Below are 56,094 nucleotides of genomic sequence, written 5' to 3'. Positions count from 1 at the left end.
GTCCAGCCAGTGGGCGAGTGTCATGCCATCGAACTCGGCGGCGCGGTGCCAGTGCCAATGCTTCCGTGCGGGCATATCGGCAGCCAGCGCTTCAATCGAGACGAGCAACGTGCTGTACTGCAGCTTGGCAGCGTCGGACCGGGCGCTGAAAAAATTCTCTCCCTCGGCACGGGTCACGCGTTGGCCAAGTTCCACGATGTTCTTGCCTGCGAGCGGCTGCGCAAAGCGTTCGACGCCGAACTCGTCCGCCAGCGCGATCAATGCCGTCTGTGTCGGGCCCGCCCACATGCCGCCCAGGTCTACCGTGAGCCCCGCAATAGTGCCTGGCATGGTACGGCCACCGACGCGGTCGCGCGCTTCCAGCACAAGCACGCGCATGCCCTGCTGGTGTAGGTTCCGCGCTGCCGTCAGGCCGGAAAATCCGGCGCCGACAACGATCACATCCGCTTCCTGTACGTTCACATCGCTGCCGGTTCCGAAGGGTTTCACGATGGCTCCATCTGAAGGTTTCTGTAAATGGTGAATCATCATTGTTATGATGCTGATAAGCGGCTCGGCACGAAATCCGGCGAGCCTCGTTCTCATTACGACGGAGCGGTCCGGCGCAAGCCAGGCTGCCGTACAAACAGGTTAAAGCCCATGGTCACGCCTCAAGCACCTCGTTCCCTCAAGCGCAAGGCTGTCGCAGCCGGGCCCGCCAAAACGGCGGCGCCCGCGAACACCAAGGAAGATGCATACGAACGCAAGCGTATCGACGTCCTCGAAGCCACCTGGCGGGCCATCCTGCGCGTCGGGCTCGAGAACGTAACGATCCGTGAGATCGCGGCTGAGATGGGGGCGACGACCGGCGCCGTGGTGCACTACTTCCGCACCAAGGATGAGGTGCTGATCTATGCGCTCGACTACCTGATCTCCGGTCTGGTCGCAGACGTCGAGCGCCGGCTGGAAGGCGTAACCGGGATCGCGCGCCTCGAAACCATCCTCCATGCCGCCCTGCCGCTGGACCTGGAGGGCGAGACCGGCTGGCGCATCTGGCTTGCCTTCCTGAAGGCATCGGTGGGCAGCGAGACGCTGTCCGCCGAGCACAAGCGCCGCTATGCGTTCATGCGGGGCGCGCTGGTCGGGGAACTGGCCGCACTGCAGAAGCAGAAGCTCATCCGCAGCGGGCTGGACCTGACCTTGGAGGCCGACGCGATGGTGGCACTGGCCGATGGTCTGGGCGTGGGGCGCATCATAGACCCAGAGCGCTTTGCGCCGGCTCAGCAGCGCATGCTGGTCAAGCGTCATATCCGGGCATTCCTCGTTCCCACGGCTTAGTGCACCGGCTCTCATTGATGCTCGCGCCATGCGCCGGACTCCCTCAGGGTCAGAAACAGGCGCATGTCGCGCCACCTGGCCCAGATGTAGAAGCGGCCTATCCCGGTGTCCAGGCGATCAATGGCGTAGCCCAGGGACTTCGGTGCGATCGCGAGCGAGCCGCCGATCTGGCCCTCCAGCCGATCGGGTCGGGAACTGAGGAGGCGCCGGTGCAGCACCAGCAGCCGACCCTCCTCGGTCTGGACCAGGATGCGATGGCCGTAGCCCGCCAAGGTCAGTACAAACTGGATCGCCGTGTCGACAAAGAACCACAATGTCAGTGGCGACACGATCTCGAAGACCGTGCGCGCTACGCTGCGTATGCCATAGGCCTCGAACAGCGCATAGACGATGAGTTCGTTGGCGATTTGGGAGATCGCGAAGCTCAGCGTGAGCAGCAACCCCGGATGAATCTTGCGAAAGGCCCACACGTATCCGGCAATCGGTCTGCCAAGCAGTTCTGCCAGCTCCGCAAACATCGCTTCGCGTTCGATATTCATGGGCAAGCCCTTGGCTGGGCCGTTCGCGGCGTCCCGGTGGGGCGTGAATGCGGCTGTGTCACGGGCAGGCTCCGGCGCAACGCCACTCGCCTGATGCGTGTCGTCGGCGTTCAGGGTAGCGTTGGGATACCTATCGTCGGGGGGCATGGCGATCCTGTTGTTTATTGCACGGAAGGCGAGACTCAGAATTTGCGGCTGACACCCAGCAGCAAGGTGAGCTTCCCGGGATCACGCGTCTTGCCGCCGCCGACATCCACCAGATATGCCTGCCGGTTGCGCGCGCGGGCGCCGACCGCGGCCGCGCTGAATTCGAAGCCCTTCCACGAATGCCGATACTCGATGCTGAAGCTATTCGTGTCGAAGTCGTGAAAATTCCGCACACGTTGATGGCCTATGCGGACTTCGATGGCGCTGACCTTGGACAAGCGATGCAGATAGCCCAGCTCGAAGTAGCCACTGCCACGGCTGTTCTTCAAGCCGCCCTCATAGCACTCGAGCGAGCTGACAAGATCATCCATGCCCGCGCACACCGTCTTGGAACCGATGCCGTAGAAGTTCTCGGAAACGGTATGGAAGTAGCGCAGCGAGAGACCTCGATAGCTGATGCGGCCAAACAGTTCGGCCGTGTCCGGGCTTACATCGCCAGGGATTGGCCTGACATCGACGACCTCTTCCAGTTCAGGGTCTATCGTCACGTTATAGCCCGAGGCGCCCGGCAACCGGCTGCCTGGGAAGCGGCTGTACAGCCCGCCTGCCTCATAGTGCCAGCCATCCGGGTCGCCCCCGCGGTAACCGGCCACGGCCTGCAGCCTGATGCCTTGCCCCCCAGGGTACTGGTGCTTGCTTACCCCTAGCACCTCGAGTTCCGCGAAAGCCCCCGACGAATGCAGCAACTCCGCCGCGGCACGGGCGGTCGGGCGATTGGCGCTGTTACTGAGGCCACGTTCGCGGCTGTCCGTGACAGCCGCGAACGTGAAGCTCAGGTTGAACGCGGGACTGTCCGGTGCGGCGGCGTCAATGCTGGACTGGGACCGGGCCGGGACCGCCGTTCCTGCGCCAGCGAGCGTGAGCAAGAGAATGGGGATGCGAGGGTTCAAGGCAACTCCTCAAGGTCTGCAGGTCTGTTCCGAGCCGGCCGCGGCGGTCCAGGTCTCGGTCTCGCCAAAGACTTCCGCGCCCACGAAGCCACGCAGGAAGAGCTTGCCGTCCCGCTTGCGGAGCGCGGCCTTGTAGGTTTTGCCCTCTTCGGGGTCGTAGACCCAGCCGTCCTTCCACATCGTTCCGTCGAACTGATGCAACTCGAGAATCAGCAGGCCACAGATGGAGCGATTCCGGAGTCCCGCATTGGGATTGGCCTGATCCGTGCCGCCCTCCCTGGACCACGCGATGTAGCCGCATAACTGGCCGGCCTTGGGGCAAGGCTTCAGTTCGATGACCGACTTGTCTTCGGTATGCCACAAGCCCTCGAATCCCGTCGCCGCCGACGCTGTCTGCGCCGCCGTCGCCTGAGCCCAAAGGCACGCCGCCAAGGCGAGGGCGGCAGGCCTGATACGAACCCCGCGGCAGGCAGGGCGGAGCACTGAATCTTGCGATTGAACCGGGTGCATATCTTCTCCAGAGCTTGCAATAGGGAGACTGCGGCGCCTTGGTCAGGACGGCTATTTCAACAACGCCTCCCGAAGGACCACGATGGGCTGGCTGGCGTCGCGTATCCGGACGAATGGCTGCAAAAGGGAAAAAAAAGCCTCGGCATGAATCACTGCCTCGGGGGCATAGACTCCCGTTTTCTCAATTCGCTGCTCGGCCAGCATGCGCAGCGCAATGGCTGTCGGGATGCAAGTGTTGGGGCCCATGCCGCCGGGGATTTCCCCGTTCAGCCAGGCACTGCATACATGGCGTTGGCCCTGGCGCTTCCCCTCGACAATCGCTGACATTTCCGCAGGGATATAGCGTCGGCCGAAGATCGATTCCTTGAGCGAGCTCTTAAGCAAGAGCATGGACTCTCCGAAAGACAGCCCGGATATGTCCTTCTTGAGCACGATGCCGCGCAGCACCTTGGCCGCCTGCTCAACGGTCTGCCCGTGCTTGTCGACGCGCGCCTGCACGATTTTCAGCACACCGACCAGCCCATGCGAGAGCACCATCGCGTTGACACCTTCGCGGATGGATGGGAACGTGCCCGGCAACGTGACAGGCTCAGGGTGGCCCACGGTATGGGCCTTGACTGCGCCCACGCCAGGCACGTGCAGCACGACCTCCGCCAGCGGCGTCCCGGTAGCGATACGCCCGGCCATGAACACCGGAATGCTCCCCGTGAGCTGTTCGATCCAATGTTCGAGCGCCGCGCCCAGATCGGTATCCGCGTTGGCCTCCTCCTGGGCGCGTGAGACGCTCCCCCAGGTGGTGACCACACGATGCGGTGCCTCCATGTTGCGGATCGCCGAGCTGGCCAGCAGGTTCGCCACCCCAGGGCTCGCGCCCATGCCGACGATAGCGGTGATGCCTGCGGCCCTTGCCTTGGGATGCAAGTCCAGCATGGCCAGGGTTGGCTCCGGATCGTCACAGATGTCTATGTAGTGGCAACCCGCATCGATTGCGCATTCCAAGACCATTGTGCCGAAGAGATAATACGGGCCTATGGTCGACACCACGACGTCGTAGCATCGAAGGATATCCGTCAAGGCCGCGCGGTCACGGGCATCCACGGCCAGGGCGTCGATGGCCGGATGCGCCAGCCCCGCCACGTACTGGTGCGCGGCAACGGCATTCCTGTCGGCCACGGTAAGCCGGGTGAAGGCATTGAGCAGGATCGCAGTCTCCACAAAATGCCGGCCCATGAGGCCGCAGCCTCCAAGTGCCAATACCTTCATGCTGGTTCTCCGATTGATGAGCGTAACGAGTCCCTGGTTGCTTGATGCACGCATCCGTATTGCGAGGCGAATGCACGCGATGCACTGTCGGCCTCAAGGAAATGCCTGACCATGCGCCTTGATATCCTTGGCATCAGCGCCTCGGGGAAGTCATGGCCCATGCCTTCGATGCATTCAAAGCTTGCCCCCCGTATGTGCCGGGCGGTGCTGTGTCCGGCCGCGACGGGCACGAGCGGGTCTTGCGCGCCGTGTACCACCAGCGTCGGCGTGTCGATCAGGCCCAGCAATGGAACCCGCGAGCCCGAGGCCAGGATGGCGGCGAACTGCCTTTCGGTCCCGTGCGCGGCAGGTGCGTTGCGCTCGAGGTCGTGCTTTGCGCGCTCGAGCCACACGCCGCGCGCGGTCGGATAGCCTGGACTGGCTATCCGTTCCCAGGTGCGGACGGTGTACGCGATCTCCTCCTCCAACGAGGGATCTCGCGGCGGATTGAGGATCAGCTTCCACACATCCTTCCTGGCCTTGGGCAGGCGAGGGTCTCCGGAGCTCGACATGATGGAGGTCAGCGAGCGAACCGCAGCCGGGAAGCGTGCCGCGACGATCTGGGCGATCATTCCGCCCATGGATGCGCCCACCAGATGCACTGGCCCAAGACCAAGCTGGTCGATCAGGCTCACCGTGTCGTGGGCCATGTCATCCAGCCTGTAAGGTGCGCGGCCTCCGAGGCCGAATTGGGCTCGCAGGTAGAGCCATGCCAGACGGGGCTTGCCGCTCAGCCGGCTTGACTGGCCTATGTCGCGATTGTCAAACCGGATCACCTGGTAGCCCGCATGCACCAAGGCGGCCACCAGGGTGTCGGGCCAGCCCGTCAGTTGCTGGCCGAGTCCGTGGATCAGCACTACGGGCGGTGCCGTGGAGGATCCCAGCGTTTCATAGGCGAGGCTGACATGGCCAACGCGGGCAAACCGTGGTGCTGGACTCAAGATGTCCTCCTGAGATGGTCGTGGATGGATCGGATTTCTTAAAAACATCATAATGGTTATTATGTTTTCGGGGGAGCTAGTGTTTACGCGAAGGCATCAGAAGCGCCTGGCCTCCGGCCCCGCCACGATGCCGAAGTACGAATTACCCCAACTCAGGGACCAAGAGAACGGTAGGAACGTATCCCTCGCGCCGTCGTCCGATCCGGCAGGGACGCGCTCATACCCTTAGTGACAAGGGCGGCTGATGCTTGATGAAGACCGCAGGCACATTGCGTCAACGCCATGCGACAAAGCAATTCCCTTTTGCCGGAGGCGATCCAGGATGAAGTCATTGACGTCCGAGATGACGTTGAGCTTGCCATTGTCTGGATCTCCGATCCAGAAGTGGGCCTCCAGACGTATGCCGCCGCGCTCGATGGCCGCGACATAGACACAGGGGGCCGGCTCGGGCAGTATCCTCTGCTGGGCTACGAGCGCGTCGTAAATGCAGGCTTTTGCACTTGCCACATCACCATCCGGCTGGATGAGAACGGATGCTTCGAGTCTCACCTGGCTATCCGACCAGGTTTCGTTGACGATTGAGGTGGAGGTCAGGACATCGTTCGGTATGACCGCTTCAGCGCCGTCGCTGGAGCGGATCATGGTGTACCGTGCGTTCAGTCGGGTGACCCGCCCTTTGATGGCGCCGGTGGATATCGTGTCTCCTATGCGAATGGACTGCTCGAACAGGATGATAAGGCCGCTGACGTAGCTCGAGGCGAGCCTCTTCAGTCCCAAGCCGAGGCCGATACCGAGGGCGCCCCCGAAGGCTGCCATCGTCGTTACGTCGATGCCGATGGCAATCAGCGTCAGTCCGATCGCCACGCACCAGATGACAGTTCGGCTGATGTTGGCCAGCGCTAGCAGAAGATTGTGGGGAAGCGATTGGCTCCGGAGCAGGCTCTTCTCTGCAGCCTTGGAGATGGACAGCGCGACAATGAATACGATGACCCCAAAGGTAGCACCGTTAAGAAGGCCTTCGGCGCTGATCTTCGAGGCGCCAATGTTCAACTCGAGGGCCGATATCGGCTGCATCAACTCCCGTGGAGGCTGCAGTGACTGTATGGCTACGACAACTCCAGTCACCAGTGAAACGAATCGGAGGGCATGATCCAGCAAGACTGCCGGCTTGAATAGCAAGGCAATGCCGCATGCCAACACACGGGTCAGCAACACGACCACGGCTACTTCGACGTAGATCGGCAGCAGAAGCGCGCTTGCCCAGGGCGTTGTCGCCGCAAGCGCCAGGCCGACCGTGGCGAGAAGGGGCGCCGCAGCGTAGGCGGCGGTTGTCCGCCACAGGCGCGTCGCTGGCACGCGGGCTTTCAGGACGCCGGCGAGATAGAGCGCGGCAAGGGCAATCAACACGGTGCAGAATGCGCCGAGGAAGACTTCGACAGCGTGGGCGTGCAACCACGAGAGTGTCATCCTGGTGGCGGTGATCTCCCCGTTCGGACCGTTGAAGGATTCGCCGTTTACAGTGATTTTCGACGGCAAGGTGCACCCTCATGGTTGAATGATCGCTTTGTCATGCAGGACACCGGCATGGACAGTGCCCCTGGCTTGTTGTCTTGGTCAGCTTTCTCGCCGAGAGAAGAACGGTAGTCCTCGCCTTCACTCGCTCAGCGAGGATGCCGACGACAAGTCCGCCTTCCGAGCACCCAAAGAGAACCAGGTTGCCGTTCCACCATGGCGCGGCGCGCAAGGTGGAGATGATCTGCTGATAGTCGGCTACGCGTTGCGCGACAGTGTGATGCTCGCGGAATTCGCGGGAACAGTCACCATGTTCGTTGCGCGGTCGGTCGCCAGGTGTGACGCCATACTTTTCGACTGTGATCGCTGTAACGCCAGCGAAGGCCGATCTCGTTGCCGAGAGGTTGGCGTTGTGTGCCACGGATAGACATCCCGATCCTTGTGCCAGCACAATCAACCCGGTCTTTGTCGCTCCCGGCGGCCTGTCGAGGTACCAGTGAATCGTGCTGCCATCAGACCTGCTTGTCCGATGGAGTTCCGGGGCTGCCAGTGCCAGGAGCGGGAAGGCCATAAGGCAACCCGCGATCAGCAGGATTCTTCGGCAAACGGAATTCATGGTGTGTGTCGGTGGGCGGCAGACTGGGGCTGCAAGAAGGGGGGATAGAACACCCAAGTAGCTGCCTGCATGTAGCGGAGGCCGGCATGCGGAGCAGGCGGGTGAGCCAGAACGCTGCCTGGCTAGGCCTGGACTGGAACCGGTCCGCTCGCCATTGCGCTCAGGGACACAGCCAGCCGCGCACCACAGCCTCGATGGCGTCGATGTGCTGCAGCTTGCGCCGGTAGGCGGCGCGCTTCTTCGACGGCAGCGACATCAAGTCCCGCCGCGGCTGCGCCACGGGCACCTCCACGTTGCCGCAGGGTAACCCCTCCCCGCCGGCCTCTGCCCAGAAGCTCTCGTAGTCGGCGAGGATGGTGCGCGGTGTGCGGCGCTGGCGGCCGACATGATTCATGCGCGAGACAGCGACGACGCGCGTCACGCCCAGCGCGACACCCAGCGCCAGCAGCGCGTTCTTCACCGCATCCTTCGGCCGCAGTCCGTCGCAGGCGCGCGTGGCCTCGCGGATCCAGGCGCGGCTGGCCTCGGCCGCCGGCCCCTGCAGGCCGCCGACGAACAGTTCGATGCCCTCCTCGCCCTGCGCCAGGTAGAAGCTCAGTTGCGCCAGGCAGGCGCCGCGCGCTTGATCCAGCCAGTAGAAGGCCAGCTCGCCCTCCTTGGGGTTGGGACCGGAGTCGGCCAGTCGCAGGACGTACGGCGTACCGGGCAATTGCCAGCCGAACCCGCCCGACAGGCAGATTCGCTCGCTGACGGAGACCGGCAGCCTGGCATGCATGATGCGGTAGTGCTCCAGCACGATGCGCATGCGCTCATCGAACCCCAGCCCGAGCCGGGCCAGCGGCCGGAAGGGGCGCTCCAGCATCACCGGCCGCGCCGCCGCGACACGTCGCAGCAGGCCGCACGATGCCACCGAGCGCAGCCACGACCGCACCGCCATTCGGCGGAACATGGACCTGCCGACCAGCTTGATGCGCTTGAGCCACCAGCGCCGTGCGCCGACCGGATGGCAAAACGCCGCAACGGCTTGCAGCAACAATAGATACCGAAAATCGGACAGTGGGCCGGCCGAGGACGACAATCCCCGCGCACCCGGCCCGGCGAGCCAAGGCGGGCTCGACAGTGGTGGCAATGGTCCCTGCATGATGAAACGCTCCCAGTGCTGCAACGAGCAAGCAATATAATTTCCAAATCATAACTGTTATTATGTTTATCGTGTTGCGACTCACCAGCGCTTCGGTGGCGCAAGTGTTGTCGGCGTCTGGCAACGCCCCGCCCTTTGTCCTGGTGCCTTGAACCCTGGTGCCTTGAACCCTGGTGCCTTGAACCCTGGTGCCTTGAACCCTGGTGACTTGAACCCTGGTACCGTCGCATCGCCGGTTCACGGCAACTGCCGGCCTGGCCCGGCCAGGGCGCCTCCGCTATGATGCGCTATCGACGTGAGTCCCCATATGACCATTCCTACCAATCGGGAACAACTGCTGACCGCGATCCAGCACAACTACGCCAGGCTCACGGCGGAGCTCGACACCGTGCCGGCCGCGCTGGCATCGGAGCGGACCCTGGAAGGCCATGCCAAGGGAACGCACATGAGCGTGTGCGAGCTGGTTTCCTACCTGATCGGCTGGAACGCCCTGGTATTGCGCTGGACTTCCCGGCACGCGCAAGGACTGGAAGTCGACTTCCCGGAAACCGGATTCAAATGGAATGAACTGGGCAAGCTGGCGCAGAAGTTCTATGCGGACTACGCCGGCCTGCCCTACCCGGAACTGCTGGCCAGGCTGGCCGGCGCCAATGCCAGGATCGTGGCTCTCGTGAAAGCGCACGACGACGCATCGCTTTACGGCCAGCCGTGGTACGGCAAGTACACGCTGGGCCGGATGATCCAGTTCAATACCTCTTCGCCCTACGAGAACGCGCGCGCCAGGCTGCGCAAGTGGCGTGCGGCCCAGCCGCGCTGAGCATCGGTCGCGCGCTGGCGATGGGCGGCTGCGACCGTTGCGCCGCCAGCAAGGACATGTCGCGCGGCATTCGCGCTGTCATGCCCTGCGCGCCGGATAGCGGCTGTTTGCGTTGCGATGTTTTCCCGTCTCGCCGCCGAATGGATCGATTTACACAGAGCAAAACCACCATTCCGTCTTATGGAATGCAGATCCCGCCTGTCCGTGCAAAAATCCGGCCGACGCGTTAAGCTTGCCGTTTCACCAGCATCGCTCACGCGGGCGGAACGCCTTTTGGCCAAGTCCATTCGCGCCGGGCCAGCATTTCCTCGGCGGCGCAGCCTGCACGGCATGCCGCAGGCTACACTCACCAGGAGAAAGGCATGTACCAGGATCTCGCCCTCTACATCGACGGGGAATTCGTCAAGGGAGGGGACCGGCGCGAGCAGGACGTCATCAACCCTTCTACCCAGGAACTGCTGGGCAAGTTGCCGCACGCCAGCCGCGCCGACCTCGACCGTGCCCTGGCCGCGGCGCAGCGCGCCTTTGAAAGCTGGAAGAAGACCTCGCCGCTGGAGCGCTCCAGGATCCTGCGCCGCGTGGCGGAACTGACCCGCGAGCGCGCCAAGGACATCGGCCGCAATATCACGCTGGACCAGGGCAAGCCGCTGGCCGAAGCCATCGGCGAAGTCATGATCTGCGCCGAACACGCCGAGTGGCACGCCGAGGAATGCCGCCGCATCTACGGCCGCGTCATCCCGCCGCGCCAGCCCAATGTGCGCCAGATCGTGGTGCGCGAGCCGATCGGCGTGTGCGCCGCCTTCACGCCGTGGAACTTCCCCTTCAACCAGGCCATCCGCAAGATCGTGTCGGCGGTCGGCGCCGGCTGCACGCTGATCCTGAAGGGTCCCGAAGACTCGCCCAGCGCGGTGGTGGCGCTGGCCCAGCTGTTCCACGATGCGGGCCTGCCTCCGGGCGTGCTGAACATCGTGTGGGGCGTGCCGGGAGAAATCTCCACCTACCTGATCGAATCGCCGATCGTGCGCAAGATTTCGTTCACCGGTTCGGTGCCGGTGGGCAAGCAGCTGGCGGCGCTGGCCGGCGCGCACATGAAGCGCGTGACCATGGAGCTGGGCGGCCACTCGCCGGTGCTGGTGTTCGACGACGCCGACATCGAGCCGGCGGCCGAAATGCTGGCGCGCTTCAAGCTGCGCAACGCCGGCCAGGTATGCGTGTCGCCCACGCGCTTCTACGTGCAGGAAAAAGCCTACGACAAATTCCTGGCGCGCTTTACCGAAGTGATCGGCTCCATCAAGGTCGGCGACGGCCTGGAAGACGGCACCCAGATGGGTCCGCTCGCCCATGAGCGCCGTATCGCCTCGATGGAGCAGTTCCTGGACGACGCCAGCCATCGCGGCGGCAAGGTGGTGGCAGGTGGATCGCGCATCGGCGACAAGGGCTTCTTCTTCGCGCCCACCGTGGTCACCGACCTGCCCGACGACGCCAAGCTGATGGTCGACGAACCCTTCGGTCCGGTGGCGCCGGTGACGCGCTTCAAGGATGCCGAGGAAGTGCTGCGCCGCGCCAACAGCCTGCCCTTCGGCCTGGCCTCCTACGTGTTCACCAACTCGCTGAAGACCGCGACGCTGGTGTCCAACGGCCTGGAAGCCGGCATGGTCAATATCAACCATTTCGGCATGGCGCTGGCCGAGACGCCGTTCGGCGGCATCAAGGATTCCGGCATCGGCAGCGAAGGCGGCCAGGAGACCTTCGATGGCTACCTGGTGACCAAGTTCATCACGCAGGTCTGAACGCCGGACCGGCCTGACGCGGCGCGGGCACTGACCCGCGCCGCGTCAGGCGTGCGGGCGGGGTCGGAGATCCGGCCCGCCACGAATGCCGGCCGTGATGAAGGCCACCAGATAGCGCGTCTTGCGCACGACATCCCCCGGCCTGCAGGTGCCGTCCGAGATCCGCGCGATGCGGCTGTCGAATACGCTCATGACCAGCGCGCCCACCGCAAACGTATAGGCCCAGTACGCGTACTCCGGTTCCTTGCCGGGCGCCGCCAGCCGGATCGCTTCGATGAACTCCCTGGCGAAGGGATCGAAGTAATCGCGCACGATGCCGCGCTCCGCTTCCTTCGGATCGGACGCTTCCCGGGCAATCAGCTTGGCGTAGGCCACGCCGTCCTCGTCGCTCTGCACGCGCACCATCGGTTCGACAAAGGCCTGGACGATATGCTCCAGCACATCGACACCGGCGACAGCGGGCCGCCGCAGCGCTTCCAGCCGGGCATCCAGGACGTCCTTGCGACGCTCGAACACAGCGCGATAGAGGTTCCGCTTGGTCTCGAAGTGGTAGACGATCAGGGGCAGTCCCACGCTGGCCGCCGCTGCAATATCGCGCATCGACACGCCGTCGAATCCCCCTTCCGCGAACAGCCGCTCCGCGGCCTGGAGCACGCGCTCGCGCTTGGATGCCTCGGGCGCGGCGCCAGCCGGTTCACGCGCCGTTTCCGTCCCTGCTTTTTGCACCGCTTTCCCCGCTGTGCGCGGGGGATCGATCACGCCCATCCCGTCTCCCATCTGATGGCCTCGATTGTAACCAAGGCGGATTGCGCGCCCCGGCAGTAACACTTCTGGCAGCCGATTTCGGTGTAAACCCTAGTTCTCGTCAAAACTGAACGAACGTACAGTCAGCCAAAACAAGAGCCATCGACGCGCTTCCCGGCCCCGTCGGAAACAGGAGACACCATGAACCCCTACCCCATGAAGTGGCGCGTGCTAGCCGGCGGCTTCCTCAGCTATATGTTCGATGCCGTGGACATCATCATCCTGGCCATCGCCATGCCGGCCATCATGGTGTCGCTCGAGATCTCGCAAGCGCAGGCCGGCCTGCTGGTCACGGCCACGCTGCTCGGCATCGGCCTGAGCAGCGTGGCCGTGGGCCGCTACGCCGACAGCCACGGCCGCCGCAAGGCGCTGCTGCTCTCGCTTGCCGGCTTCGGCGGGCTGACGGTGGCGGTGGCGTTCGCCAGCGACTGGCGCGAGATACTGGTGCTGCGGTTCCTGGCCGGACTCGGGCTCGGCGGCGTGTGGGGCATTGCCGCGGCCTATGTCAACGAGACCTGGCCGCCGGCCCAACGCGGCCGGGCCACCGCCTTCGTGCTGAGTTCCTTTTCCGTCGGCGCCAGCGTGGCGGCGGTGGTGGCCGCTTACCTGCTGCCCGGCCATGGCTGGCGCATGCTGTTCTTTGTCTGCGGCTCGGCGGTGTCCGTCGCCTGGCTCTATGTGTTTTTCCGCGTGCCAGAGTCCGAGGCGTGGCTGCGCCAGCAGCGGCTCGCCGGCAATGCGGGCCAGCCCGCGCCATCGGTGCGGATCGCCGAGCTGTTCGCGCCCGGCCTGGCCCGCAATACCTTGCTGGGAACGGCGGCCTCGGCCTGCGCGCTGACCGCCTACTGGGGCGCCACCACTTGGCTGCCCACCTTCCTGGTGCGCGAGCGGGGCCTGAGCGTGGGCTCGATGGCGGCCTTCGTGGCCGTGCTCAACGCGGGCATGTTCGTTGGCTACAACGTCTTCGGCTATCTCTCCGACCGCATCGGCAAGAAGCGCGCGATCATCCTGTCGCTGGTCGGCACCGGCGTGACCCTGCCCGTCTACGTGCTCGCCAGCGACCGCACCACGCTGCTGCTGCTGGGCCCGGTCTTCGCGTTCTTCATGGCCTTCGCGGGCCTGATCGGCGCCTACTTCGCCGAACTCTTTCCCACCCGGATCCGGGCCACCGGCGCGGGCTTCTGCTTCAACGTCGGCCGCGGCATCTCGGCCTTTTCCCCGCTCGCGCTCGGCTGGATCGCCACCATGGTGGGATTTGCCACCGGCATCGCGCTGTGCGGGCTGTTCTTCCTGCTTGCCGCGCTGGCCGTCGCCTTCCTGCCTGCCACGGGTCCGCATGCGGAATCCGGGCCGCTGCCCGATAGCGACCCCGACCCGCGCGGGCAAGCGGCCAGCGCCAGTTGATGACAGGACCATTCGATAACCCCTGAGCTACGGAGCCTACCCACATGCCTCGCCAACTGATCGACCTGTCGATTTTCCTGGAGAACGATGTCATCTCCGATCCACCCGGCTACGGCCCGGTGATCGAGTACCACGCGCACAAGGCCACCGCGAGCCAGGTCACGCCCTTCTTTCCCGGCCTGGCCGAGGCGGACCTCCCCGACAGCGAAGGCTGGGCGATCGAGCAGGTCCGGCTGAATACCCACAACGGCACGCACCTGGACGCGCCCTACCATTTCCACAGCACCATGAACGAGGCGCTGGGCGAGCGCGAACGCGCCATCACCATCGACGAGGTGCCGCTGGACTGGTGCTTCCAGCCCGGCGTCAAGCTGGATTTCCGTCGCTTCGACGACGGCTACGTGGTGACGGCCGCCGATGTGCAAGCCGAACTCGCGCGCATCGGCCACCAGCTCTCGCCGCTGGAGATCGTGGTGGTGAACACGCGCGCGGGCGAGCGCTACGGCCACGCGGACTATGTTTCGTCCGGCTGCGGCATGGGCTATGAGGCGACCATGTACCTGCTGGAGCGTGGCGTGCGCCTGACGGGCACCGACGCCTGGAGCTGGGATGCGCCCTTCGTGCATACCGCGCGCAAGTACCAGGAAACCGGCGATGCCTCGCTGATCTGGGAAGGGCACAAGGCCGGCCGCCATATCGGCTATTGCCACCTCGAGAAGCTGCACAACCTGGAGGCCCTGCCGCCGCATGGATTCTATGTATCCTGCTTCCCGCACAAGATCCGCGGCGCCTCGGCGGGCTGGACCCGCGCGGTGGCCATCATCGATACGGCCCTGAACGCATCGCGATAGAAGGAGCACCGATCATGGAAGCGGAACTGAACCACACCCACGACGCCGCGCGCCAGAGCTGGCTGCCCGCGGCCAGCGCCGCCGGCACGGCATTCCCGCTGCAGAACCTGCCCTATGCCGTGTTCAGGCGCAAGGACAGCACCGAACCCTTTCGCGGCGGCGTGGCCATCGGCGACCAGATCGTCGACCTCGCGGCCTTGCGCGAGGCCGGCTGCCTGCATGGACTGGCAGCGGACGCCGCCACGGCAGCCGCCGGCCAGACCCTGAACGCGTTCTTCGAGATGGGGCCACCGGCCTGGCGCGCGCTGCGGCATGCCCTGTTCGGCCTGCTGGAACGCGGTAGCCCGCATGAGGCCATGGTGCGGCCATGCCTGCTGCCGCAGGCCCTGGTGGAGTACGCCGTGCCCACGCGCATCGGCGACTACACCGACTTCTACACCTCGCTCGATCATGCGGTGAACTGCAGCAAGCCGCTCGGCCTTGCCGTCACGCCCAACTTCGACTGGCTGCCGATCGCTTACCACGGGCGCGCATCGTCGATCGGAGTCAGCGGCCAGGCGGTGCGGCGCCCGGTGGGCCAGTATCGGGTCGAAGGCGTTGCGCATCCGGTAGTCGGCCCTTGCCAGCGGCTGGACTACGAACTGGAACTCGGCATCTTCATCGGCACCGGCAATGCGCAAGGCACGCCCATCGACATCGCGCAGGCACAGCACCATGTGTTCGGCATCTGCCTGCTCAACGACTGGTCGGCGCGCGACATACAGGGTTGGGAGATGCAGCCGCTGGGCCCGTTCCAGTCCAAGAACTTCGCCACCACGATCTCGCCGTGGATCGTCACGCTGGAGGCCCTGCTGCCCTACCGCCAGCCGTGGCGGCGCGCAGCCGGCAGGCCGCTGCCCCTGCCCTACCTGGATGCGCCCGGGAACGATGCCGCGGGCGCCTTCGACATCCGGCTGGAAGTCGCGGTACAAAGCGCGAGCCGCGCGGCACGGGGATTGCCCGCCGCCACGCTGACCCGTACCAGCTTCCGGCACCAGTACTGGAGCATCGCGCAGATGATCGCCCATCACACCGTGGGCGGCTGCAATCTCCAGGCGGGCGATTTACTGGGCAGTGGCACGATCTCGGGGCCGACCCCGGGCGAAGCCGGCGCCCTGATCGAGCTGACCGTCGCCGGCACGCAGCCGGTCGATATCGGCGCGGGGGAAATGCGTGGTTTCCTGGAAGACGGCGACAGCGTGATCTTCAGCGGCTGGTGCGAACGGGCGGGATATGCGCGCATTGGCTTTGGCACCAATCACGGCAAGATACTGCCCGCCCGGCACGTCGGCGCTTAGGCCTTCTGCCTGCGGGCTTTGCGGTAGTCCTGCGCGAAGTCCTTCCACTGCGCCTGCGCCACCTCGCAGCCATGGTGGGCCAGCCGCAGCACCGGTGCGCGCCAGCGGCTGCCCGCGGCAAAGTCCTGCAGCTGCTCGATGCGGTCGGCGGCTTGGTGCCCGCAGCCGCGCAGATGCGCCCAGGCGGCGGCGCGAGCCATGGTAAGCAGCACCTCGCGCAGGTCGTCGCGGTCCGTGTGCGGGCCGATGTCGACCCGGTCGGCCGTGGGCTGCAGGCTCTTGACCAGGTAGGAGGCGTCCTCCATCGTCACTGCCGTCAGCAGCGCCGGCGAAGCTGCCTGCATGGCATGCTGGATATGCACCACGCGAGCCGCCTCGGTACCCCAGCGCGGCTGCGTGCGCTGCGGCAGCACATCCCACGCGCTGGGCGCGGCGCGCTTGATATCGACCAGCCGCTGGGCCGCGGGATCGCTGTCCGCATGGGCAAGCACCACATAGCGCTCCAGCCCCAGGCTGCCCATGCCGGCCACCCGGCGAGCCACGTCGTCCAGCACCAGTTTGCCGTGCTGCGACTGCCGCGAGAATTCGCGCAGGACGGCCGTGGCGCGCTTGCGCTGGCCGGCTTCGCGCGCCAGGGCGTGGCGGCCATCGACCAGCAGGCGGCGCTCCCCGCCACGCCGCACGGTACGCTCGGCCAGCAACTGCCCGCGGCGGCGGCGCCGGACGCGGCGCAGCAAGGTGGCAACCATGCCGCGCGCGGTGGCGCGCTCCACCCAGCGCGGCTTGCCGCCTGCCAGCACCGCCGCATAGGTATCGAGCATAAGGTGGCAGGCATCGTGCGCGTCGGCATCCGACAGGCCTAGCTGCGGCGCCGCGATCAGCAGGCTGGACAGCAGGCGCACCAGGTCCACCGTGAGCGGTGCGACCAGCGCGTCGTCGAAATCGTTGAGATCGAAATAGACCAGGCCGTTGTCGCCCTTGAAGCTGCCCAGGTTCTCCAGGTGCAGGTCGCCGCAGACATAGGTGGTCGGCGCTTCGAGCAAGGCCGCTTCCCCGCGCATGGAGGCCGCATAGAGGTGGTTGGTGCCGCGCAGGAAGGCAAAGGGATCGGCGGCGATTGCCGCCAGCTTGCGCGTGAGCCGCTCGGGATCGCGGCCTTGGTTGTAGATCAGGATGGCTTCCGTGGCGGGATGCATGGTTTCCTCGGTTGGACCGGCAATCCGCTGAGTGTACCCGGCCAGCCGGCACATGCAAACCGCAGCCGCCACCAGGCCGCAGCTTCAGCGCGCGAAAGGCCTGCTCAACGGAAGAAGATGCCGCGCAGGAGGAAGGTGTAGTCCGCCTCGGTTGCCATCAGGCCCACCAGCACCAGCAGGCATAGCGGCGGCAGCAGGATGGCACAGATCAGGGCCATCCGTTCCCACGCCATATGCATGAAGACGCCCACGATCAGGCCCGCCTTCATCACCATGAAAAGCAGGATCAGGGTCCAGCGCAGATAGCCCTGGAAATGGAAATAGTCCACCAGGTAGGACAGCGTGGACAGCACGAACAACAGCCCCCAGATCTTCAGGTAGAGGCCGATCGGGTGCTGTTGCCCGTGCTGCTCCCCGTGCGCCGCGGGAGCCGGGGGAGCAGCGGGAGCCGCCGGCGCAAGGCCCGGCACATCTGGAGATGGTGTCGACGAAGCCATGGCGTGCCTCACCAGAGATAGAACAGTGCAAAGATGAAAACCCAGACCAGGTCCACGAAGTGCCAGTACAGGCCGGCGATCTCCACGATCTGGTAGTTGCCCGTGCGATCGTAGCGGCCGCGCAGCACCTTGGTGGCCACCACCAGCAGGTAGATCACGCCGCAGCTCACATGCAGGCCGTGGAAGCCGGTAATCATGAAGAAGCTGGAGCCGAACTGCGCCGCCCCCATGGGGTTGCCCCAGGGGCGCACGCCCTCGGTGACGATCAGTTTGGTCCACTCGAAAGCCTGCATGCTGACAAAGGAGACGCCGAACAGGGCGGTGGCGAACATCAGGCTGGCGCATTTCACGCGGTCCCGCCGATAGGCGAAATTCACCGCCATGGCCATCGTGCCGCTACTGCTAATCAGCACGAAGGTCATGATGGCGATCAGCAGCAATGGCACGTCGGTGCTACCGATCCGCAGCCCGAACACTTCGCTCGGATTCGGCCACGGCGCCGTGTTCGCGATCCTGACCGACATGTAGCCGGTCAGGAAGCAACTGAAGATGAAGGTGTCGGACACCAGGAAGATCCACATCATGGCCTTGCCCCACGACACCTTGAAGGCCTGCTGGTCGGACGACCAGTCGGCCACCAGGCCGCGCCAGCCGGAGACCGCCGGGGTCGCGCCGCCTGCCGCCGCGGCGCCGGCCAGCGCGGCGCTGCCGGTCTCCGCCGGGGTCGATGGAGTGGATTGCGATGACATCGGCGCCCTCCTTCGAGGATGAGCCTGGCCGCGTTAGCCGCGGCCGCAGATAAAGCGGACGAACTCCGGCGTGAGCCAGCCCAGCGCAGCCAGCAGTGCCACCCACACGGCCAGCAGGAAGTGCCAGTAGCGGGCGCACAGCGTGATGCGCAGCGTGCTGCCCACGCTACCGGGCGCGGCGCGCATGGCCACCGCCCAGCCAATCAGCCCGCCCAGCACGTGCAGGCCATGCATCGCGGTCAACAGGTAGAAGAAACTGCCGGCCGGATTGTTGGCCGGCACCACATGGATGGCGAGCAATGCCTGCCACGCCCACAGTTGCGAGGAGACGAAGGCCGCTGCGGCCAGTCCGCCCAGGCGCAGGGCGCGATGCGCCCGCTGGAAGCGCCCCGCGCGGGAGGCCCGCGCCGCCGCCAGCATCACCCCGCTGCCCGCCGCAAGCAGCGCGGTGGACAGCCATACCTGCCAAGGCAGCGCGACGGCATGCCAGTCCGGCGAGTCCATGCGCATGGCGTAGGCCGTGAGAAACAGCGCGAACAGCGAGCTCACCACGCCCATGAACGCCCACAGGCCGATGCTGGCCGGCGCCGGGCCCGCCTTCTGGCGGCCCGCATCGCCAGGGCCGGGGCCACCGCGGCGTTCGTCGCCGCCGCTGACGCGATAGACCAGGTTCGGGTTCATGCCACGGCTCCACGACGCTCATGCGGCTCGGGCTCGGCGCCGCCAGCCTCGGGCGGCGCGTTCTGCGCGATGAAATCCTCGCTCGCGCCCGGCACGCTGTAGGCGTAGGCCCAGCGATGCACCACCGGCTGCTCCGGGCCCCAGTTGCCGTGCACGGGCGGCGTCTGTGGCGTCTGCCACTCCAGCGACGCCGCGCGCCACGGGTTGGCGCCCGCTGCCTTGCCACGCCACAGGCTCCACACCAGGTTGAAGACAAAGATCAGTTGCGCCGCCGCTACGACAAAGGCCGCCACGGAGATATAGGCATTCAGCGTATGCGCCGACTCCGGTATGAAGGCATAGTTGTCGTAGGCGTAATAGCGCCGCGGCATGCCGAGGATGCCGAGATAGTGCATGGGAAAGAAGATGGCATAGGTACCGACGAAGGTCACCCAGAAATGCACCCTGCCAAGCGCGTCGTTGAGCATGCGGCCAGTGACCTTGGGGTACCAGTGATAGATGCCGCCGAACACCACCAGGATCGGCGACACGCCCATCACCATATGAAAATGCGCAACCACGAAGTACGTGTTGGAAAGCGGGATATCCACGCTCACATTACCCAGGAACAGCCCGGTCAGCCCGCCGATCACGAAGGTGCTGATAAAGGCGATGGCGAACAGCATCGGCACCGAGAGATGGATGTCGCCGCGCCACAGCGTGATGACCCAGTTATAGACCTTGATGGCGGTGGGAATCGCGATGATCAGCGTGGTGGTGGCGAAGAAGAAGCCGAAGTAGGGGTTCATCCCGCTCACGAACATATGGTGTGCCCACACCACGACCGACAGCACGCCGATGGCGAGGATGGCCCACACCATGGTGCGGTAGCCGAAAATGCTCTTGCGCGAATGCACGCTGACCAGGTCGGAGACGATGCCGAAGGCCGGCAAGGCGACGATATACACCTCGGGATGGCCGAAGAACCAGAACAGGTGCTGGAACAGCAGCGGGCTACCGCCCTTGTAGTTGAGCTGCTGGCCCAGCGACACGATGGCCGGCATGAAAAAGCTGGTGCCCAGCGTACGGTCGAGCAGCATCATCACGCCGGACACGAACAGCGCGGGAAACGCCAGCAGCGCCAGGATGGTGGCCATGAAGATGCCCCACACGGACAGCGGCATGCGCATCAGGGTCATGCCTTCGGTGCGGGCCTGCAGAACCGTGGTGACATAGTTGAGCCCCCCCATGGTGGCCGCCACGATAAAGATCAGCAGCGACACCAGCATCAGGATGATGCCCCACTCGTAGCCTGGCGTCCCCCTCAGGATGGCTTGCGGCGGATAGAGCGTCCAGCCGGCGCCGGTGGGTCCTCCCGGCACGAAGAAGCTCGACAGCAGCACGATCACCGACAACAGGTAGACCCAGAAGCTCAGCATATTGAGGAACGGGAACACCATGTCGCGCGCGCCCACCATCAGCGGGATCAGGTAGTTGCCGAAGCCGCCGAGGAAAAGCGCAGTGAGCAGGTAGATCACCATGATCATGCCGTGCATGGTGACAAACTGGTAATAGCGGTTGGCGTCGATGAAATCGAACTTCCCAGGGAATCCCAGCTGCAGGCGCATCAGGTTGGAGAGCGCAACGCCCACCAACCCCACCACGATGGCGACAATGGTGTATTGCACCGCGATGACCTTGTGGTCCTGGCTCCAGATATAGCGGGTCCAGAAGCTGGCCGGGCCATGATGGGCAGCGTCGTCGGCGTATGCCATTGCAATCCCTCCTGATGCCTGATGCCTGATGCCTGATACTTATTTCGCGGCCGAGCCCGCCTGCGTTGCCGCGGCGTCCGCCCCGTTGGCGCGGATGTAGGCGATGAGGGCGCCGACCTCCGCCTCGCTCAACGGGATTCTCGGCATGAGCGGGCCGAACCCCTTGACCAACCGCACGTGCGGTTCGGTCATTTCGGCCTTGAGGTAGGCATCGTCGACTTTCGCGGTGCTGCCGTCGGCGAACGTTTCGGTGCGGCCATACAGGCCCTTCCAGCTCGGCCCCACGCCGGCGGTGCCGTCGATGCTGTGGCAGCCCACGCAGCCCTTGCTCTGGGCCAGGGCGCGGCCTTGCGTCGCCAGCGTGTCCGCGCCGGCGGGTGCGCCGGCCACCCCTGCGGCAGCCGCCGGCGCGGGCGTCTTCAGCATGGTCAGCGCAAAAGTGGGCTGGCGGGCCAGCCATGCCCGGAAGGCGGCCTCGTCCTCCACCACCACATGGCCCCGCATGTTGTAATGGCCCACCCCGCAGAGTTGCGCACACAGGATCTCGAAGGTACCCGCCTTGGTCGGCGTGAACCAGAACGAGGTCACCATGCCCGGCACCATGTTCATGCGGGCGCGGAACGGCGGCACGTAGAAGTCGTGCAGCACGTCCTTGGAGCGCAGCAGCACCTTGACCGGACGGTTCAGCGGCAGGTGCACCTCATTGCCGACAACGATGATGTCATCCTGCCCGCGTGGATCGTCCGGATTCACGCCAAGCGGGTTGGCCGGCGTGACGAAGCGTGCATCCGACGTGCCAAGCTGGCCACCCTGTCCGGGAAAGCGGAAGGCCCACTGCCACTGCTGGCCCACCACCTCCAACACCATGGCATTGGCAGGCGCGTGCACGTATTCGGCATAGACGAACAGCCCCGGCGCCAGCAGGGCAATCACGCCGAGCGTGGTCCCGCCGATCAGCCACAGCTCCAGCTTGCTGTTTTCCGGCTGGTAGCCCGCGCGCATGCCGTCGCGATGGCGGAAGCGCCAGACGATATAGCCGACGAACAGGTTGATGACGATGAAGAAGACACCGGTGATGACCAGGGTGATGGTCAGCGTGTCGTCCATCTGCTTCCAGTTGGAAGCAAGCGGCGTCGCCCACCACGGGCTCACGAAATGGAAGAGCACCGAGGCTACGACGATGATCACGAGTGCGATGGCTAGCGCCATACCCCCCTCCCCCTTGCGCTCCGGAAGGCAGCCAACTCCACGCAAGGCTGTGTTAAGACTAGTGCATGCGGTCCGCCCACTGCAAGGCGCCCCTGACAACGCTTTGCGTGCTGCGGCACACGAACGGGCGGCATGCCCGCCGGCATCCGTCAAAGAAAAAGCGGCGGCAAAAGCCCTGGCTTTCGTCCGCCGCTACCGGCCCGCGCGGCCCGTGTAATGGCAAGCGGGTCTAAACCAGCCCACCGCAGGCTATCGGAGATTGGATGCGCTGCGGTGCGTGATGACTGCCCTGAACATTGACGCGATGGTTGGCGTGCTCAGTGAGATACATCCTTGCTTTCCAGCTTCCAGTACGCAATGGCCGCGGTCATGCCGAAGATCAGGTGGCCGGCCATGGTGTGCCAGCCGCGCGCATCGGCAAACCAGGTGAAGAAGCGGGTCATGCCATAGAAATTCAGCAGGTACACCGCCAGGCCGAACACGGCGCCGGTCAGCAGCACCATGCCCACGCTGGAATCCAGATGGAACGGCGCGATGATGGCCCCCAATATCATGCCGAGCACCGCGCCCAGCACGAAGTGGATCACCAGCGCGGCAGCCACGGTTCCCACGCTGAACAACGAAGTCTGCAGTACGTCCTGCCCCATCAGGATTGCCGCGATCATCCGCGTCGTGCCCCATGGACTGACACCTGCCACCATCGTCGACCAGAACAGCTCGATCACCATCAATAGCGCGCCGGCTGCCAGCCCTGACACCGCTGCCGCGGTCCAGTCTGGCATGCGGCGCACATAGTGGTGCGATTGCATGTGAAGTTCCATAGCCACCTCCGGATATGCTGATTTTCTGCAGGTTCGCTGCAGCCTGGCTGCAAGGCGACGCCGTGACTTGAGCACGGATCGGGACCTGCGTATCTGCACAGCATAGGACACGCCGGCCTGGTCGTTGGACCGCACACGCGCAAAAAAGTGCGCATGGTGGACACGGCGCAACGTTGCCCAACGCACCAGGAAAGCGCGTGTGACAGGGTCGGTACTTCGCGCCGGATGCGCTCAGGCGCCGGCCGATTTCCCGCCCTCATGGCCATTGCCCGCTACCGCCTGGACCGTGTCCAGGACACCGCGCTCCCGAAACACGCGCGTGTGCGTTGCAAGGCCGTTGAGGGCGGCGTCGCCGATGCCGCTCAGGCCCTCATCGGTCTCGATCTTCAGCGTCACGAAGTTGCGCCCCGGGGAACACACGATGACGCGCGCGGCGATGATCCTCATGCTGCCCCCTCGGTTTATTGAATGATGCGTGCCTGCCTTACATGACCGCGCCGAGCGACCACGGCACGAACTCGCTCTGCCCGTAGCCGTGCCTCTCGCTTTTGGTCTTGCGCCCCGAGGCGGTCTCCAGCATCAGCCGGAATATATCCGCGCCCTTGCCGGCGATGCTGGCGCCGCCCTCGACGATGTCGCCGCAGTTGATATCGATATCCTCCGACTGCCGTTGCCACAGCGCATTGTTGGTGGCCAGCTTGAGCGAGGGCGACGGTGCGCAGCCATAGGCCGAGCCGCGGCCGGTGGTGAAGCAGATCAGGTTGGCGCCGCCCGCCACCTGGCCCGTGGCCGAAACCGGGTCGTAGCCCGGCGTATCCATGAAGACCAGGCCGCGCGCGCGCACCGGCTGCGCGAACTCGTAGACCTCCACCAGGTTGGTGGTGCCGCTCTTGGCCACCGCGCCGAGCGACTTCTCCAGGATGGTGGTGAGCCCGCCGGCCTTGTTGCCTGCCGAGGGATTGTTGTCCATGCTGCCGTGGTTGCGCGCGCAATAGTCCTCCCACCAACGAATGCGTGCCAGCAGGCGTTCAGCCACCGCTGGCGAGGCCGCGCGGCGGGTCAGCAGGTGCTCCGCGCCGTAGATCTCGGGCGTCTCCGACAGGATGGCCGCACCGCCGTGACGCACCAGCAGATCCACGGCGGCGCCCAGCGCGGGGTTGGCGGTGAGGCCGGAGTAGCCGTCCGAGCCACCGCATTGCAGGCCCACGGTCAGGTGGCTGGCCGGCACCGCCTGCCGTTGCACGCGGTTGGCATCGGCAAGCAAGGCCTGCACGATGGCAACGCCTCGGGCCACCGCGCTCGCGGTGCCGCCGGTATCCTGGATATTGAACGCGTGCAGGCGCGGGCCGGCGGCCATGCCGGTCAACTGTGCCTCCGCCAGCAGGCCGTCGATCTGGTTCGCCTCGCAGCCCAGGCCCACCACCAGTACGGCGGCAAAGTTCGGATGGCGCGCATAGCCCGCCAGCGTGCGCCGCAACACGCGCAGGTTCTCGCCTTCGCTATCGGTGGCGCAGCCCGCGCCGTGCGTAAGCGCCACCACGCCATCCACGTTCGGATAGGCGGCCAGCACCTCCGGGCGCAGTTCGCGGCGGAAGTGATCGGCGATGGCGCGCGCCACCGTGGCCGAGCAGTTCACCGAGGTCAGGATGCCGATGTAGTTGCGCGTGGCGACGCTGCCATCGGCACGCACGATGCCATCGAAGCTGGCGGGCATGTCGACGTATTCCGTGGCCTGCGCGTCGGCGCCGGTGGCATGCTCGCGCGCGAAATCGCCCATCGCCAGGTTGTGGGTATGCACGTGCTGGCCGGGCGCGATCGGCTGGCGCGCAAAGCCGATGACCTGGTTGTAGCGCCGCACCGGCTCGCCCGCGCCGATGGCGCGCACCGCGAGCTTGTGCCCGGGCGGCACCAGGCTGGCCACGGTGATGCCTTCGGCCGCAATGACGGTGCCCGGGACCAGTTGCCGGCAGGCAATCACGATATCGTCGGCGGGATGGATGCGGATGACGGCGGGGACATTGGCGGCAGGCATGCTGGCTCCTGAAAGGTGGCGGACGTCGCAAACGAGGGGTGGACCCGAGGGCCCGAGGGCTCGAGGGCTCGACAGCCCAATGACCCGATGGCCCGATAAGGCGCCGCCTCAGTTCGACCAGCCGCCGTCGATCACCTGCGCCGTGCCGGTGGTGAATGCCGATTCGTCCGAGCCGAGGTACACCGCCAGCGCGGCAATCTCCGCCGCGCTGCCGATCCTCCCCATCGGCTGGCGCGCCACAAAAGCGGCCTCGACCTCCGCCAGCGTCTTGCCGCCGGCGCGGGCCTGGTCAGCAATGCGCTGGCGCAGCGATGGCGACTCGACGGTGCCCGGACAGATCGCGTTGCAGCGGATGCCGTGGCCGATATAGTCCGCCGCCACCGACTTGGTCATGCCGATCACCGCCGCCTTGGTGGCGCCGTAGACGAAGCGGTTGGGCGCGCCCTTGATGCTGCCCGCCACCGAAGCCATATTGACGATCGAGCCGCGCCGCCGCTCGATCATGGCGGGCAGGAAGGCCCGCATCATGCCGTACATGGCGCGCACGTTCAGGTTGATCGAGAAATCGAAGGCGGTCTCGTCGCACTCGAGCAGGGTGCCGTGGTGCACGAAGCCCGCACCGTTGAAGAGAATGTCGAGCGCGCCGGCCTGCGATGCCGCCGCGCGCACCGCGGCGGCATCGGTCACATCCAGCCGCAGCGCAGTGCAGCCAGGCTGGCCCGCCAGCCCGGCCAGCGCGGCCTCGTCGATGTCGGCGGCGATCACGCGCGCGCCTTCGCGCAGATAGGCTTCGGCGGTGGCGCGGCCTATGCCCTGCCCGGCTGCGGTCACCAGGGCGAGCTTGCCGGCGAGTCGTTGCGTCATCTGTCGTTCTCCATGGAGGATTCCGGCTGGCAGCCGGGTTGATCGTCAGGAAACCAGCGCGCGCGCCACCGTACGGCGCCCGATCGCGGCCCAATCCCATTCGATACCAAGCCCGGGCACATCCGGGGCAATGGCATGGCCGGCCTCGATGCGCACGCGGCTGGCGGCGATATCGTCGAGCTGCGGGATGTACTCCACCCATCTCGCGTTCGGCACCGCAGCGCACAGCGAGACATGCAACTCCATCAGGAAGTGCGGGCAGATCGCCATATTGTGGGCTTCGGCCAGGTGCGCAACCTTGAGCCAGGGCGTGATGCCGCCAATGCGCGCCACGTCGGCCTGCACGATGCCGCAGGCGCCCTGGCGCACATACTCGGCGAACTGGCCGGGCGAGTACAGCGACTCTCCCACCGCGATGGGCACGGAGGTCGAGGCGGCCACCCGCACATGGCCGGCGATATCGTCGGCCGGCAGCGGTTCCTCGAGCCAGGCGATGCCCAGTTCCGCGTAGTGCGGCGCGCGCCGGATCGCATCGGAACGCGGCACCTGGGGCGGCAGGTCGACCTGGAGGAGTTCGACCTGGACCACCGTGGTGGCGGTGGCGGCGCTCATTTGCTGCCGACCAGGTTAGGCAGCCACAACGTGATCTGCGGCACGTAGGTAATGGCGATCAGCGTCAGGAACAGCGGCACCAGCCACGGCAGGATGGCCACCGTGGTGCGCTCCACCGACAGCTTGGCCACGCGCGCCAGCACGAACAGCACCATGCCCAGCGGCGGGTGCAGCAGGCCGATCATCAGGTTGAGCGTCATCACCAGCCCGAAGTGGATCGGGTCGATGCCAAGCTTGAGCACGATCGGCAGCAGGATGGGGACCAGGATGGTGATCGCCGCCGTCGTGTCGATAAAACAGCCCACGATCAGGATCAGCACGTTGGCCAGCAGCAGGAACACCCACTTGCTGTGGGTGAAACCGAGAATGGCATCGGTCAGCATCTGCGCCGCCTGGCTGGTGGTCAGCAGCCAGGCGAAGATCGATGCCGCGGTGACGATGAACAGTACGGACGCGGTGGTCTCGATGGTATCGAGCGTGGCCTTGGCGAGCGAGCGCAAGGTCATCGAGCGGTAGCGCACCAGCCCGAGGAACAGCGCCCAGATCACCGCCGCCACGGCGGCTTCCGTGGGCGTGAACCAGCCCAGTGTCATGCCGCCGATCAGGATCACCGGCGCCATCAGCGCCATCACCGCGGAGAAGTCGAAGTACCAGTCCAGCGCCAGCAGCACCGCCAGCGCGATCAGCGCGGCCATGTTGGTGGACATGCCAAAGCGCGTCATCAGCCAGATCGCCAGCGGAAACGCCAGCACCACCGCCACTTCGATGCTGGCCTGGCCGAGCCGTTTCCAGGAGAACGCCGTGTCGCTGCCCCAGCCGCGCCGGTGGGCAAACCACGCCACCGTGCCCATCATGAACAGGGTCAGCACCAGGCCCGGCACGATGCCCGCCAGGAACAGCGAGCCGATCGACACATTGGCCATCATGCCGTAGATCACGAACGGCAGCGACGGCGGGATGATGGGCCCCAGCGTGGCCGAGGCGGCGGTCACGCCGACCGCGAACTCGGTCTCGTAGCCGTGATCCTTCATGGCCTTGATCTCGATGGTGCCAAGACCCGCCGCGTCCGCGATCGCGGTGCCGGACATGCCCGAGAAGATCACCGAGCCGATGATGTTCACGTGGCCGAGGCCGCCGCGCATCCAGCCCACCAGCGCCACCGCGAAGTTATAGATGCGCCCGGTGATGCCGGCCACGTTCATCAGGTTGCCCGCCAGGATGAAGAAAGGCACCGCCAGCAACGGGAAGCTTTCCACGCCGGCGATCATGCGCTGCGCCAGGATCACGTCCGGCACGGTGCCGGAGGTCCAGATATACAGCAGCGAAGCCACCGCCATCGCAATGGCCACGGGCAAGCCCACCAGCATCAGCAGCAGGAAGGAAGCAATCAGGATCCACATAACGGTGCACTCCCGGTCAGTCGTCGCTGGCCTCGAACGCTTCGGGGCGCTCTAGGATGGAATAGCCTTGCCGCCAGTTCTGCCAGGCCACCTGGCAGGAACGCAGGCACATCAGGACAAAGCCCGCCAGCACCAGGTAATAGACCCAGTCCTTGTTCCACTCGATGGTGGTCATCGGCTCGTCGCCCACCACCAGGATGTAACGCCAGACCAGCCAGGCCGCGTAGCCCAGGAACGCTGTGCGCACGATATCCACGAATGCCGACAGCACGCGTGCGGGCGCGTGCGGCAGGTAGCGGTAGAGCAGGTCCACCTGGATATGCCGGCTCTTGCGCACGCACATGGCCGCGCCGATGAAGACCACGCCGATCAGGCAATACGTCGCCAGCTCTTCGGTCCAGGCGAGCGAGTCGTTCATCACGTAGCGGGTGAAGAACTGCAGGAAGACCAGCACCGTCATCAGCCAGAACAGGCCGAGCGTGATCCAGTCCTCCGCGGCGTAGCCCGTCAGGTCCGCCGGCCGGGTATCCGCTTCCTCGAAGCTGTGCACCAGTTCTTCGACGCAAGCCAGATGCGGCGGACTGTGTGGGGCCTCGCCGGGGGCGGCCTGCACAGGCAGGTCCTCGGAGAGCCGGGAACGCATTTCCATGGTGTTACTCCGCTAATTGACTGTTCTCGAACCAGCCAGCGTGCCAAACCCCGCAAGGGTGGTGCCCCTCCCGCTTGCGGGAGGGGCAGCGGCAACCGTCGGGCACTTCAATCGGTACAGGCGCGTCCTGCCAGCTTCGTCCGGCGCCTTGGGCAACACATCACGCCCTTCACTTCACCGCCTGGATCCTGTCCCAGTCCGCCTTGCGGTAACCCTGCGATTCGAAGCTCACGTTCTTCAGCACCGCCTCGCGGTACTCCGGCACGCTGATCTCCGTTACGGCCAGGCCCTTCTGCCTGAACACCGCCACCAGTTCCTTCTCGCGCGCCACCACGTCGGCGGTGGCGCGCACGGCGGCTTCCTGCGCGACTTCGGTGAACATCCTGCGGTCATCCTCGGATAGCTTCTTCCACAGGCCGCCCGAGATCACGGTGTTGAGGTGATCGACGATATGGCCCGTCAATACGATGTTCTTCTGCACCTCGTAGAATTTCTTGGCTTCGATGGTGGTCAGCGGATTCTCCTGCGCTTCCACGGTGCCGTTCTGCAATGCCAGGTACACCTCGGCGAAGGCAATCGGCGAGGTATTGACGCCGCAGGCGCGCGGCATGGCCAGGTAGGCTGGCACATCCGGCACGCGCATCTTCAACCCCTTCATCTCGCCGCAATGCGCGAAGGGCTTGTTGGAGGTGGACTGGCGCGTGCCGTAGTAGGTGGTGGCAACGATGTGGTTGCCCGATTTTTCCTCGTAGCCGCGCGTCAGTTCCTTGTAGATATCGCTCCTGGTGTAGGCCAGCAGGTGGTTCGCGTCGCGGAAGGTGTAGGGGTAGTAGGCCACGCCGATGCGCGGGAACGATTTGGCCGCGAAGCTCGACCCGGAGATGATGATATCGACCGAACCCAGCGCAAGGCCCTGGTTGATGTCGTTCTCCTTGCCCAGCTGCGAGGCGGGAAATACATCGATCTGGTACCTGCCGTTGCTGCGTTTGCGGATCTCCTCCGCGGCCCACACCGACCATTTGTGGAAAGGCTCCGAGGTCTCATATACGTGCGCCCACTTGAGCCTGGTCTGGGCCGGCGCGTTGCCGCAGGCCAGGCTGGCCATGCAGGCTGCCAGCACCATGGCCGCCGGCAGCAGCGATGACTGCAGTCGCGGGGAAAATGGCTTCATCCTTCGTCTCCTCTTGTTGTGGTGAGCCTGGCGCTCTCTCTCGGATGCGCTCCGGCGGCCGTGATGCCGGTCCATGCGTCTATGCTGCGGTGAGCTGCACCTTGGTGCTGCGGGTCTTGTCGGCGGCCAGCCTGAACGCTTCCGCTGCCTGCGCCAGCGGCAACTGCGCCGATAGCAGCGGGCGCACATCGAGCCGGCGTTGCGCGAGATAGCGCACAGCCCAGTCGAACTCGCCTGCGAAGCGGAAGGCGCCGACATACTCCAGTTCGCGCGCCATGATGCTGTTGGCGGGAAAATGCAGCCCCTGCGCCGGCAACGTGCCGATCTGCACGATGCGCCCGCCGCGCCGGGCCGCCTGCAGGCAGGTCTCCAGCGCGGCGGCGCTGCCGGCCGCTTCCAGACAGATGTCGGCGAGATCCGCCACGGCCTGCGGCGCCACCCGGTCGGTGCGGATGGCCTGGTGGGCCCCCGCCCGCAGCGCCACTTCGAGCGGGCGGTCCGCGATATCGCAGACGATGACATGCGCCGCGCCGGCCAGCCGTGCGGCCATCACCGCCAGGCTGCCGATGGTGCCGCCACCGGTGACCAGCACCGTCCTGCCCATCAGCTCGCCGGCGCGGCGCACGCCGTGCAGCGCTACCGAGAGCGGTTCGGCAAAGGCCAGCTCGCCCAGCGAGATATCCGTGTCCACCGGCGTGAGTTGCCGCTCGTGCATCAGGAAGTGCTCGCGGAACATGCCCTGCACATGTGGATAGACGCTGGCGCTGCCGAGAAAGCGCATGTTGCGGCAAAGGTTGTCGCGCCCGGCCCGGCAGTAGTCGCACGCGCCGCAGGCATGCGAGGGATTGATCGCCACCTTGTTGCCGGGAGCGACGCGCGTGACCGCGCTGCCCACGCGGGTTACGATGCCGGCGGCTTCATGGCCCGGTGTCAGCGGTTCACGGATCACGAAGGTGCCTACCTTGCCGTGGAAGTAATAGTGCAGGTCGGAGCCGCAGATGCCAGCCGCGCCGAGACGCACTTCGACTTCGTTCGGGCCGGGATCGGTTGGATCGACCTGCGAGAAGCGCAGGTCTTCGCCCGCATGGATATGGCACACAAGAGACATCAAGACTCCTCGGCGAGCTTGCGCGGCTTGCGGCGCGCGATGGCAGGCGCCGCCGGCGGCGCGGCGCCGGCGTCGGCTGTTCCGGGCATGGCCGCGCTGGCTGGCCACGCTGCGTAAAAACGTCCGTGCGATGCTTCCAGGTGCCGGCACATCGCCTCGCGCGCGGCCTCCGGCGAGCCCGAGGCAATGGCCGCCACCACCGCGCGGTGCTCGGCGATGGCGGCGTGCCAGCTGGTCTCGTTCTCGAAATGGCTGCCGAAACGGGCGAAGAGCGGGTTATGGCGTTCGTCGAACAGTTCGGCAACCAGGCGCTGCAGCACCGCATTGCCCGACACCTCGGTAATGCGCAGATGGAACAGGCGGTCGCCCCGGACCGGGCTCTGGCCGGCGCCGGCTTCCGCTTCCATCATGGCGATCGCCTCCGCCAGCGCAGCCAGCAAGGCCGGCGTGGCATGCCGCGCGGCATTGGCCGCCATCTCGCCCTCGATGGTCTGCCGGGCGCGGATGACATCCAGCGGCGGCGGCGCCATCACGCTGGCCGCGCGGGCCCGCTCCGGCGGACAGGCATAGATGCCCGACCCCATCCGCACCTCGACCAGCCCCTCCACCTCCAGCGCGATCAGCGCTTCGCGCACCGACGGGCGCGACACCCCGAGCTGCACCGCAAGGTCGCGCTCCGGCGGCAGGCGCGAGCCCACCGGGAACTCGCCGTTCTCGATCAGCCGGCGCAACTGGTCGGCAATCTGGCGGTACAGCCGGCGGGGTTCGATCTGCTGCAGGGGCATGTCGGTGCGCGGTCCCGGAGAGCGTTCAGGCATAGAGGTAAAGTGGCCTGACCAATTTCTAGGAAGTTTTTACGCCACCTACAAGGGAAATTTATGGAGCGGCGCAGCAAGCGAAGCTCGGGAAGTGCCCGGATCGCCCCTGCACGGGCGAGCATGCCGCCTTGGGGAGCGGCCGGAGCAGCCGCAGCAAAATCTTCCACGCAGGCAGCGTACGTCGTTTCGGCGCGGAAGGCGCGGAAGGCGCGGACGGTGCGGAAGGCGCAGGACTGGGAAAACGCTTACGGGACAACCCCGATGTCATTCATCCTTGGCCTCTCTGCGACACTTTCTATACTGAAAGCACAAGCTGAAAGACAGGAGACGGCAATGCTGCACTTCACGTCGCATGATCTTGTGTTCCTGATTCCGATGGCGCTGGTGGGCATGATTGCCTTCGGCGGGATCCCCTTCACCGCACGTGCCCTGCGCATCAGTTGCCGCGCGGCGGGTGCGATATTCGGGGCGCTGCTGGCGGTGGCCTTGCTGGAGGCGCTGCCCTTGCTGATCTGAACGCTTCGAGCGTTCCCGGCTTGCTTGTGGGAGAGGAGGCCGCTATGACACTGGGCATGTTGGCCGTCGTGATGGCGGCCCTGCTGCTGGTCACTATCGTGACAGCGATCTGGCGTTGTAGCCATCCCTACCGCATGCGTTATCGCCGCTGCGCCGAGCAGCGCAGGCGCGCGGGAATCTGCCGGCAGATGCAGCGCCACTGAGCGCGGCTGCCTGGCCGAGGGCGCCAGCGCGCGATCTCGTGCTTACCCTGCCAGGACGGGTACTGGCAGGCGGACATGCGCCGGAATCAGACTCTGAATCGAACTCAGATTTCGATCATCGCGAACTCACCCTTGCCCACGTCGCATTCGGGGCAACGCCAGTCTTCCGGGATGTCCTCCCAGCGCGTGCCGGGGGCGATGCCATCTTCCGGCCAGCCCTGTTCTTCGTCGTAGACCCATCCGCAAATCACGCAAACCCAGGTCTTGTAGGCAACGGCTTCCTGCTGCAAAACGCACTCCTGTATCGATTCCGGGCGAAATCATACAAGCTTTTTGACCGGCGCACCGGCATGGGCACTGGGGCATTGAAGCGGAAGCGGAAGCGGGAGCGGCACCGCAAACCGCGCCGCGCCCTCCCCCGTCAATCCCGCCGCGTGCTCACTGCCGGATCGTGAAGTCCACCCGGTTGGGCGCACCCTTGTCCTTGATGCCTTCGGCGCTGAGCTTCGGCGCGGTCAGGAACAGGCGGCTCTCCGGCACCTTGGCGTCGCGCTCCAGCGCCTGCTTCACGGCCAGCGCGCGCTGCTCGGCCAGTTGCCTGAGTTCCACATCGGTGACCGGCGCGTTCTCCAGCAGGAGCGTTTCCATTTCCTTGGTCGGCAGGGACTTGGACAGCCCGATCATATTGCGCGGTTTCTTGAACGATGCGCGCTTGTAGACCGTTTCCAGGTATTTCGGATACTCCTGCGGCGACACCGTCACCTTGGCGCCCTGTTCTCCCTCCTCGCTTTCCTCGGCCACGGCACCCTGGCGGGCGCTGGTGCGTAGTTCACGCGCCTTCTGCTCGGCCACGCGCGCGTCAAGCCAGGCCCGGCGCGCGCCGGCGTTGTCGGTGGCGGGATCGATGCGGCCGCTGATTTCCAGCCGCAGCGCCGGACGGTCGGCCAGCGCCTTGCCCAACGTGGCGATCTTCTGCGCAGCCGCCGGCGTGAGCGTGGCCGTGCCGGGCGCAAACTCCACATAGCCCAGTTCGTCGCCGCCGCCAAAGGCCGAGGCGATCAGCGAGAACGGCGAGGTGATGGCCTTGGTCAGCAGGTTGACGATCACCCGCACGATCACGCCACCGATGCTGAACTCCGGATCCGACAGCGAGCCCGCTACCGGCAGGTTGATGTCGATCACGCCGTTGCGATCCTTCAGCAGCGAGACCGCCAGCAGCACCGGCAGCTTGGTCGCGGTCGGGCTGTCGACCTTGTCGCCGAAAGTGAGCTGGTCCAGGTAGAGGTGGTTGCGCGCGTCCAGCTTGCCGTTTTCGATCTTGTACGCCACATCGACCGTGAGCTTGCCCTTGGTGATCGGGTAGCCGGCGTACTTGGCCGCGTAAGGCGTCAGCCGGGTCAGTTCCACGCCGGCGGCCTTGGCCGCGATATCGAGGTAAAGCTGGTCGGCCAGCGGGTTGAGCTTGCCGTCGATATTGACCGGTGCGTCGTCATCGATACGCCCCGCCAGGGTGAGGTCGGCCGGCGTCGGGTCCAACGACGAGACCTTGGAGACCGATCCCTTCATATCGGTCAGGTTGGCGGTGTAGTTCGGCTTGACGAAGAAATCCGAGAAATTGATGTTGCCCTTTTCCACCGTCACGCCACCGATGCGGATCTGCGGCTTCGCCGCGGCCGTGGCCACGGTTGCCGCAGGTGCCGCGGGTGCGGCGGGCGCTGCAGCAGGCGCGCTGGCGGCCGGCACCGGGTTGGCCTGGGTCAGGCTGGTGTTGGGCGCGGCTTCGCCTTTGGCGGCGCCGCCAGCCATCACATCCTGCAGGTTGAGGCGGCCGTTGGCATTCAGGATCACCCGTGCGTAGAAGTCCGACAGCGCGACGCTGCCCACGCCGACCTTCATCGGCCCCTTGGCCTCGTCCATGACGAAATCGATGCCGTTGACGGCCAGCGAGCGCCAGCGCAGGAAATCGTCGCCGGTCAGGCGGTCGACGCTGCGCACATTGCCGAACTGCGCGTTGCCGGCAAAGCGCGCGGCAATCGGCTTGCCGGACGGTGCATCGACGCCCAGGCGCCCCTTCACGGTGGCGGTGCCGCCACGCAGCGCGGCATTGAAACGGTCGGCCAGGTAAGGCTGCAGCGGCGCCAGGTCGAACTCGCGCAGATCCACTTGCAGCTGCGCCGCGGGCGCGGTGGGCAGCACCGTGCCGTCGATCGCCAGCGAGCCGCGCCGTCCCGACTCGGCCTTGAACTTGAGCGGAATGGCCCCTGCCGCCATCGGCCACTGGAGCGGGCCGGTGCCAAGGCCGACATTGCGGAATTGATGGATCACCGGCCGGTCGCGGTTGGCGTCCGAGGGCGCGTAGTCGGTCAGGCGCAGGCTACCGCCATCCAGCGAGAACTTGCCAAGCTGCGCCTTCCAGGGCACGGGCCTGGCCGCGGCGGCACTCTGCGGCTGCTTGGCCTTGGCCTGCATGGTGGAGGCGCGCTGGACTGCCTTCTGCCCGGACTGCTCGGCCCACAGTCGCGCGGCCTCCAGCACCTGGCCCTTGCGGTCGCGCGTGAGCGCGATCTGCGGCTTGGCTATCGCCAGCTGGCCGGCCTGGAATGTGTGCGCGCCAAGGTCGAAGGTGATGTCTTCGAGCGCCACCCGCTCGGCGCTTACCGCCGGCAGGTTGGCGTTATCGCTGTCGTCGCTGGCACGCCGTGCGCCGCGCCTGCGGGCGTTGTCAGTCGTGGCGGTGGCTTGCGGCACCGTCACCGGCTCGCGCGTGGCCACATAGAGCGGCGCCAGTTCCACGCGGGACTTGTCCAGCGAGAAAGCAAAATCCGGTCCGCCCCACGCCATCTTGTAATGCAGCTCGGCGTTGAGCGCGGTGTCGCCGAGCCGGGTGTGCAGTTCCGCCGGCCACCAGGCGGCGAAAGCCTGCGGCTTCACGCCGCTGGCCTGCAAGGTACCGTCCATGGTGCCGCGATGCAGCGTCAGTTCGCCTTCATGGCTGAGGGTCTGCCCTTCACCCAGCCCCAGCTTGGCCTGCACCTTGGCAGGCTTGTCGCTATCGCCGGACAGGCCAGTCACCTCGGCATCAAGGGGACCCAGCGCCAGCGTGCCGGGGCCCGACGTGGCGAGTTCGTCGCGCAGGCTCAGGCTGGCCTGCTTGACGGTAATCCGGTCCACCGCATAGCGCCAGGGCAACGCCGCCGGCGCGGCAACGCCGCCGGCGGCCGGCGCCGAGGCCGGAGCCGCCTTGGCCACGGCAGGCGACGACGCCGGTGCCACGGGTGCCGGCGCCACGGCCGGTTTCTCCGCCTTGGCTGGCTGCGGCAGGAAGGCCTGGGCCAGGTCCAGCGAGCCATCGGCGCGGCGCACGGCCTGGACTGCCAGGCCATCCACGGCGAAGCTGCGCAGATGGACCATGCGACCCAGCGGCTCGATGCGTGCGATGTCCACCGCCACCCGGCCCGCTTTCACCAGCGGCGAGCCATCATGCTTGCGGATATCGGCATCGCGCAGCGCCGCCGTGCCTGTCAGAAACACGTCCTGCTTGTCTTTCTGCTGGATGAATCCCAGCGTGAGCCGCGTATCGAGCAGGCCGCCCTTGATCTGCGCATCCTGGAGCGTCGGCGCGAACGGCATATAGCGCGCCAGTTCCAGCCCGTCGAGGTTGATATTGAGGTGCGTCTCGCGCGAAGCGGCGAACGGCAGCATCGTGCCGTCAAGAGCGACCGCGGAGCCGTTGACGTTCGCGCTCACCGTCGGCCGGGTCACGATCTCGACGTCGTGCGGCAGGTTGGACAGGAAGGGCAGCGTGATGGTCAGGTTGTCCACGCGCTGCGTCTGCTTGAGCAGCTTGTCGTCGAACACAACGGTGCCGCCGGTCAGCGCGATATTGTTGACCGAGAAGCGCGCGGGTTCGGATTTGGGCGCCGCGGGCTTTGCCGCAAAGCGCTCTTCGATGTCGGCGTAGTTCATGCGCCCGCTGGCGTCGCGCGCCAGGCGCAGCGAGGGCCGGTCGATATGCACGGCATCCACCACCGGCGCCATATGCCACAGCGAGGCGATGGCGCCGTCGATCTTGGCCTCGCCCAGCGTCAGCATGGGCGTGGTGCCGTCGGGCTCGTAGATCGTGACGTCGGTCACGTCGACCGCCAGCGAGAAAGGATGCACCTCGGCGCCGCCGAAGGTGACCTTCCGCCCCAGTGCCTCGCTGGCCTGCTTGGCCACGAAGGACTTGATCAGCGGAGGCCCGCCAAAATAGCCAGCCAGGCCGAACACCGCCAGCGCGGCCACGATGCCGCCGGCCACGCGCAGGCCTGCCCTACGGCGCGGTGTGGCGGTTGCCGCCTGCATGGAGAACTTGATTGCCATGTGATCCCAGAAAATTCAACCCCATTACCCGTGTCCGCATTGCATATCCGCCAGCAACGCGCATGCACGATGGCATTCCACGCTGCGTTGCCGGCGAATTGCCCACTTTGTGGCCCGGATTTCACTTTTTACACACATTATGGCAACGCTTCGTGGCAAAGCAAAGGTATTCAAATGAAACCAAAGGTGAATTCATCGCGGACTAAACATGGTTTGAAGCCGGATGACGACAGCCGCTTCGCCGCCGATCTGGTATCTTCTCGCCTTTGCGAAGCGTCTCGTCGCATGCCAGCGGCTTATCCGCCACTTAGTGCCTGCTTCTCCCGCGCTGTACCTTCCGGCCAGAACCCTCCACGTCAACCGTGTTGCGCGCTTCGCATGCGATTTTTTTCCATGCGAGTCTCCTCATGTCCACCATCAGCAGTACCGCCGGAGCAGATAGCGCGCTTACGCAAGCTCGCCCCCTGACCGGACAGGATTACAAAACGCTTGCCCTTGCCGCTCTCGGGGGCGCGCTCGAATTCTACGATTTCATTATTTTTGTCTTCTTCGCCACCGTCATCGGGCAATTGTTCTTCCCGCCGTCGGTGCCGGACTGGCTGCGCCAGCTGCAGACCTTCGGCATTTTTGCCGCCGGCTACCTGGCGCGCCCGCTGGGCGGCATCATCATGGCCCACTTCGGCGACCTGCTTGGCCGCAAGAAGATGTTCACGCTGTCGATCCTGCTGATGTCGGTGCCCACGCTGCTGATGGGCCTGCTGCCGACCTACCATGCGATCGGCCTGCTGGCGCCGGTGGCGCTGCTGCTGCTACGCGTGATGCAAGGCGCCGCCGTGGGCGGCGAAGTGCCCGGCGCCTGGGTGTTCGTGTCCGAGCACGTGCCGGCACGGCGCACCGGCTACGCCTGCGGCACGCTGACCGCGGGCCTGACCGCCGGCATCCTGCTGGGCTCGCTGGTGGCCACCGGCATCAATACCATCTTCACCCCGGCAGAGCTGGTGGACTGGGGATGGCGCGTACCCTTCCTGCTGGGCGGCGTGTTCGGCATCGGCTCGATGTACCTGCGCCGCTGGCTGCATGAAACCCCGGTGTTCGCCGAACTGCAGAAGCGCAAGGCGCTGGCCGCGGAGATGCCGCTCAAGGCTGTGGTGCGCGATCACCGCGGCGCGGTGGCGGTGTCGATGCTGCTGACCTGGATGCTGTCGGCCGGCATCGTGGTGGTGATCCTGATGACCCCTACCTTCCTGCAGAAGATCTACGGCTTCGATGCGCGTACCGCACTGGTGGCCAATAGCGTGGCCACGCTTTGCCTGACCATCGGCTGCGTGGTCGCCGGACTGATGGCCGACAAGGTCGGCCCGAGAGTCACCCTGTTCGGTGGCGGCCTGCTGCTGGCGATCAGCTCCTATATCTTCTACAGCACCATCCACACCCGCCCGGACCTGCTGATGCCGCTGTATGCGCTGGCCGGCTTTTTCGTGGGCACCATCGGCGCGGTGCCGTACGTGCTGGTGAAAGCGTTTCCGGCCCAGGTGCGCTTCTCGGGGCTGTCGTTCTCTTACAACCTGTCGTACGCGATTTTTGGCGGCCTGACCCCGATGATCGTCACGCTGATGCTCAAGAACGAGCCCCTCGCCCCCGCTTATTATGTAGTGGCACTGTGCCTGCTGGGCATGGTGACGGCGCTGTTCGTCAAGGACCGCTCGCTCGCCTGAGTCAGCGGCTTACGGCCCGCGCCTGCCAAGAACAGGATGCCGGTACGGAAAAAGGGAGGGCCGCAACTGCGGCCCTCCCTTTTTTGCGTCCGGCACTGGCCGGGCTGGCGTCTAGCGCCGATGTTGCCTGAAGAACTCCCACATCAGCGCACTGGCATCCGGGCCGATCGGCGCATGATAGGCGTAATCGCCATCGCCGCCGCTCCAGGCATGGTCCAGGCCGGCAACCTCGCACAATTCGACCAGTTCCCGGTTCCAGGTACCAAAGCTGGCTTCCAGGTAGTCGCCTGCAGGCAGGCTCGGGGTGGCCTCATGGCCATTGGCGGCTTCCGTCGCCTCCGCCCCCTGAACCTCTCCTTCATCCCCGGCTACGGCGCAAGCACCGGCGAGGTGCCGCGCCGCGCCGCTGCTCATCCGTTCGTCGAGCCGGTCCGTCATGCCGTTATACGCCAGGAACTGGCGTGCCAGCAGGCGCGCATTGACCGGATGCACAGCCTCGTCGGCCATGCCGTGGAGCACGATGGCCGGCATCTTCGGCCCGCCCGGCGAGACGCCCGCTGCATCCAGCAGCAAGGCGGGGGCGACCGTAGTGCCATGCTGCATGGCGCGCAAGGCATCGCTGGGGGTGCACGCCGCGCCAATCACGACGCCGGAATGCAGGCCGACCGCGGCAACCTTCTCCGGATAGCGCAAAGCCACCACCGCCGCCATGCTGGCGCCGGCGGACAATCCCGCCAGGTACACCTGGTCGGCCCGGACATCCCGCCGCGCTGCCAGCGCATCGATCAGCACGGCCAGCGCCTGCGCCTCGCGCCCGCCTTCCGCGGCGCCGAGGTCGAACCATTGCCAGCAGCGCTGCATCTGGCGCCGCAACGGTTGCTGCGGATAAGCCACCATGAAGCCCTCGCGCTCGGCGAGGGCGTTCATCCGGGTGCCCGCGGCCAGGTCCTCCGGCTTCTGCCGGCAGCCGTGCAGCATCACCACCAGCGGCATGGGCCTTTTGGGCGCGCGCGCCGGCACATACAGCCAGTAGGACAAGCGGGGGACCAGTTCGCCGGGCAGCGGTGCCAGGCGGTGATGGTGGGATGCCCATTCGCCCGGCAACGGCTGGCGCGATGGCAGCGGCGGCGACGCCGGTGAGCGGGCTCGCAGGCGGGGGACTGCGGGGTTGAGGGTAGCGATACGGTTAATCCACGTTTGAAGTTGGCGCGCGGTCTGGGGCTGCACCCGGCTGAGCTGCCGGAGTTGCGCATGCCAGTCCGCCGAAAGGCTTTTGGCCATGAAGACTCCTGCCGTCTACATTGTTGCGATGCAGCATAACACACCCTCCGACGGGGGGATGGTGTCGTTTTCCCGTCACACGCAGCGAAAACCAGGCAATAGTGAAGAGAGCGCCGCCTGACAGCATTCCCGCCGGAATCGCCGCTGGCGAAGAAATTCTTTAAGGCAGCTCATCAAAGAATGCAGATCACTAAAAGTTAGGTGCAGATAGGGGCCGGTTATACTGCCGTCGCGTGTATCGCAGGCAACTGGAGAATGTCATGACCACGCCCCAGGCAGATAAGCCAAGCTGCTCGCTGTGTCTCTTCCAGCGGATCTGCCGTAACGCCGGCGCCACACCGGCCCTGGATTCGCCTGAACGCAGCCTGAGTCCGGCCAGCATGCTGTGGCGCGCGGGCGAAACCGTGCACCGTCAGGGACGGCCCGTGCTGGCCGTATTTCCCGTGCATGACGGCAGCGCGAAATCCGTCTTCGAATCGCCGCTGGGATGGCGCCAGGTGACCGCCTTTGCGCACCCGGGCGACGTGCTGGGCCTGGAGGACCATGACAGCCAGGCCCACTGCACCAGCGCGGTGGCCATGCAGGACACACGCTGCTGCGTGGTGCCGATCGAGGCCGTGCGCGCGCACCTGCTGCGCGCCGAGTACAGGGAACCGATGCTACGCACGCTACGCCGCAATACCGAGCGCGAGCGCACCCTGCTGGTTGCGATCGGCTCGATGAAAGCAGCCCAGCGGCTTGCCATGCTGCTGCTCGACCTGGCCAGCGAGCAGCGTCGCCGCGGCAATTCAGGGGCGGCGCTGACGCTGGCGATGTCGCGCAACGATATCGCCAGCTACCTTGGCCTGACCCTGGAAACCGTGTCCCGGCTGCTTGCGCGCTTTGCATCGGTTGGGCTGATCACGATACGGCAGCGGCAATTGCACATCGTCGATCCGGCTGGACTGAGCGCGGTCTATGAAGATCCGGAGCGGGTGCCGATCCGCCCGCCCGCGGCCGAACCCGACAGCTCGCCGGCGATCGCGCCATCCAAGCCACTACCCTTGCGCCCCGGCACGGCAGGCCCCGCCCTGGCGTAGGACGGACACGGACAGCACCTCCCTGCAAACGCGGCTATGTTCGGGCTATGCCGCAACACGCGACGGGGAAAAGGAACACCTCGCCGGTCCGGGCTGGCAGCCGACATTGTTTCCGGTATCAAAATGCGGAACTCCCCTTTCGCGGCATGCGCCCGCCTGGCGCTTCTCGCCTGCCTGATGGCTGCCGGGCTAATACCGGCAGTCGCCGTGCAAACCAGTCCAGCCGTTTCGTTATCGACGCTGGCAAGACTGCTGCTTGGCACGGTGCAGGGGAAAAGCACGGGCATGAGCGGCGTCACGCGGCTGACCGGCGGGGGCAGTACCGCAGATGCCGAGCTCAAGGCGGCATGCCTGGAACTGACGAGGGCGGGACCGTTCGCGCTGGATGGCGCGACGCGCCTGGAGGGCTGCAGCGTGGCACCGGGCAAACGCGTGGTGTTTCGCCTTAGCCTGGCCGGCGTGGATGCCACGCGGGAGGGCACGGTCGCCTTCATGGCCAGCGCCCGCCCCATACTGGAGCGGGGCATCTGCCGCAACCCCGATGTACCGGTGCTGGGCCGGCTCGGCGTCACACTCAACTATCGCTACATGGGAATCGGCGAACTGCCGGTGGGCGAAGTCACAATTGCGCCGAACCGCTGCGAGGCGAAGTAAGACCTATCCGGAACCGGCGTCGCGGCCTGCCTTGCGGCGCCTCAGCGTTTTTGCTGGGCACACTCCTGGCGATACGCCTCATTGAGTTGCTTGCGATCCGCCTGCCGCTCCAGCATCGGGTGGGAACCGCCGTCGGGGGTTGTCACGCTGGATTTGCTGGCAGACCATTGCGGCCCGGACGGCAGCGCATTGATCTTGTCGAGCAATGCCTGGCAATGGGTGCGCTGCGCCGGGGTAAGGGTGCCGTCCGCCGCCGGGCCGGCATTGTCGGTGGCCGGGTCCAGCAGGATCCGGGGCGGCGGCGGGGCGACCATCGGCGCGGGGACTTCCAGTTCGGCGGCGCGGCCAGCCTGGCCCGCCAGCAAGCCAAAGCCCAGGACGACAGCCATGGCGATCGAAGCCCGTTTCATTTCAGTTCTCCAAAGCGGAGGGGCAAACGCCCCGGACAGTATTCCAGTGGTCGCCTTGCCGATAGATACCGAAAGACACGCGTGCCTCCGATGTTCCTCCCCGGAGGCCGGCAAAATCGGGACTGAACCCCGGACTTAGCTTCGTTCCTTGCCGTTGCCGGCACGACCATTGCCATTGCGCATCGACTCAAGCTTGAGCAGCGCATCCGCAAGCATACTCTTAAGTCGCGTGTTTTCCTCCTGCAGGTCGCGCAGCTTGCGGCCGTCGCGCCCCTCGCTCTCCGCGGCCTTGCCGTACTTGATGCGCCAGCCGTAGAAAGACGCATCGCTGAATCCATAGCGCGCGCATAGCTCGCGAACCGGCACGCCGGCAGCGCCCTCCGCCAGGTATGCGCGGATCTGTTCCTCCGAAAAACGTCTGTTCACCGCCAGCCTCCGCTCGCAAAAGCCACTCGCGCCGTTGCGCGTGCATGGCCCGTTCCCCCCTGCCGGCAAAGTTACCACCAGTACCGCAAAAGGCAATTCAGTGTGTTCAAGCCGAGAGTTAAGCAGTTTTTCGTGGCGCCGGTCGCGGACTCCGGCGTGGATGTGCCGAGGCAAGCCCGGCGGCTTTTCCATGGCGCATCGGGAGGCAATACAACGATTTCAAACTGTGAGCTAAACCATTTTTAATTCTAGTTCCGGAAAAATCCAAACTGGAAAATCCGCTACTGAAAAGCACCATCGTATCCGCGTGGGTATTTCATCCTCCCTTGATTCCCGCGCTGGTTCTGATAGATGAAAAATGGCCCACGCCTGCCATGACAGGGCAATGAAACGCCTTGAAATTCCCGGGCAGCCCCGCCGGCACGGCAAGTCATGTTTCGCAAGGCACGTCGCTTAATGTCTTCATGTTCGAACAAAAAGAACTTTTAGGCACGGATTTAGAGGATGGCATTGGGGCGGTGTACTGGCAAGATTGAAAATTCTGTATTAACCTTGCCTGGCATTAACTAAATTTCGATCGTCGGCAACCGAGCCTCGCGCCTCGGGCAAGACCGGCGACGAGACGCGCAACGCGAAGCCGGCCGGCTATGGATTTTGTCAGCGCTGCCGTCCAAATTCCGGGCCACAGTAAAGAGGAAATGCTTTGTCATGTCCCCATTTGCGCTGGGATATTTTCAAGATTGCCGCGCCTTGCCGCTGTGCCGGGCCCGTGCCCGCCGCCGTCTTTTCAGGCCCACCACCAATTTCGCGGTATGGCGCGGCGCCTGACCGGATAGCCCCCTGCCCGGCACGGGCGGTAGCCGGAAGAAAACAAAAAACAAGTCTCAAATCGGGAGAAGTTGCCATGCGGCACGTCAGCACCAAGCTCTTGCACGTCTTCGTCTTGTTGATGGAATACCGGGATCTCGGCGCCGTCGCGGCCTGCACGCAGGGCCGGATTCCAACCATTGCCTACAGCCTGGCGCGCCTGCGCGAGATCACCGGCGACCCGCTGTTCATCAAGCGCAACGGAACGCTCGAGCCAACCGCGCACGCTCTCAGGCTGGAGCAGACCGCCCGCCAGATCCTTTCGAAATGGGCTCACCTGGTGCGCCCCGTTACCGCGACGGCCGAAGCCGCGACGCCCCATCGCCGTATCGCCATCGGCTTTTCACCGTCGATCGGAGATCCTGTCATCACGGAAATCCTCACGACCCTGTGCGAGCGCTTTCCCGATGACCGCTTCATGACCCGCCCCGTCTTTGCCGACGCGGCACTGGCCGCGCAACTAGATAGCGGAGAGCTGGATTGTGCCTTTGTGGCCGACAGCCACTATGTGCCCGAGCAGGTGGCGCAGCACAATATCCTGGCAACGCCGCGCCGCCTGGTTACCGCCATCCGGCGCGGCAGCTACGACAATGCGCAGGACCAGCACGAGTGGATCCTGCTGCAGGAAGACACCGAACCCGGCAGCCCGCTACAGGGTTTCCTGAACCGGCTGGCGCACGATCCCGCTTACCGGGAAACCGTGGTGCCCTCCTGGCACACGCAGGTTGCGTTACTGCTTGCGGCAGGCGGCGTTTGCCCGCTGCTGGACTTCAACGTACCGCTGGTCACTCGCCATCACAGGATACATCTGCTGACACCGCCGGGCGGTTTCCCCGAATGGGCCGCCCTGCACTTCTGGACGCCGGTCCGCGCCAACGCCGGCAAGGCCCTGCGCGGCATCATGGAGATCGGGACCAGCATCCTGCGCAATCCGGTCAACGCCATCGATCACCGCCGCCAGGCCCTGAAACAGGAACAGCGCACCGCCTACGCTGCCTGACCAGCACGCGCTGCACGGCAACACCTCTGCCCGCGGGCTGCCGGATATGCCAGCCCACGCCGACGCCCATCCAAATTGAGAATAGTCTCAGACCGAATGCCGGAATCGGCGCTTATTCTCCATAGGCACCTTCCGCTTCTCGTTCGTCCGAGCAAGGCATGCGGCAGAAGGTGCTTTGTTCCTGTGCTGTTCGCGCCGCGCGACCTTGGCCGTGCGGCGCGTTTTTGCCAGCCATTCAACCTTGCGACAGGGATGTATGGCCCAAGGGATCGGGCATCCCTGCGCTCGCGCGCGAGCACTGCTATGTCATTGAGAATCCTCCTCGCCGACGATCATCCTGCCATCACGCTGGCGGTCAGGAGCCAGTTGCGAGGCCAGACCGGCTGGGAGATCTGCGCGGATGTCCGGAATTCCGCCGAACTGTTGCAGGCGGCACGCGCATTCCGCCCCGACATCGTCGTTACCGACTACCACATGCCATGCGGCACCGCGAGCGACGGCATCCGCCTGCTTGCCAACCTGCGGCGGCACCACCCGGCACTGGGCGTGGTGGTGCTGACCATGATCACCAATCCGCTGGTCCTGCGCGCCATCCTGAACGCCGGCGCCCATGGCCTGCTGCTCAAGGACTCGCAACTGGATGAACTCGTTACCGCCATTGTCCGCGTGGAGCGCGGGCTGCGTTTCGTGGGTGAATCGGCCGCGCGCGTGCTGGACCAGTCCGGCGCCCATTACGCCCCAGGGCGCGCCGGTGCGATCGGACTGTCGGTGCGCGAGTCCGAGGTATTGCGCCTGTACCTCAGCGGCAACTCGGTCACGGCGATAGCCGGGCAGCTCTGCCGCAGCATAAAGACCATCAGCCGCCAGAAGAACAGCGCCATGCGCAAGCTGGGGGTCAGCAACGAGCGCGAACTGTTCGACTTCGCCGCACACCAGGGATTGGTGCTGCCGCGGCGCGACGCCCCCCTGGCAAGCGCATACGGCAGCCCGTCCGAGTGGCTATAATCGCTGCGCCGCGGCGCTGCATCCCTGGATCCGCCGCGTGGCCTGCCGCCCCTCGCTCCCCCTCCAATCTGCTCATCGGTCCCCTCGTCGCCATGCCCAGCCCCGCCCCTCGCGTCATGCCCGCCGTTGCCGCCCCTCTTGCCGCGACGGCGGCGCCACGGCGTGTGCCAGCCCTGCTGGTGGCCGCCCCGGCTTCGGGCCAGGGCAAGACCACGGTGACTGCGGCGCTGGCCTGGCTGCACCGCCGCCAGGGCCGCACCGTGCGGGTTTTCAAGAGCGGCCCGGATTACCTCGACCCCTCCATCCTGGCAGCCGCCAGCGGCGCGCCGGTCTATTCGCTGGACCTGTGGATGACCGGCGCCGACGATGCCGCCGCGCGCCTCGGCCAGGCTGCGGGCGAAGCCGACCTGATCCTGGTGGAAGGCGTGATGGGCCTGCACGACGGCACGCCCAGCAGCGCCGACCTGGCTCGCCATTTCGGGCTGCCGGTGCTCAGCGTGATCCAGGCCGGTGCGATGGCGCAGACCTTCGGCGCGCTGGCCTATGGCCTGGCCGGCTATGGCCTGCCGCTCCCATCCATGCAGGTGCTGGCCAACGGCGTGGGCTCGCCCCGGCACGCCGATATGCTGCGCGAAAGCCTGCCCGCCCATATTGCCTGGGCAGGGGCACTGGCGCGCGACCCCGCCGCCTCCCTGCCCGAGCGGCACCTGGGCCTGCTGGCTGCCGACGAACTGCCCGATCTCAACGCCCGGCTGGACCGCCTGGCGGATGCCCTGGCCGGGCAACCGCTCGGCGCCCTGCCGGCCGCCGTGGAGATCGCAGCGGCGCCGCCGCTGCCAGCGCTGCCGCCGCTGCTGGCAGGCAAGACCATCGCCGTCGCCCGCGACGCGGCTTTCCGCTTTATCTACCCGGCCAATCTCGACACCCTGCAGGCGCTTGGCGCACGGCTGGCGTTCTTCTCGCCGCTGGACGACCTGGCCCTGCCCTGCTGCGACGCGCTATGGCTACCCGGCGGCTATCCCGAACTGCACGCGGCGCGCCTGTCGGCCAATACCGGCATGCTGGCCGCCCTGCGCCGCGCCCATGCCGGCGGCATGCCCATGCTGGCCGAATGCGGCGGCATGATGGCGCTGTTCGAAAACCTGGTGGATAAAGCCGGACAAAGCCACTCCATGGCTGGCCTGCTGCCGGGCGTGGTCACGATGCAGGCCCGCCTGGCGGCGCTCGGCCATCAGCAGCTCACGCTGCCCGAAGGCACCCTGCGCGGCCATACCTTCCACTACTCCAGCGCGCAAACCACGCTGGCGCCCTACTGCCATGCCACCGTGCCGCGCGATGGCTCGCGCGGGGAGGCGGTGTTCCGGCAAGGCGCGCTGACCGCCTCCTATACGCACCTCTACTTCCCGTCCGACCCGTACGCCATCGCGGCGCTGTTCGGTGCAGCCGCGCGCGGCGGCGCGTGATCCGGCAAGCCGCGTGGCAGCGGAGGAATCAGGAGACTGGGAGAGTGCCGACGCAACAGATGCGCCGCAGGCAGCGCCCGGAGCCATGCAGGCGCCGGCAGCCGCGGGCGTCGCCACGAGGCGTGGCTTACATCCGGGTGGCTCATATCAGGCAAGGGCATGGCTGCCCGGCAAATCAAGCGGCGTCGGCCCTGTCCTGCGTGCGCTGCACCGCCTCAGCAATGCCGGCCTCAAGTTGCTCCAGCCCCTTGGACAGATTGCGCATGGTGGTCTCCGAAACCTTTTCCAGCACATCCTGCAGAAAAGCCGAGCGCAGCGGCAATGCCTCCTCGACTACGCTGTGGCCAAGCGCCGACAGGGTGACATTGGTCACCCGGTTGTCGCGCTCGCTGGTGCTTCGCTCCACCCAGCCCAGTTCCTGCAATGCCTTCAACTGGCGCGTGAGTGCACCGGGATCCATGCCGACGCGGTCTGCCAGCGGTTTCTGCGCGATGGGGCCGTCGTGGCCATGCAAGGCGTAGAGAATGCGCCAGCGCGGCAAGGGGTGGCCGATGCGCTGCTCGAAAGCCGACGCATAGGCCCGGTAAGTTCGCCCGAACTGCTGTAGAACAGCCAGGCTCTGTCGCTCCAATTCCACTCCAATCTCCTGCTTGCAGCACCGTACTGAAACGGGCGACATTACCACTTTACGAATTCGCGCCTTGCCGCCCCGATTTCCCGCCTGTTTACTCGGCAGCCATTATCGGTTTGGCGGCCCGCTCCAGCCTGACCGGAGGCACCCGCCGCGAGCGCCACAGCCCCAGCACGGCGATCACCGCGGCCAGCGCCAGGCCGACGTGGATGGCGCCGACCAGCGACAGCCGGGCCTGCTCCAGCAACAGGGCGCCATTGTGCCCGGCTGCCTGCAGTTGCGACAGCAGGCTGGCCTGCGCCGCGTGGTCGATCAGGATCTGCGGATCCGCCATGCGCGCCTGCCAGTCCGCGGCGCCGGCGCTCTGCAACGCATCGTGCACGCCGCTCAGGTAGCGGCGCGTGACCAGCGTGCCGACCACGGCCGTACCGATCATGCCACCCACCATGCGCAGCGACTGCAGCATCGCCGTGGCAATGCCCAGGTGCTCGCGGCCCGCGGTCTGCTGCGCGAACACGGTCAGGTTCGGCATGATGAAGCCCAGCCCGAAGCCGCCCAGCAGCATGATGCCCAGCAGCAGATGGTGCGACATCCCGCGCGTGGCCTGCGACAGGCCCAGGCAAGCCAGCGCCAGCATGGCGAAACCGGCGTACAGCATATTGTTGGGCTGGCGGATCCGCGTGATGATCCGGCCATTGATGATACTGCCCACCGTGATGCACACCACCAGCGGCGTCACCAGCACCCCCGCCTCCTTCGGCGAATAGCCGAAGCCGCCCTGGAACAGCAACGGTGCATACAGCAGCAGCGAGAACATCGCGAAACCCACGAACACCGCCAGCAGGAACAACGGCGCCAGCCCGGGATTGCGGAACATTTCCAGCGGCAGGATCGGATTCGGCGTCCGGCGCTCCCATTGCCACAGCCCCGCCAGCGCGCATACCGACATCACCAGCAGGCCGCCGGTCAGCAGCCCGAAACCGCGCTCGGGCATCAACTCCACGCACAACTGCATGCCACCCAACCCCACGCCGATCAGCGCCGCGCCCAGCCAGTCCACCTTGATCGCACCGGCATGCGCCTGCTGGCGCAGGTGCGGCAGGTAACGCCAGGCAAACCACAGCCCCAGCAGACCCACCGGCAGGTTCACATAGAACACCGCCCGCCAGCCATAAGCTTCGGTCAGCACCCCGCCGAGCGACGGCCCGATCGCATTGGCGATACCGAAGGCCGCACTCATCATCACCTGCCAGCGCAAGCGCACATGGGAATCGGGAAACAGGTCCGGGATACAGGCGAAGGCCGTGCCCACCAGCATGCCGCCGCCAATGCCCTGCAAACCGCGCGCCAGCACCAGGAAGGGCATGCTGGTCGCCATGCCGCACAACGCCGAAGCCAGCGTGAACACCACGATCGACGCCATCACGAAAGGCTTGCGCCCGTAGTAGTCGCCCAGCCGGCCGAAGATCGGCACCGTGATCACCGACATCAGCAGATAGGCCGTCGCCACCCAGGCGTAATACTCGAATCCCTGCAACTCCGCCACCACCGTAGGCAGCGCGGTACCGACCACGGTCTGGTCAAGTGCCACCAGCATCACCACGAAGGCGATGCCCAGCATCGCCATCAGGGACTCGCGGAATGGCAGCACCTGCCCGCTGCTATGCGCCTTGTGAGGCTGCGAAATCATTTTCTTGCCCGGTCAATGATTGTAGAGTCAACCATTATAGGACAGTGGTTGGGGTTGGGGCAGGAAAGATGTGCGGGGACAAAAGAGATCTGAGGTGCGACAAACAAAGTTGAGGTGAGGCTTCCACACCGGTCTCACGTCCATTGACGGCACCTGATATTGCGCTCACGCAATCACGCTTTGTACCTGCGCCTATTTTTATTGCACATGCGCAACCGTACATTCGTTGCAGATCAACTGGAACTGGAGATGCAATGGACTCGACCGACTCTCGACGCCCCGGACACTACGGGATAGCCCTGCTGCGAATCAGCCTGGACGATCATATGGATCGCGCACACGCTTCTGAAGTGGTTCGTCTTCGCGCTGCCGGGAACGGCCCGGTATTTCAAAAGCGTGGGCTTTTCCGGCTTCCTGGCCTACCCGGTCTTCGCCGCCGAGTTGCTTGGCGGCATCGCCCTGGTACTGGGCCTCTACGCCCGGCAGGTCGCGCTGGCGCTCGTGCCTGTCGTGGCAGCGGCCGCCTCGGTCCATCTGCCCAATGGGTGGGCTCATACCAGCCCCGGTGGCGGTTGGGAATATCCGCTGTTCCTGATCGTGGCTTCGGTGTCGCTATGGCTGACCGGCGACGGCGCACTTGCCGCGCGCCGCAGTCCGCGCTTCGTTCCTGGTGCGTAAGGAGTCCAGCATGAGCGCAGCCCTTATTCTTATCAGTCATGCCCTGTGCCCTTACGTGCAGCGCGCCGCCATCGTTCTTGCAGAAAAGGGCGTCGCATTCGAACGCCGCGACGTGGACCTGGCGAACAAACCTGCCTGGTTCCTGGAGTGTTCGCCGTTGGGCAAGACGCCCGTGTTGCTGGTGGATGGCGAAGCCATTTTCGAGTCGGCCGTCATCTGCGAGTTTCTCGATGACACGCAGGCACCGCAGCTTCATCCCGGCGATCCGCTGGAGCGTGCCCGGCATCGCGCCTGGATGGAATTCGGCTCATCGCTGCTGAACACCATCGCCGCGTTCTACTCGGCCCCCGATGAAGCTGCGTTGAAGGCGCAGGCCGGGCATATCCGAACTCGCCTCGAACAACTCGAAGCCGTGCTCAGCGCCGGTCGGTACTTCTCGGGGGAGCATTTTTGCATCGTAGATGCCGTGTTCGGCCCCATCTTCCGGTACTTTGACGTGTTTGATGCCATCGACGACTTCGGCTGCACAAGCGGACTGCCGAAGCTCGCGGCCTGGCGCGGCCAGCTTGCCAACCGGCCATCGGTGCGCTCGGCCGTCGCCCCCGATTACCCGCAGCGGCTCAAGGCGTTTCTTCTCGCGCGCGGCTCCGCGCTGTCGCGGCGCATCCAGCGCCCTTCCAGGTGACAGGGGACCGCGTTCGGCAGCGCAACAGTCGCGCCGCCGTCCAAGCCCGGCACCAATGGCGAAGGCCACGAGCACTTGCTGGCGGCCTCGCGCCATCTTTCTGTTCAGACCGGCAGCAGTTCCCCATTGACAATCCACGGCGTGCCAAACCTGTCGATGAGCATGCCCCAGCGCTTGGCCCAGAAGGCGGCTTGCATGGGCATGGTCACCTGGCCGCCGCTGGCGAGCGCTGCAAAGACCTGCTCCGCTTCCTCCGTGGTCGCGTAGTCGACCGCGACGGACACGCCTTTGATGCCCTCGTATGGTAGATGCCCCGGGCAATCCCCGCCGAAGAGCATTCCCCCGCCAGGCAGCGCGAGCCGCGCATGCAGGATGCGGTGGGCGAACTCCCTGGGGATCTGCTCGGCCATGGGCGAATCGGCGCCACTCATCAGTACTTCGAGCTTGCCATGGAGCGCCTGCTCGTAAAAGCGCATGGCTTCGGCACAATTGCCGTTGAATGCGAGGTATGCGATGGCTTGGGTCATGTGGGCTCCTTTTGCGATTGGGTGTCACAGGGCCGAACCGGTCGTCCCTGTCCTGGCACGACGCTTGAACCACCCGTGGATCGACAGACTGCCTCTCTTGTTACAAATCTCTCCGGCCCGGTGCCGCATCACCGCCGGGCGCAGCGTGGCATGCGAGCCGTCAGTGACGCATAGCCTGCCCGAACGACGCGTCAAGCGCAAGAAACGGCGTGCCGCCCGTTTCGTCAAATGCTGGAGATCGGCCGATGCTATGAACCACGATGGTCCCCAGGAATGCGGGCGCCTGGTGCAAGCACCGCATACGCCAGCGCCAGCGCAGCCAGGAGCGCGCCTGCGGCGCAAACGCCGGACCATCCCGCATTGGAAAATCCATGATGAAACCAGTGAGCCTGTGGCCGCACCGATGAAATTGGCCGTCAAATCGGGCCGGCAATTCGGGATTCTCGATTTTCGTTATCGGGAAAACAGGATATCGACGCTCCCGGCATGCATGCCGGAGCCGCGAGTGCCAGGGAGTGCCCCCTGCACCCCCGCTTATGACAAAATGCATGCCTCGAACAATACCGGAGTGACGTAGCAGAGCGGACGTCGATGCACCCTTGAGTCAAATTTCTGGCACCGTCCCCATCTCGCTGGTCAACGGCTTCCTGTCGGGTGCGGATCCTGCCGCCATCGAGCGGCTGGCGGAGTGCTCCGGCATTCGCCACGGCTTGCTGCGGCGGGCGGGTTCCCGCGTGACCGAGGAGCAGTTCTCGACGCTCTATCGCCTGCTCGCGACCGAACTCGACGACGAAATGCCGGGTATCTTCAGCCGCCCCTTGCGCAACGGCACGCTGAAGTACTTGTGCCTGAGCCTGCTCGATGCCCCGCGGCTGGAGGTCGCGCTACACCGGTTCGGCCAGTTTTTCCACCTGATCCTGGATGACTTCAGGCTGGAATCCGGGCGCGACGCCGCGGGCGGCTGGGTTGCCATGGTGGCGGATCCGGCAGGTCCCGGCGTGACCGAACTCGGACGCGAGCTGATGATGAAGCTGGTGCACGGCATCGCCTCATGGCTGGTGGCGAAGCGCATCCCCCTGATTGCCGCCGAGTTCGATTTTGCACGCCCCGAGCATGCGGCGGACTACCTCTACCTCTTTCCCGGGCCGGTCCAGTTCGGCAGCGAGCGGACCCGCATGCGTTTTGAAGCGGCCTACCTGGAAATGCCTGTCCGCCAACGCAAGTCCAATCTGCAGCGGTTTCTCGCGCGCGCGCCGGAAGACTGGATCTTTGTCTCCTTTGCCGAGCAGATGGTCTGCCACCGGGTCCGGCAATACCTCGCCGATTGCCTGCCCGCCATGCCGACGCTCGAGGTGGTTGCCCAGGACCTGCACTATTCCGTGCGTACCCTCTGCCGCCGGCTGGCGGAAGAGGGTACGACCTTCCAGGCGATCAAGGACGACGTCAGGCGCGATATCGCCATCCAGCGGCTCACGCGCTCGCCCGACGCGATCGCCGCCATCGCGTATGACGTCGGCTTCGACAACCCGACCGCCTTTCACCGTGCCTTCCGGCACTGGACCGGCAGCACGCCCAAGGCGTATCGCGGCATGGCCTGAGCCCTGTCGCTACGCGGCCGTGCCGGTGTCACTGTAGTGCCGGCCAAATTGCTGCCGCAGCACCAGCTTGTGCAGCTTGCCGGTGGCGGTCAGCGGCAGCTCGGGGACGAACACCACGTCGTCCGGGATCCACCACTTCGCGACCTTGCCTTCGTAGAAAGACAGCAGTTGCCTTGCATCCAGCGTGCTGCCTGCGCGCCTCACCACGACCAGCAAAGGCCGTTCGTCCCACTTTGGATGCGCGCAGGCGATACACGCCGCCAGTTCGACTTCCGGATGCGCCACCGCGATCCCTTCCAGTTCAATCGAGGAGATCCACTCCCCGCCGGACTTGATCACATCCTTGCTGCGGTCCGTGATCTGCATGTATCCGTCGGCGTCGATGGTGGCCACATCCCCGGTGGCGAACCAGCCGTCCGGCGAGAGACAGGTTTCGTCCATGCCGTAGTAGCGCTCCACCACCCAATGGCCGCGCACCATCAGATCGCCCGCCGAGCGGCCGTCCCACGGCAGCTCGGCGCCGTCTGCGCCGACGACCTTCATTTCCACGCCCGGCACTACGCGGCCTTGCTTTGCTTCGATCTGCGCCCGCTCCCGCGCCGTTTTTTGCGCGAAGCCCTGCGTGGGCGCGAACACGGTGCCGACCGGCGACAGCTCCGTCATGCCCCAGGCGTGTACCGCCGTGATGCCAAGCTCGCCCAGTGCCGTCGCGAGTTGCGGCGGGCACGCCGCCCCGCCCACGATGACGCGCTGCAAGGTGCCGGCGCGCTTGCCCGTGCGGCGCATATGGTCGACCAGGCCGAGCCAGACGGTGGGCACGCCGGCAGAAAGCGTCACGGCTTCCTGCTCGAACAGCGCCGACAGGGATGCGCCGTCGAGCGCGGGGCCCGGCAAGACCAGTTTTGCGCCTACCAGCGGCGCGGAGAACGGCAGCCCCCAGGCATTGACGTGGAACATCGGCACCACCGGCACCACGGTGTCGGACGCCCGCAGGCACAGCGCGTCCGGCAGCGACGAGGCATAGGCCATCAGGCACAGCGAGCGATGCGAGTACAGGACGCCCTTCGGGTTGCCGGTGGTGCCGGAGGTATAGCAGAGCACCGCCGCCAGTTGTTCATCCAGGCGGGGCCAGTCAAAGTGCGCCGGCTGGCCTGCGATCAGGGCCTCATAGCTTTCGAGCGGCAAGGCCGATGCTTGCGGCAGGCCCGCGGCGTCGGACAGCATGACCCACGCCTCCACATGCGGGCAATGAGGCGCGATCTGCTCGACCAGGGCAAGGAACGAGGCATCGAAGCAGACCACGCGGTCGCGTGCGTGATTGACGATGTAGGCAATCTGCTCCGGGAACAGGCGGGGGTTGATGGTATGACAAACGGCGCCAATGCCGGTCACGCCGTAGTACAGCTCCATATGCCGGTAGCCGTTCCAGGCCAGCGTGCCCACGCGGTCTGCGGCCACGATGCCCCGGCCCGTCAGCGCATTGGCCAGCTTCATGGCGCGGACATGACAATCCCGGTAGGTATACCGATGGATATCGCCTTCGACACGGCGCGACACGATTTCCACCGCACCGGAGTGCCGCGCGGCCTGTTCGAGCAACGACGACAACTGTAGCGGCGCATACATCATCTGACCGAACAGGTCCATGTTCTTGTCTCCTGACAGGCTGGTTATGGTGGTGCCGGATGCAGTCAGCGGTCGCAGCGACGCCGGCTGCGAGGCATTCTAGAGGCGGCCGCCGGCTGCGGCACTGACAGGAATGGCCGAACTACTAACAAAACCGGCCATTCGGGAGCACGCTCACGGTAATGCGGCCAGGGCGACGCAAAGCGGCTGGATTTGTCAATGAATGGGCAGGTTTGGCTATTCCCGCGTGGCGTGGCGGGCGCTACGATCCAGGTATCCGGAGCATGCGGCGCCGCTATCCAAGCCGAAGCGCCTCGCTCCGCGCAGCCATCCCCAATATGGAGTCCCCCAACATGACCTACCGTGCCCCGCTCAAAGACATGTTGTTCGTGATGAACGAACTGGCCGGCCTTGACGCCGTCAGCAAGCTGCCCGGTTTCGAGGACGCCACGCCGGAGACCGCGCGGGCGGTGCTCGACGAGGCCGCCAAGTTCAACGAGCAGGTGGTGGCGCCGCTCAACCGCATCGGCGACACCGATCCCAGCAGCTGGAAGGACGGCGTGGTCACCACCACGCCCGGGTTCAAGGACGCGTTCCGCCAGTTTGGCGAGGGCGGCTGGCAGGGCGTGCTGCATCCGCAGGAGTTCGGCGGCCAGGGCCTGCCCAAGCTGATCGCCACCGCCTGCAACGAGATGCTCAACACGGCCAACCTGTCGTTCGCCCTGTGCCCGTTGCTGACCGACGGCGCCATCGAGGCCTTGCTGACCGCGGGCAGCGACGCGCAGAAGGCCATGTTCCTGCCCAAGCTGATCTCCGGCGAATGGACCGGCACCATGAACCTGACCGAGCCGCAGGCCGGCTCGGACCTGGCCGCGGTGCGCACGCGCGCCGAGCCGCAGGGCGACGGGACCTACAAGCTGTTCGGCACCAAGATCTTCATCACCTACGGCGAGCACGACATGGCGCAGAACATCGTCCATCTCGTGCTGGCGCGTACGCCGACGGCGCCCGAGGGCGTCAAGGGCATCTCGCTGTTCATCGTGCCCAAGTTCCTGGTGAACGAAGACGGCTCGACGGGGGCGCGCAACGATGCGCATTGCGTATCGATCGAGCACAAGCTGGGCATCAAGGCCAGCCCCACCGCCGTGCTGCAGTTCGGCGACCATGGCGGCGCCATCGGCACGCTGGTCGGCGAGGAAAACCGCGGTCTGGAATACATGTTCATCATGATGAACTCGGCGCGCTTCTCGGTGGGCATGCAGGGGATCGCCGTGTCCGAGCGGGCCTACCAGCAGGCGGTGGCCTTTGCCCGCGAGCGCGTGCAAAGCCGTCCGGTCGACGGCTCCGCGCGCGAGGCGGTGACGATCATCCATCACCCGGACGTCAAGCGCATGCTGATGACCATGCGTGCGCTGATCGAGGGCGCGCGCGCGGTGGCGTACGTGGCCGCGGCGGCGTGCGATGCGGCGCACCAGCACCCGGACCAAGCGGTGCGCGGGCAGAACCAGGCCTTCTACGAGTTCATGGTGCCCATCGTCAAGGGCTGGAGCACCGAGCTGTCGATCGATGTCACCAGCCTGGGCGTGCAGGTGCACGGCGGCATGGGCTTCATCGAGGAAACCGGCGCGGCCCAGCATTATCGCGACGCCCGCATCCTGCCGATCTACGAAGGCACGACGGCGATCCAGGCCAACGACCTGGTCGGCCGCAAGACCGTGCGCGACGGCGGCGCGGTGGCGCGCGGCATCTGCGCGCAGATCGCGGGAACCGAGGCGGCGCTGGGCGCGCACGGTGGCGCGGCGTTCGCCGCGGTGCAGGCGCAACTGGCCAAGGGGCGCGCGGCGCTGGAGGCGGTGGTGGCATTCGTGGTGGCCAACGCCAAGTCGGACCCCAACGCCGTGTTCGCCGGCAGCGTGCCTTACCTGAAGCTGTGCGGCATCGTGTTCTCGGGCTGGCAGCTGGGCCGGGCGATGCTGGCGGCGGAAGCGAAGCGCGGCGAGGATCCGGCGTTCCTCGACGCCAAGATCGCCACCGCGCATTTCTTCGCGGAGCATATCCTGTCGCAGGCATCGGGCTTGCGCGACGCCATCGTGGCGGGGGCGGCGCCGGTCAATGCGTTGAGCGAAGCGCAGTTCTGAG

At 65.8% G+C, this 56,094-nt stretch carries 52 protein-coding genes and 1 pseudogene (1 of these 53 only partly in view); 19 read left to right on the top strand and 34 right to left on the bottom strand.

Features of this window, described 5'->3' with window-relative positions; all coding sequences use genetic code 11:
• Positions 1-531 carry the 5' portion of a flavin monoamine oxidase family protein gene (locus tag AC3FOF_RS09985; protein ID WP_488726503.1) on the bottom strand. The gene continues 909 nt to the left of window position 1, outside the view, so only the first 531 of its 1,440 coding nucleotides appear in the window; it begins with the start codon at positions 529-531; its stop codon lies off the left edge, out of view.
• Positions 532-639: 108 nt separating this feature from the next.
• On the opposite strand from AC3FOF_RS09985, the gene AC3FOF_RS09980 reads away from it, so the two are divergent.
• Positions 640-1,317: a TetR/AcrR family transcriptional regulator gene (locus AC3FOF_RS09980; RefSeq protein WP_017227499.1), complete on the top strand. Its 678-nt coding sequence runs from the start codon at positions 640-642 to the stop codon at positions 1,315-1,317.
• An 11-nt stretch (positions 1,318-1,328) separates the two neighbouring features.
• On the opposite strand, the gene AC3FOF_RS09975 is transcribed toward AC3FOF_RS09980, so the two are convergent.
• From AC3FOF_RS09975 to AC3FOF_RS09945, 7 genes are all read right to left on the bottom strand, one after another.
• Complete coding sequence (locus AC3FOF_RS09975) at positions 1,329-2,003, bottom strand: hypothetical protein (RefSeq protein WP_488726502.1); 675 nt, start codon at positions 2,001-2,003, stop codon at positions 1,329-1,331.
• A 35-nt stretch (positions 2,004-2,038) separates the two neighbouring features.
• Positions 2,039-2,929: a TorF family putative porin gene (locus AC3FOF_RS09970; protein WP_488726501.1), complete on the bottom strand. Its 891-nt coding sequence runs from the start codon at positions 2,927-2,929 to the stop codon at positions 2,039-2,041.
• Between the two features lie 33 nt (positions 2,930-2,962).
• Positions 2,963-3,463 (bottom strand): DUF2147 domain-containing protein, encoded by a 501-nt coding sequence (locus tag AC3FOF_RS09965; protein WP_488726500.1) that lies wholly within the window; start codon positions 3,461-3,463, stop codon positions 2,963-2,965.
• A gap of 51 nt (positions 3,464-3,514) precedes the next feature.
• On the bottom strand, positions 3,515-4,726 hold the full coding sequence (locus AC3FOF_RS09960; RefSeq protein ID WP_017227503.1) for a saccharopine dehydrogenase NADP-binding domain-containing protein: 1,212 nt from the start codon (positions 4,724-4,726) through the stop codon (positions 3,515-3,517).
• Positions 4,723-5,706: an alpha/beta fold hydrolase gene (locus AC3FOF_RS09955; RefSeq protein ID WP_488726499.1), complete on the bottom strand. Its 984-nt coding sequence runs from the start codon at positions 5,704-5,706 to the stop codon at positions 4,723-4,725. The genes AC3FOF_RS09960 and AC3FOF_RS09955 overlap by 4 nt, the downstream gene beginning before the upstream one ends.
• 225 nt (positions 5,707-5,931) lie before the next feature.
• Positions 5,932-7,242 carry a mechanosensitive ion channel family protein gene (locus AC3FOF_RS09950; RefSeq protein WP_488726498.1) on the bottom strand — a complete coding sequence of 437 codons (1,311 nt, stop codon included), beginning with the start codon at positions 7,240-7,242 and terminating at the stop codon, positions 5,932-5,934.
• A 752-nt stretch (positions 7,243-7,994) separates the two neighbouring features.
• Positions 7,995-8,867 carry a DUF535 family protein gene (locus tag AC3FOF_RS09945; RefSeq protein ID WP_276268999.1) on the bottom strand — a complete coding sequence of 291 codons (873 nt, stop codon included), beginning with the start codon at positions 8,865-8,867 and terminating at the stop codon, positions 7,995-7,997.
• A gap of 415 nt (positions 8,868-9,282) precedes the next feature.
• Between AC3FOF_RS09945 and AC3FOF_RS09940 the strand changes: the two genes are divergently transcribed.
• Both AC3FOF_RS09940 and AC3FOF_RS09935 read left to right on the top strand, forming a co-directional pair.
• A complete protein-coding gene (locus AC3FOF_RS09940; RefSeq protein ID WP_017227507.1) occupies positions 9,283-9,792 on the top strand; it encodes a ClbS/DfsB family four-helix bundle protein in 510 nt (169 codons plus the stop codon).
• A gap of 362 nt (positions 9,793-10,154) precedes the next feature.
• The gene (locus AC3FOF_RS09935) at positions 10,155-11,582 is read left to right on the top strand and encodes an NAD-dependent succinate-semialdehyde dehydrogenase (protein WP_488726497.1); all 1,428 of its coding nucleotides are present in this window, start codon (positions 10,155-10,157) and stop codon (positions 11,580-11,582) included.
• A gap of 45 nt (positions 11,583-11,627) precedes the next feature.
• On the opposite strand, the gene AC3FOF_RS09930 is transcribed toward AC3FOF_RS09935, so the two are convergent.
• Complete coding sequence (locus AC3FOF_RS09930; protein WP_488726496.1) at positions 11,628-12,308, bottom strand: TetR/AcrR family transcriptional regulator; 681 nt, start codon at positions 12,306-12,308, stop codon at positions 11,628-11,630.
• Positions 12,309-12,527: 219 nt separating this feature from the next.
• Between AC3FOF_RS09930 and AC3FOF_RS09925 the strand changes: the two genes are divergently transcribed.
• From AC3FOF_RS09925 to fahA, 3 genes are read left to right on the top strand one after another with little or no spacing between them, the layout of a single operon-like run.
• A complete protein-coding gene (locus AC3FOF_RS09925; protein ID WP_488726495.1) occupies positions 12,528-13,790 on the top strand; it encodes an MFS transporter in 1,263 nt (420 codons plus the stop codon).
• Positions 13,791-13,834: 44 nt separating this feature from the next.
• On the top strand, positions 13,835-14,641 hold the full coding sequence (locus AC3FOF_RS09920) for a cyclase family protein (protein ID WP_017227511.1): 807 nt from the start codon (positions 13,835-13,837) through the stop codon (positions 14,639-14,641).
• Positions 14,642-14,655: 14 nt separating this feature from the next.
• Complete coding sequence (fahA, locus tag AC3FOF_RS09915) at positions 14,656-15,978, top strand: fumarylacetoacetase (protein WP_488726494.1); 1,323 nt, start codon at positions 14,656-14,658, stop codon at positions 15,976-15,978.
• On the opposite strand, the gene AC3FOF_RS09910 is transcribed toward fahA, so the two are convergent.
• The 16 genes and pseudogenes from AC3FOF_RS09910 to AC3FOF_RS09835 form a co-directional block, all read right to left on the bottom strand.
• Positions 15,975-17,174: a DUF2252 domain-containing protein gene (locus tag AC3FOF_RS09910; RefSeq protein ID WP_276263983.1), complete on the bottom strand. Its 1,200-nt coding sequence runs from the start codon at positions 17,172-17,174 to the stop codon at positions 15,975-15,977. The genes fahA and AC3FOF_RS09910 overlap by 4 nt on opposite strands.
• 104 nt (positions 17,175-17,278) lie before the next feature.
• On the bottom strand, positions 17,279-17,671 hold the full coding sequence (locus AC3FOF_RS09905; protein WP_035817913.1) for a cytochrome C oxidase subunit IV family protein: 393 nt from the start codon (positions 17,669-17,671) through the stop codon (positions 17,279-17,281).
• A gap of 8 nt (positions 17,672-17,679) precedes the next feature.
• Entirely contained in the window at positions 17,680-18,420 is a 741-nt protein-coding gene (locus AC3FOF_RS09900; RefSeq protein WP_488726493.1) for a heme-copper oxidase subunit III family protein, read from the bottom strand.
• Positions 18,421-18,453: 33 nt separating this feature from the next.
• The gene (locus AC3FOF_RS09895; protein ID WP_488726492.1) at positions 18,454-19,101 is read right to left on the bottom strand and encodes a cytochrome c oxidase subunit 3 family protein; all 648 of its coding nucleotides are present in this window, start codon (positions 19,099-19,101) and stop codon (positions 18,454-18,456) included.
• On the bottom strand, positions 19,098-20,855 hold the full coding sequence (ctaD, locus tag AC3FOF_RS09890) for a cytochrome c oxidase subunit I (protein WP_276263987.1): 1,758 nt from the start codon (positions 20,853-20,855) through the stop codon (positions 19,098-19,100). Before ctaD ends, AC3FOF_RS09895 begins: the two co-directional genes overlap by 4 nt.
• Before the next feature lie 39 nt (positions 20,856-20,894).
• Positions 20,895-22,064: a cytochrome c oxidase subunit II gene (locus AC3FOF_RS09885; protein ID WP_276263988.1), complete on the bottom strand. Its 1,170-nt coding sequence runs from the start codon at positions 22,062-22,064 to the stop codon at positions 20,895-20,897.
• A gap of 317 nt (positions 22,065-22,381) precedes the next feature.
• Positions 22,382-22,885 carry a hypothetical protein gene (locus AC3FOF_RS09880; RefSeq protein WP_035809133.1) on the bottom strand — a complete coding sequence of 168 codons (504 nt, stop codon included), beginning with the start codon at positions 22,883-22,885 and terminating at the stop codon, positions 22,382-22,384.
• A gap of 231 nt (positions 22,886-23,116) precedes the next feature.
• Complete coding sequence (locus AC3FOF_RS09875; RefSeq protein ID WP_488726589.1) at positions 23,117-23,332, bottom strand: hypothetical protein; 216 nt, start codon at positions 23,330-23,332, stop codon at positions 23,117-23,119.
• A gap of 37 nt (positions 23,333-23,369) precedes the next feature.
• Positions 23,370-24,917: an altronate dehydratase family protein gene (locus AC3FOF_RS09870; RefSeq protein WP_017225723.1), complete on the bottom strand. Its 1,548-nt coding sequence runs from the start codon at positions 24,915-24,917 to the stop codon at positions 23,370-23,372.
• Positions 24,918-25,025: 108 nt separating this feature from the next.
• The gene (locus AC3FOF_RS09865; protein ID WP_017225724.1) at positions 25,026-25,781 is read right to left on the bottom strand and encodes an SDR family oxidoreductase; all 756 of its coding nucleotides are present in this window, start codon (positions 25,779-25,781) and stop codon (positions 25,026-25,028) included.
• 45 nt (positions 25,782-25,826) lie between these two features.
• Positions 25,827-26,351 (bottom strand): annotated as a pseudogene (locus AC3FOF_RS09860) (enolase C-terminal domain-like protein); the annotation flags it as partial.
• A 38-nt stretch (positions 26,352-26,389) separates the two neighbouring features.
• Positions 26,390-27,793: a TRAP transporter large permease gene (locus AC3FOF_RS09855; protein WP_488726491.1), complete on the bottom strand. Its 1,404-nt coding sequence runs from the start codon at positions 27,791-27,793 to the stop codon at positions 26,390-26,392.
• 16 nt (positions 27,794-27,809) lie between these two features.
• Positions 27,810-28,442, bottom strand: coding sequence for a TRAP transporter small permease (locus AC3FOF_RS09850; protein WP_488726490.1), 633 nt, complete (start codon positions 28,440-28,442; stop codon positions 27,810-27,812).
• Positions 28,443-28,611: 169 nt separating this feature from the next.
• A complete protein-coding gene (locus AC3FOF_RS09845) occupies positions 28,612-29,613 on the bottom strand; it encodes a sialic acid TRAP transporter substrate-binding protein SiaP (RefSeq protein WP_488726489.1) in 1,002 nt (333 codons plus the stop codon).
• 79 nt (positions 29,614-29,692) lie between these two features.
• Positions 29,693-30,721 carry an L-idonate 5-dehydrogenase gene (locus AC3FOF_RS09840; RefSeq protein WP_488726488.1) on the bottom strand — a complete coding sequence of 343 codons (1,029 nt, stop codon included), beginning with the start codon at positions 30,719-30,721 and terminating at the stop codon, positions 29,693-29,695.
• On the bottom strand, positions 30,721-31,539 hold the full coding sequence (locus AC3FOF_RS09835; RefSeq protein ID WP_488726487.1) for a FadR/GntR family transcriptional regulator: 819 nt from the start codon (positions 31,537-31,539) through the stop codon (positions 30,721-30,723). The genes AC3FOF_RS09840 and AC3FOF_RS09835 overlap by 1 nt, the downstream gene beginning before the upstream one ends.
• A gap of 333 nt (positions 31,540-31,872) precedes the next feature.
• Here AC3FOF_RS09835 and AC3FOF_RS09830 point away from each other — a divergent pair, with 333 nt between their 5' ends.
• Both AC3FOF_RS09830 and AC3FOF_RS09825 read left to right on the top strand, forming a co-directional pair.
• A complete protein-coding gene (locus AC3FOF_RS09830; protein ID WP_006163669.1) occupies positions 31,873-32,055 on the top strand; it encodes a hypothetical protein in 183 nt (60 codons plus the stop codon).
• Between the two features lie 44 nt (positions 32,056-32,099).
• Positions 32,100-32,258: a hypothetical protein gene (locus AC3FOF_RS09825; RefSeq protein ID WP_017225870.1), complete on the top strand. Its 159-nt coding sequence runs from the start codon at positions 32,100-32,102 to the stop codon at positions 32,256-32,258.
• A 104-nt stretch (positions 32,259-32,362) separates the two neighbouring features.
• Here the strand turns inward: AC3FOF_RS09825 and AC3FOF_RS09820 are convergent, their stop codons facing one another.
• Together AC3FOF_RS09820 and AC3FOF_RS09815 are read right to left on the bottom strand one after the other, a co-directional pair.
• Positions 32,363-32,548, bottom strand: a complete 186-nt coding sequence (locus AC3FOF_RS09820) for a rubredoxin (RefSeq protein ID WP_017225869.1) — start codon at positions 32,546-32,548, stop codon at positions 32,363-32,365.
• 148 nt (positions 32,549-32,696) lie between these two features.
• Positions 32,697-36,620, bottom strand: coding sequence for a DUF748 domain-containing protein (locus AC3FOF_RS09815; RefSeq protein ID WP_488726486.1), 3,924 nt, complete (start codon positions 36,618-36,620; stop codon positions 32,697-32,699).
• 407 nt (positions 36,621-37,027) lie between these two features.
• Here AC3FOF_RS09815 and AC3FOF_RS09810 point away from each other — a divergent pair, with 407 nt between their 5' ends.
• Positions 37,028-38,335 (top strand): MFS transporter, encoded by a 1,308-nt coding sequence (locus AC3FOF_RS09810; RefSeq protein WP_017230126.1) that lies wholly within the window; start codon positions 37,028-37,030, stop codon positions 38,333-38,335.
• Between the two features lie 111 nt (positions 38,336-38,446).
• Here the strand turns inward: AC3FOF_RS09810 and AC3FOF_RS09805 are convergent, their stop codons facing one another.
• Positions 38,447-39,616, bottom strand: coding sequence for an extracellular catalytic domain type 1 short-chain-length polyhydroxyalkanoate depolymerase (locus tag AC3FOF_RS09805; RefSeq protein ID WP_017230125.1), 1,170 nt, complete (start codon positions 39,614-39,616; stop codon positions 38,447-38,449).
• A gap of 260 nt (positions 39,617-39,876) precedes the next feature.
• On the opposite strand from AC3FOF_RS09805, the gene AC3FOF_RS09800 reads away from it, so the two are divergent.
• Together AC3FOF_RS09800 and AC3FOF_RS09795 are read left to right on the top strand one after the other, a co-directional pair.
• Positions 39,877-40,695 carry a Crp/Fnr family transcriptional regulator gene (locus AC3FOF_RS09800; protein WP_276263996.1) on the top strand — a complete coding sequence of 273 codons (819 nt, stop codon included), beginning with the start codon at positions 39,877-39,879 and terminating at the stop codon, positions 40,693-40,695.
• 207 nt (positions 40,696-40,902) lie between these two features.
• Positions 40,903-41,349, top strand: coding sequence for a hypothetical protein (locus AC3FOF_RS09795; RefSeq protein ID WP_276263997.1), 447 nt, complete (start codon positions 40,903-40,905; stop codon positions 41,347-41,349).
• A 41-nt stretch (positions 41,350-41,390) separates the two neighbouring features.
• On the opposite strand, the gene AC3FOF_RS09790 is transcribed toward AC3FOF_RS09795, so the two are convergent.
• Together AC3FOF_RS09790 and AC3FOF_RS09785 are read right to left on the bottom strand one after the other, a co-directional pair.
• The gene (locus AC3FOF_RS09790; protein ID WP_276263998.1) at positions 41,391-41,759 is read right to left on the bottom strand and encodes a hypothetical protein; all 369 of its coding nucleotides are present in this window, start codon (positions 41,757-41,759) and stop codon (positions 41,391-41,393) included.
• Between the two features lie 135 nt (positions 41,760-41,894).
• The gene (locus AC3FOF_RS09785) at positions 41,895-42,377 is read right to left on the bottom strand and encodes a transposase (protein ID WP_488726485.1); all 483 of its coding nucleotides are present in this window, start codon (positions 42,375-42,377) and stop codon (positions 41,895-41,897) included.
• A gap of 203 nt (positions 42,378-42,580) precedes the next feature.
• Here AC3FOF_RS09785 and AC3FOF_RS09780 point away from each other — a divergent pair, with 203 nt between their 5' ends.
• The 4 genes from AC3FOF_RS09780 (at position 42,581) to AC3FOF_RS09765 (ending at position 46,520) form a co-directional block, all read left to right on the top strand.
• Positions 42,581-42,721, top strand: coding sequence for a hypothetical protein (locus tag AC3FOF_RS09780; RefSeq protein ID WP_276264000.1), 141 nt, complete (start codon positions 42,581-42,583; stop codon positions 42,719-42,721).
• A gap of 368 nt (positions 42,722-43,089) precedes the next feature.
• Positions 43,090-44,052, top strand: a complete 963-nt coding sequence (locus AC3FOF_RS09775; RefSeq protein ID WP_488726484.1) for a LysR substrate-binding domain-containing protein — start codon at positions 43,090-43,092, stop codon at positions 44,050-44,052.
• A gap of 303 nt (positions 44,053-44,355) precedes the next feature.
• Entirely contained in the window at positions 44,356-45,057 is a 702-nt protein-coding gene (locus tag AC3FOF_RS09770; RefSeq protein WP_035816608.1) for a response regulator, read from the top strand.
• Between the two features lie 116 nt (positions 45,058-45,173).
• Positions 45,174-46,520, top strand: a complete 1,347-nt coding sequence (locus tag AC3FOF_RS09765) for a cobyrinic acid a,c-diamide synthase CobB (RefSeq protein ID WP_488726483.1) — start codon at positions 45,174-45,176, stop codon at positions 46,518-46,520.
• Between the two features lie 175 nt (positions 46,521-46,695).
• Here the strand turns inward: AC3FOF_RS09765 and AC3FOF_RS09760 are convergent, their stop codons facing one another.
• The gene (locus tag AC3FOF_RS09760) at positions 46,696-47,157 is read right to left on the bottom strand and encodes a MarR family winged helix-turn-helix transcriptional regulator (protein WP_017224168.1); all 462 of its coding nucleotides are present in this window, start codon (positions 47,155-47,157) and stop codon (positions 46,696-46,698) included.
• 88 nt (positions 47,158-47,245) lie between these two features.
• Positions 47,246-48,841: an MFS transporter gene (locus AC3FOF_RS09755; protein ID WP_488726482.1), complete on the bottom strand. Its 1,596-nt coding sequence runs from the start codon at positions 48,839-48,841 to the stop codon at positions 47,246-47,248.
• A gap of 321 nt (positions 48,842-49,162) precedes the next feature.
• Here AC3FOF_RS09755 and AC3FOF_RS09750 point away from each other — a divergent pair, with 321 nt between their 5' ends.
• Entirely contained in the window at positions 49,163-49,519 is a 357-nt protein-coding gene (locus AC3FOF_RS09750; protein ID WP_430869474.1) for a DoxX family protein, read from the top strand.
• A 10-nt stretch (positions 49,520-49,529) separates the two neighbouring features.
• Positions 49,530-50,204, top strand: a complete 675-nt coding sequence (locus tag AC3FOF_RS09745; protein ID WP_276263534.1) for a glutathione S-transferase family protein — start codon at positions 49,530-49,532, stop codon at positions 50,202-50,204.
• Between the two features lie 104 nt (positions 50,205-50,308).
• Here AC3FOF_RS09745 and AC3FOF_RS09740 read toward each other — a convergent pair whose 3' ends face one another.
• A complete protein-coding gene (locus AC3FOF_RS09740) occupies positions 50,309-50,731 on the bottom strand; it encodes a VOC family protein (protein ID WP_488726481.1) in 423 nt (140 codons plus the stop codon).
• Between the two features lie 599 nt (positions 50,732-51,330).
• On the opposite strand from AC3FOF_RS09740, the gene AC3FOF_RS09735 reads away from it, so the two are divergent.
• Positions 51,331-52,329: an AraC family transcriptional regulator gene (locus AC3FOF_RS09735; RefSeq protein ID WP_017224173.1), complete on the top strand. Its 999-nt coding sequence runs from the start codon at positions 51,331-51,333 to the stop codon at positions 52,327-52,329.
• A gap of 9 nt (positions 52,330-52,338) precedes the next feature.
• Here the strand turns inward: AC3FOF_RS09735 and AC3FOF_RS09730 are convergent, their stop codons facing one another.
• Positions 52,339-53,976 carry a 3-(methylthio)propionyl-CoA ligase gene (locus tag AC3FOF_RS09730; RefSeq protein ID WP_488726480.1) on the bottom strand — a complete coding sequence of 546 codons (1,638 nt, stop codon included), beginning with the start codon at positions 53,974-53,976 and terminating at the stop codon, positions 52,339-52,341.
• Between the two features lie 332 nt (positions 53,977-54,308).
• Between AC3FOF_RS09730 and AC3FOF_RS09725 the strand changes: the two genes are divergently transcribed.
• Positions 54,309-56,093: an acyl-CoA dehydrogenase gene (locus AC3FOF_RS09725; RefSeq protein WP_488726479.1), complete on the top strand. Its 1,785-nt coding sequence runs from the start codon at positions 54,309-54,311 to the stop codon at positions 56,091-56,093.
• The last annotated feature ends 1 nt before the right edge of the window (position 56,094 follow it).

The sequence above is a fragment of the Cupriavidus sp. 96C5-1 genome, from assembly GCF_057798855.1.
This window is presented reverse-complemented; position numbering and strand designations above follow the sequence as displayed.

What these genes read in the sequence shown, in the direction of transcription:
- AC3FOF_RS09980 (WP_017227499.1), top strand. Translation starts at nt 640, where the DNA reads ATGGTCACGCCTCAAGCACCTCGTTCCCTCAAGCGCAAGGCTGTCGCA.
- AC3FOF_RS09975 (WP_488726502.1), bottom strand. Translation starts at nt 2,003, where the DNA reads ATGCCCCCCGACGATAGGTATCCCAACGCTACCCTGAACGCCGACGAC.
- AC3FOF_RS09965 (WP_488726500.1), bottom strand. Translation starts at nt 3,463, where the DNA reads ATGCACCCGGTTCAATCGCAAGATTCAGTGCTCCGCCCTGCCTGCCGC.
- AC3FOF_RS09960 (WP_017227503.1), bottom strand. Translation starts at nt 4,726, where the DNA reads ATGAAGGTATTGGCACTTGGAGGCTGCGGCCTCATGGGCCGGCATTTT.
- AC3FOF_RS09940 (WP_017227507.1), top strand. Translation starts at nt 9,283, where the DNA reads ATGACCATTCCTACCAATCGGGAACAACTGCTGACCGCGATCCAGCAC.
- AC3FOF_RS09935 (WP_488726497.1), top strand. Translation starts at nt 10,155, where the DNA reads ATGTACCAGGATCTCGCCCTCTACATCGACGGGGAATTCGTCAAGGGA.
- AC3FOF_RS09925 (WP_488726495.1), top strand. Translation starts at nt 12,528, where the DNA reads ATGAACCCCTACCCCATGAAGTGGCGCGTGCTAGCCGGCGGCTTCCTC.
- AC3FOF_RS09920 (WP_017227511.1), top strand. Translation starts at nt 13,835, where the DNA reads ATGCCTCGCCAACTGATCGACCTGTCGATTTTCCTGGAGAACGATGTC.
- fahA (WP_488726494.1), top strand. Translation starts at nt 14,656, where the DNA reads ATGGAAGCGGAACTGAACCACACCCACGACGCCGCGCGCCAGAGCTGG.
- AC3FOF_RS09910 (WP_276263983.1), bottom strand. Translation starts at nt 17,174, where the DNA reads ATGCATCCCGCCACGGAAGCCATCCTGATCTACAACCAAGGCCGCGAT.
- AC3FOF_RS09905 (WP_035817913.1), bottom strand. Translation starts at nt 17,671, where the DNA reads ATGGCTTCGTCGACACCATCTCCAGATGTGCCGGGCCTTGCGCCGGCG.
- AC3FOF_RS09900 (WP_488726493.1), bottom strand. Translation starts at nt 18,420, where the DNA reads ATGTCATCGCAATCCACTCCATCGACCCCGGCGGAGACCGGCAGCGCC.
- AC3FOF_RS09895 (WP_488726492.1), bottom strand. Translation starts at nt 19,101, where the DNA reads ATGAACCCGAACCTGGTCTATCGCGTCAGCGGCGGCGACGAACGCCGC.
- ctaD (WP_276263987.1), bottom strand. Translation starts at nt 20,855, where the DNA reads ATGGCATACGCCGACGACGCTGCCCATCATGGCCCGGCCAGCTTCTGG.
- AC3FOF_RS09885 (WP_276263988.1), bottom strand. Translation starts at nt 22,064, where the DNA reads ATGGCGCTAGCCATCGCACTCGTGATCATCGTCGTAGCCTCGGTGCTC.
- AC3FOF_RS09880 (WP_035809133.1), bottom strand. Translation starts at nt 22,885, where the DNA reads ATGGAACTTCACATGCAATCGCACCACTATGTGCGCCGCATGCCAGAC.
- AC3FOF_RS09875 (WP_488726589.1), bottom strand. Translation starts at nt 23,332, where the DNA reads ATGAGGATCATCGCCGCGCGCGTCATCGTGTGTTCCCCGGGGCGCAAC.
- AC3FOF_RS09870 (WP_017225723.1), bottom strand. Translation starts at nt 24,917, where the DNA reads ATGCCTGCCGCCAATGTCCCCGCCGTCATCCGCATCCATCCCGCCGAC.
- AC3FOF_RS09865 (WP_017225724.1), bottom strand. Translation starts at nt 25,781, where the DNA reads ATGACGCAACGACTCGCCGGCAAGCTCGCCCTGGTGACCGCAGCCGGG.
- AC3FOF_RS09855 (WP_488726491.1), bottom strand. Translation starts at nt 27,793, where the DNA reads ATGTGGATCCTGATTGCTTCCTTCCTGCTGCTGATGCTGGTGGGCTTG.
- AC3FOF_RS09850 (WP_488726490.1), bottom strand. Translation starts at nt 28,442, where the DNA reads ATGGAAATGCGTTCCCGGCTCTCCGAGGACCTGCCTGTGCAGGCCGCC.
- AC3FOF_RS09845 (WP_488726489.1), bottom strand. Translation starts at nt 29,613, where the DNA reads ATGAAGCCATTTTCCCCGCGACTGCAGTCATCGCTGCTGCCGGCGGCC.
- AC3FOF_RS09840 (WP_488726488.1), bottom strand. Translation starts at nt 30,721, where the DNA reads ATGTCTCTTGTGTGCCATATCCATGCGGGCGAAGACCTGCGCTTCTCG.
- AC3FOF_RS09835 (WP_488726487.1), bottom strand. Translation starts at nt 31,539, where the DNA reads ATGCCTGAACGCTCTCCGGGACCGCGCACCGACATGCCCCTGCAGCAG.
- AC3FOF_RS09830 (WP_006163669.1), top strand. Translation starts at nt 31,873, where the DNA reads ATGCTGCACTTCACGTCGCATGATCTTGTGTTCCTGATTCCGATGGCG.
- AC3FOF_RS09825 (WP_017225870.1), top strand. Translation starts at nt 32,100, where the DNA reads ATGACACTGGGCATGTTGGCCGTCGTGATGGCGGCCCTGCTGCTGGTC.
- AC3FOF_RS09815 (WP_488726486.1), bottom strand. Translation starts at nt 36,620, where the DNA reads ATGGCAATCAAGTTCTCCATGCAGGCGGCAACCGCCACACCGCGCCGT.
- AC3FOF_RS09810 (WP_017230126.1), top strand. Translation starts at nt 37,028, where the DNA reads ATGTCCACCATCAGCAGTACCGCCGGAGCAGATAGCGCGCTTACGCAA.
- AC3FOF_RS09805 (WP_017230125.1), bottom strand. Translation starts at nt 39,616, where the DNA reads ATGGCCAAAAGCCTTTCGGCGGACTGGCATGCGCAACTCCGGCAGCTC.
- AC3FOF_RS09800 (WP_276263996.1), top strand. Translation starts at nt 39,877, where the DNA reads ATGACCACGCCCCAGGCAGATAAGCCAAGCTGCTCGCTGTGTCTCTTC.
- AC3FOF_RS09790 (WP_276263998.1), bottom strand. Translation starts at nt 41,759, where the DNA reads ATGAAACGGGCTTCGATCGCCATGGCTGTCGTCCTGGGCTTTGGCTTG.
- AC3FOF_RS09785 (WP_488726485.1), bottom strand. Translation starts at nt 42,377, where the DNA reads ATGGAAAAGCCGCCGGGCTTGCCTCGGCACATCCACGCCGGAGTCCGC.
- AC3FOF_RS09775 (WP_488726484.1), top strand. Translation starts at nt 43,090, where the DNA reads ATGCGGCACGTCAGCACCAAGCTCTTGCACGTCTTCGTCTTGTTGATG.
- AC3FOF_RS09770 (WP_035816608.1), top strand. Translation starts at nt 44,356, where the DNA reads ATGTCATTGAGAATCCTCCTCGCCGACGATCATCCTGCCATCACGCTG.
- AC3FOF_RS09765 (WP_488726483.1), top strand. Translation starts at nt 45,174, where the DNA reads ATGCCCGCCGTTGCCGCCCCTCTTGCCGCGACGGCGGCGCCACGGCGT.
- AC3FOF_RS09755 (WP_488726482.1), bottom strand. Translation starts at nt 48,841, where the DNA reads ATGATTTCGCAGCCTCACAAGGCGCATAGCAGCGGGCAGGTGCTGCCA.
- AC3FOF_RS09745 (WP_276263534.1), top strand. Translation starts at nt 49,530, where the DNA reads ATGAGCGCAGCCCTTATTCTTATCAGTCATGCCCTGTGCCCTTACGTG.
- AC3FOF_RS09740 (WP_488726481.1), bottom strand. Translation starts at nt 50,731, where the DNA reads ATGACCCAAGCCATCGCATACCTCGCATTCAACGGCAATTGTGCCGAA.
- AC3FOF_RS09730 (WP_488726480.1), bottom strand. Translation starts at nt 53,976, where the DNA reads ATGGACCTGTTCGGTCAGATGATGTATGCGCCGCTACAGTTGTCGTCG.
- AC3FOF_RS09725 (WP_488726479.1), top strand. Translation starts at nt 54,309, where the DNA reads ATGACCTACCGTGCCCCGCTCAAAGACATGTTGTTCGTGATGAACGAA.